Genomic DNA, 56461 nt, shown 5'->3' with positions numbered 1-56461 from the left:
TGCCGCTTTCTTGACTGCAGCAGGCTTCTTTTCGGCTGCTGCCTTCTTGGTTGCAGGAGCCTTTTTAGCGGCAGGCGCTTTCTTGGCCTTGGTCGTGCCAGACTTTCCAGCCTTCGCGGAAATCAGCTCCAAGGCCTCTTCGACGGTCACGGACGCGGGATCTTTACCCTTCGGGAGTGTGGCGTTGATCTTGCCCCAATTCACATAGGGTCCGTAACGGCCATCGCGAACCGTCATTGCACCGCCGTCAGGATGGTCACCCAGCTCCTTCAAGGCGGCCGCCGCTCCACGCTGGCTTGAGAAGCGGGACTTCTTTTCTGCCAACACCGTTACGGCGCGGTTGAGGCCAATGGTGAACACATCCTCGATGGTTTCGACATTCGCATAGGTGCCATCGTGCAGCACGAACGGACCATAACGACCGAGGCCTGCGGTAATCATCTTTCCGGATTCGGGGTGAGCACCGACATCGCGTGGCAGCGCCAGCAGCGATAGCGCCTTCTCAAGATCAATATCTGCCGGGGTCCATCCTTTCGGCAGACTTGAACGCTTGGCTTCCTTGCCTTCGCCGCGCTGAATATATGGACCGAACCGGCCGCTTTTCAGCAGGATGTCTTCGTCTGTAGACGGATCCTTGCCGAGCAGACGATCTCCGTTATCGCCGGCCCCTTCGCCATTACCATTGACGGCCTCGCCGAGCTGACGCGTAAAACCGCATTCAGGGTAGTTCGAGCAACCGACAAATGCACCGAACTTTCCTAGCTTCAAGGACAGATTGCCACTGCCGCATTTCGGGCAGATGCGCGGGTTCGAGCCATCCTCACGCTCCGGGAACACCAGAGGAGCGAGATCTTCGTTGAGGGTGTCGAGAACGTCGGTGACGCGCAGTTCCTTGGTCTCGTCAACGTGGCCAGAAAAGTCTTTCCAGAATTCGCGCAGAACGTCCTTCCAGGCCAGTTTCCCGTCAGAGATTTCGTCCAGCTTCTCTTCAAGCGCTGCGGTAAAGTCGTATTCGACGTAGCGGTTGAAGAAGTTTTCCAGAAACGCGGTTACGAGTCGTCCTTTGGCCTCCGGGACCAGACGGCGCTTGTCGATGCTGACATATTCGCGATCTTCGAGCGTCTTGAGCGTCGCGGCATAGGTCGATGGCCGGCCGATTCCGAGCTCTTCCATCTTCTTGATGAGCGATGCTTCGGAGTAGCGCGGAGGAGGCTCTGTCGTGTGCTGCGTTACCGTCACCGACTTGCGGGCAAGATTCTCACCAGTCTTGATTTCCGGCAGACGGCGGCTGTCCTCGTCTTCAGAATCTTCTTCTTTCTGCTCCATGTAGGCAGCAAGAAAGCCGTCAAAGCGTACAACAGAGCCAACTGCACGCAGGTTCGCCGTGCGCGTTTCGTTGCGTGCCTCGATCTCTACCGTTGTGCGTTCGATTTCGGCGGGCTGCATCTGGCTCGCCATCGCGCGTTTCCAGATGATTTCGTAAAGGCGCGCCTGATCGGCGTCGAGGAACTTGCGAGCCTCGGCTGGCGTGCGCGAGAAATCGGTCGGGCGGATTGCCTCGTGCGCTTCCTGGGCGTTCTTTGCCTTGCTCGAGTAGAACCGCGGCTTCTCCGGCAGGTATTTTTCGCCAAACTCCTTGGCGATCATGCTGCGCGCGGCAGAGATTGCTTCCGGTGCCATCTGAACGCCGTCGGTTCTCATGTAGGTGATCAGACCGGTCGTCTCACCTCCAAGCTCAACACCTTCGTAGAGACGTTGGGCAACCTGCATTGTGCGCGACGCCGAGAACCCCATCTGTGATGACGCAGCTTGTTGCAGCGTCGATGTGGTGAAGGGCGCGGCCGGGTTTCGTCTGGTCGGCTTGGCTTCTACCGATTGGGCGACAAAGCTCGCGCCTTGGAGCATCGCCTTGATGTCGGCAGCCTGTTCGGCTGTCTTGATGTCGAGTTTTTGCAGCTTCTTGCCTTCGAAGCCCGTCAGACGAGCCTCGAAATCTTCTGCGCGCGGTGTCGCCATCAATGCTGCGACCTGCCAGTAGTCCTCACGAATGAAGCGTTCGATTTCGGATTCGCGATCGCAGACAAGACGGAGCGCAACAGACTGCACACGACCGGCAGACCGAGCGCCGGGCAGCTTGCGCCACAACACCGGAGACAGGGTGAAGCCTACCAGATAGTCGAGCGCGCGGCGCGCCAGATAGGCGTCGACCAGCGGCACGTCGAGATCTCTCGGATTCGCCATTGCGTCGAGAACCGACTTTTTGGTGATTGCGTTGAAAACGACGCGCTGCACGGATTTGTCCTTCAGCGCCTTCTTTTGCTGCAGGACTTCGAGCACGTGCCAGGAGATTGCCTCGCCCTCACGATCCGGGTCAGTCGCCAGAATGAGGCTGTCCGCAGACTTGAGAGCTTTGACGATGTCAGCCAGACGTTTTGACGAGGGGCCGTCGACTTCCCACGACATCGAAAAGTCATCGTCGGGACGGACGGAGCCGTCTTTGGCCGGCAAATCGCGGACATGGCCGAACGATGCCAGAACGGTGTAATTCGGGCCAAGATACTTGTTGATAGTCTTTGCCTTGGCAGGCGACTCGACGACGACAACGTCCATTGGTTGGTGAGTTTCCCCTTGACGCACGCAAATCTGGCGTCGCTTTGCAAATTCAGAACAGCCCGTCACATGGCTGCGCTTTGCAGTGCGGTCAAGGGCCGTCGTGTCTTTTCAGAACGATCTGCCAGTGAATGCAACCAAAAAGTGCAGTTTCGGATATTGCAATCCAGGACCATTAGCGTATTCTAAATTTCTCGCACTGGTTGTCTGGATTGTAAATTACAACCTTGTGACCAGTGTGGAACAATCCTCGGAAATCGCACGTGGGGGCGGAAATGAGGTACACACAGTCGAGCCAGCGTCGTACCGCGACCTTGGATTACATGCAGTCGATGTTGGGACAGATGAGGACTATGGCTGCTGCCGAGCGTTGCGACATGCTCGTTTACCTGGTGGAGATGGCCTATCTGGAGGTCAGCGACATCATTCGCGGCGACCGTCCTTTACGCGTTAGGGACGAGAGACACTGAACCTCCAACATGGCGCTCGAGACGGCCGGCAAGATCAAGCTCCAACAGGATGCTGAACACCTGCGAAGGATGGAGGCCAGTGTGTCGGATCACATCGTCGAGCTGAATCGGTGTTGGCCCCAGCGCTTCGATGAGGCGCTCCGTGTCGCTCTGGGCTGAGGGCACGACAATGCCCTCGTCGCCGGGGCAGTCTTCCGCAAGCAGGATGTCGCGTTCTCCGCGTGTTTGAGCTGCCAGCGGTGTGAGAGCGTCCAGGATATCCGCGGCTTCCGTTACCATCAGTGCACCGTCTTTCAGTAGCTGATTGGCGCCTGCCGCACGTGGGTCTAGCGGTGAGCCGGGAACCGCGAACACCAACCGTCCCATCTCGTTTGCCAGCCTCGCGCTGATCAATGAGCCGGATCGCTTTGCTGCCTCCACCACGACCAGCCCAAGTGCGAGTCCGGCCACCAACCTGTTGCGACGTGGAAAGTCCTTGGCTCGCGGCTCCCAGCCGAAGGGCATTTCGGATATCAGTGCGCCGCGCTCTGCAATCTGTCCGCACAACGCGATATTCTCTGGAGGGTATGGACGGTCCAGCCCCCCTGCGAGGACGGCAATTGTTCCCGTATCAAGACTGGCCTGATGCGCAGTGGCGTCAATGCCGCGCGCCAGGCCAGAAACCACAGCAAACCCTTCGTGCCCCAATGTGTTCGCGATAATGCGCGTAAATTGCATTCCGGCGATCGACGCATTTCTCGCACCGACGATTGCCACGGATGGCAGTGTGAATGTTGCGGCGTTGCCCTTGACCGCGAGCAGCGGAGGGGGCGCATCCATCATGCGCAGCATGGGCGGATAGTCAGATTCGCCTATTGCAACGAAATTTGCGCCGTGGCGTTGGGCACTGAGTATCTCAGCCTCTGCGTCTGCCTGCGACGCGATCCGAATCCGCCTCGCAGCACCACCTCGCAATGCCAATTCAGGCAGAGCATCCAGTGCGGCTTCGGCCGAACCGTATCGGTTGATCAGGGTCCGGAATGAAACCGGACCGACATTTTCGCTACGGATAAGGCGCAGCCAGTTCAGCCGTTGCCGGTCGGTAAGCCTGAGGCTTGCCGACGGCGCGCCGCTCACCCCTTCGCACCGATCTTGGATTCTTTGCCTGATACGAGCCGCGTGATGTTTGCTGCATGCTTGATGTAGACGAGAGCTGTCAGGGCAAGAAGCGCCAGCGCAAAGTCGGGCAGGCCGACAATATAGAGCACGAGTGGGGACACGGCGGTCGCAACAAGCGCGGCAAGCGAGGAATAGCGCGAAAGAAATGCCACCGCGAGCCAGGCTGCTGCAAAAACGAGCGCCGCTTTCCACGAAAAGGCGGCGAGAATGCCCAGATAGGTGGCGACTCCCTTGCCGCCTTTGAAGCGCAGCCAGATCGGGAAGATATGGCCAAGGAACGCGCCGACGCCTGCAAACAGCGCCGCGTCGCTGCCCCAGTTTGCAGCGATCAATACCGCCGCAGTCCCTTTAAGGGCATCAAGAATCAGAGTGAGAGCTGCCAGACCCTTGTTGCCCGTACGCAGGACGTTGGTCGCGCCGATGTTGCCGGAACCGATCTGTCTTACATCACCGAGCCCGGCGGCGCGTGTCAGCAACAGCCCGAAAGGCACCGAGCCCAGCAGATACCCAAAGGCGAGTGCGATGTAGATCGGCGACATACAGGACCCCTGAAGGTGTTGGCTGGCTCAGGCCTGATGGACTGTGCGGCCAGCGACTAATGTTTGCAAGACCTTGCCCTGAAGGCGCGCGCCTTCAAAACAAGTGTTTTTTGAACGGGAGCGGATATCGCGCTCGTGGACAACCCACGGTTCTTCCAGATCGACCAGTATCAAATCGGCACGCGCGCCCGGCGCCAATGTTCCCGCAGATAGACCGAAGCGCTTTGCCGGCGCACTGGAAAGGGCATCGACAATTCGCAAGAGTGGCACATCGCCGTTGTGATAGAGGCGCAGCGCGGCAGACAGGAGTGTCTCCAGTCCGATTGCACCGGGTTCAGCATCGGCAAACGGCAAGCGCTTGGTGTCCACGTCTTGCGGATCGTGCGATGAGACGAGAATGTCGAGCGTCCCGTCCCGCAAGGCCTCGACCATGGCAAGCCGATCTTCCTCGGCGCGCAACGGCGGCGTCAGGCGGAAAAATGTGCGGTACTCCCCGACATCGTTTTCGTTGAGGGAAAGGCTTGCGATGGATGCGCCAGCGGTGACCTTGGCTCCGTCAGCCTTGGCGCGTGCGATGGCCTGCATCGACATTGCGGTAGACAAGGTGGCAGCGTGATAATTGCTGCGTGTCAGCCGCGCCAGCAACAGGTCGCGTTCCAGCGGGATGAGTTCGGCTTCGCGCGGGATCCCCGACAGGCCGAGCCAGCTGGCGAAAAGTCCCTCGTTCATCACACCTGTAGCCGACAGGTGAGGATCTTGCGTCACGTGATCGATGACGGCACCGAAGTCCCGCGCATAGGTTAGAGCGCGCCGCATGGTCTGCGAGTTGGCGATGGTCTTGCGGCCCTCGGTGAAGGCAACCGCGCCGGCTTCACGCAGCAGGCCAAATTCGGTCATCTCTTTGCCTTCAAGGCCGCACGTGATTGCGGCGGCAGGGAAGACATTGACGACAGCGGTGTCGCGCGCGGTGCGCAGTACAAACTCCACCAGAGCCACATCGTCGATTACCGGGTCGGTATCCGGCATCATGATGATAGAAGTCACGCCACCGGCTGCTGCTGCCTGACTGGCAGAAGCGATGGTCTCTCGATGCTCTGCGCCTGGTTCTCCGATATGTACCCTTGCATCGACAAGGCCGGGTAAAATTGCCTTGCCGGAGCAGTCGATCACGGTTGCACCCTCAGGGGCGCCTTGATTGAGCGCTGCGGAGCCCGCTGCAATGATGGCCGTTCCATCGGTGATGACCGTGCCGATCTCGTCGAGATTGCGCGACGGATCGACGATCCGTGCGTTGTGGAAGACTGTCACGCTCATGCCGCGTCTCCTGCTTCCGTACGGCGCGGATCGAGCAGCGCTTCCATTACCGCCATGCGGACGGCGACGCCCATTTCCACCTGATCCTGGATCACGCTTTGCGGTCCGTCGGCGATCTCGGAGGCGATTTCGACGCCTCGGTTCATCGGGCCGGGGTGCATGACCAGCGCGCCTTCCTTTGCATGTTTGAGTTTTTCGGCGTCGAGGCCCCAGTAGCGAAAATACTCGCGTACGGATGGGACGAATGCACCTGCCATGCGCTCTCGCTGAAGCCGCAGCATCATCACCACGTCCGCGCCTTCGAGGCCTTCTTTCATGGTGTTGTAAACCTCGACGCTCATGTCGCGGATGCCCGATGGAAGCAGTGTCGAAGGTGCGACGACACGAACGCGTGCCCCGAGTGCGTTGAGCAAGATGATGTTGGAGCGTGCTACGCGCGAGTGGAGAACGTCTCCGCAGATCGCGACAGTCAGGCCACCGATTCGTCCAAGAGCACGACGGATGGTCAGTGCGTCGAGAAGGGCCTGGGTCGGATGTTCATGCGCGCCATCGCCGGCATTGACGACCGCGCAGTCGACTTTCTGCGCCAGCAGGGCGGCTGCGCCTGCCGAAGCGTGGCGGATTATCAGGATGTCGGGCCGCATCGCGTTCAGAGTCATCGCGGTGTCGATGAGCGTTTCGCCCTTTTTCACCGAAGAAGATGCTACGGACATGTTCATGACGTCGGCGCCTAGCCGCTTGCCGGCCAACTCGAACGACGCCTGCGTGCGGGTCGACGCTTCGTAGAAAAGGTTGATTTGGGTGCGTCCGCGCAGGCTCGTGGTCTTCTTCTCCGACTGTCGCGAAATCGCGACCGCGTCGTCGGCGCGGTCGAGCAGCAGTTCGATGTCGATTGGAGAAAGACCCTTGATGCCCAGCAGATGGCGGTGGGGGAAAAGCGGGAGGGGCTGTGGCTTGGTCATATCAAAGCCGTGTAATAGGCAAGGGTGACGGTCGTCGCAAGCGGCGTTGCGCAAATGCGCGGGTTTTTCCTCGCATGCGCATGTCTTTTGCCTATAACACTGACCAGCCGAACGCGCGACATCTCAGGAGGGCAGACCTTGACGCACGAAGTTTTGAATCAGAGCCCGCCTTTGACCGGCAACAGCGCATGGCGCGCAGACCCGCTTCTGGTTCAGCTCGCCGAATCATGCCCGGAACCGATCCGGCGCGAGTTCGATCAGCTTGGGCGTTATGTGCGCTCGTCGGAGGCGCAGGAACTGGCACGGCTGGCAAATACCGAAACGCCGAAGCTGCGCACGCATGACCGGTTTGGCAATCGTGTCGACACGGTCGAGTATCACCCATCCTATCACGCGCTGATGCGGCGTTCGATTGCAGTGGGGCTGCATTCGTCAGCGTGGGAAAACAACCCTGCGGAGGCGGGCAGGCGACATCAGATTCGCGCGATGCGCTTTTACATGACCTCCCAGCTGGAGTGTGGCCATCTGTGCCCTATTACGATGACCAGCGCCTCCCTTGCGGCACTTATGTCTAGCCCGAAGCTGTTTCGGGAGTGGGCACCGCGTGTCACCACCCGCAAATACGACCAGTCACAGAAGCCGCCGGTGCAGAAGAATGGTCTGACGATCGGTATGGGCATGACCGAAAAGCAGGGTGGCACCGACGTTCAGATCAACACGTCCCGTGCCGAACGCGTCGGAAACGGCTTCTACCGCATCACCGGTCACAAATGGTTCATGTCTGCGCCCATGTCGGACGCATTCCTGATGCTTGCGCAGGCAAATGAGGGGTTGTCGTGTTTCCTCGTCCCGCGAATTCTCGGCGACGGCAGCCACAACGGCCTGAATTTCCAGCGACTCAAAGACAAGCTGGGCAATCGCTCAAACGCCTCATCGGAGGTGGAGTTTAGCGGCTCCATTGCCGAAATGGTCGGCGAACCGGGATCCGGTGTGAAAACCATCATGGATATGGTCACGCTGACGCGCCTCGACTGCGCGTTGGCTAATGCAGGCCTGATGCGTGCGGCTATGAGCGAAGCAGTCCATCATACGCGGCACCGCAGGGTTTTCGGGAAAGCGTTATACGGCCAGCCGCTGATGCAGCGTGTTCTTGCGGACATGGCCCTGGATGTCGCTGGAGCAACCGCGTTGTCGATCCGGCTTGCGCGCTCGTTTGATGAAGCTGCAAATTCCAAAGGGGAGGCGGCGTTTGCGCGCTCAATGACGCCGGTCGTGAAGTACTGGGTTTGCAAGATCGCGCCTGCGCTGATCTACGAGGCGATGGAGTGCATCGGCGGGAACGGTTATGTCGAAGAAGGCCCGCTGGCGCGCTACTACCGCGAGGCTCCGGTCAACGCGATCTGGGAAGGTTCCGGCAATGTCATGGCGCTGGACGTTCTGCGCGTGCTGCGACGCGCTCCGCAGTTATTCGATGACGTGTTGATCGACATAGCACGGGACCTTGGACCTGCCGGCAAGGGAACGCTGGGCGTGTTGCGGGCGGCGCTACAGGTTGCGGCGTCTGATGAAGGGTCTGCGCGACTCCTCACTGAGCAGCTTGCGATTGCAGCCGCTGCGGCAGAATTGCGCCGGCTGGGGGCAGGGCAGATTGCCGATGCCTTTGTCGAATCGCGTCTGGCAGGCCAGTGGCGCGCCACATATGGCATGCTTGATGCGCGGCACGATGCGCGGATGATTCTGGATACGCTCTATCCAGAGCTCAACTGAGCCACCATCGCGAGCACGATGGGAATGGTGAAAAATGCCAGAACGGTCTGCAGTGTCGCGACCGTGGCGTAGAGTTGTGCGTCGCCGCCAAGCTGCCGGGCCAGCATGTAGCCATTCATCGCGGTAGGTACGGCCGCGCACAGGGCGAGGTAGGCAAGCTGATTGCCGCTTACGCCCAACATCATCGCAATCGTGATCAGCAGGACCGGGAACACGATCAGCTTCATGATCACGGGCACCCAGACTGCCAACCGAAGGGTCGTGAGATCCGCAGGACGAAGGCTTGCACCGATGGCGATCAGGCCGAGGCCCAGTGCAGCATTTCCGACGAGCTTCAGCGTCTCGTTCAGCGGTTGATAAAGCCCGAAAGGCAGCAAACGAAAAAGCAGTGCAGCAGACACCGCGATCACAAGCGGGTTCAGTGCGACACGAAGAATGGTTCGACCAATGCTGACGTTGCGGTCAGCAAACCGCATCACGACATAGATCACCACGACGTTGATCGGCACGATGATGCCCGCCATCGCCAGTGCCACGACCGCAGCACCTTCAGGCGCAAAGATTTTCTGAGCTATCGGGAGCGCAATGAAGCCGTTCCAGCGGATGGACGTTTGAAACACCGATGAAAATTCGCTGACTTTGATCGCACCACCACCACGCAGCAATGGCCACAGTATGCCGGTGAGCGCCATCATCAGACAAATGCTGAGCAGTAGCGCCAGGAGCATTGCGTCAAGCTTGAGGCCGGAGAAGTCGGCGTTGTAGATCGTCACAAACAGCAGCGACGGGTAGAGGAACCAGTAGCTGATCTGCTCCATTCCCGGCCACGCGGTTTCGGCGATCACCGGCGTGCGGCGTAGCGCGAACCCCGCAACGATGAGAAGAAAGACGGGGAGGATGCTTTCGAAGATGATGGTCATTGCGGCTCGGCGATTCAGGGTGCCAACCGCATAGGGTGCCGCATCGGAAGTGTAAAGTTGATGCGAGCCTCAAAGCACGACTGCTCTGAATTCATGACGGTCGTTAACCTTAACAAATAGTTTGCATTGCCGATAAGGTTAACGAGGTTCAAAGTTCAGCGTGGTCGCATGAACTCTCTCCCTTTCGGGGTGCGGCGTTACCTGCCGATCGCGTGCCGTCCAGTCTCTGACACCGCCGGAGTATCAAACCATGCGCTACATCCTGATATTTTGGGGGCTGCCGATGGCGATATTTTGGGGCTGGTATTTTCTGTCCTACTACGACATCAACTTTGGACTGCTGTTCTTCAGTCGCGTCGTTCATGATTTTGCGTTTGAATTCTATGGCGACATGCTTGGGATTGAGGCTGCCGCGATCCCGTCGATGGTAGCGCGTGCCTGTCTCATCGATACCGCGTTGATCTTCTCGATCTACGCGTTCCGAAAGCGTCGGGAGATACGAAACTGGTGGCGGGGCAGTCAGCCGAATGTCATCCCCGACGCAAAGCTCGAATTCGGTCGAGTGCCCCCTGCAGAATGAATGCTGCGGCGACGGAATCGATCCGGTCGCTGCGCTTCTTGCGTGACACATCCATTGAAATAAGCGCGCGCTCCGCTGCGACGGTCGACAGACGTTCGTCCCAGTAGATGAAGGGGAGGTCCGTCAGTTTTTCCATATTTCTGACAAAGGCGCGGGTGGCCTGAACGCGTGGTCCTTCGGAACCATCCATGTTCACCGGCAGGCCGATAATCGCGGCTGCGACGTTGTCCTTTGCGAAGGCCGCCAACAAGAGCTCGGCGTCGAGCGTGAACTTCTTGCGGGCGATGACTGGTCGGGGATGAGCGAAGGACAACCCCGAGTCTGAAACGGCGAGACCGATTGTCTTGGTTCCGAGATCCAGGCCCGCGACGACTGCACCCATCTCAAGCCGTTTCGACAATTCGCTGATGTCGATGGTCGCCATTGTCTGAACCCTCTTGGACTTGTTACGCCGGGGTTCTATCGTCCCGCACGAACAAAAGCGAGAACAAGAGGATTCCATGAAACTGACATGGTTCGGCCATTCGGCATTTCGAGTTGAGGCAGCAGGTGCAGTGATCCTGATCGATCCGTTCCTGTCGGGTAACCCATCTTGGGGTAAGGGGTGGGAGGAGGCAGCCGAGGGCGTCACCCATGTTCTGCTCACCCATGGCCACAACGATCACATCGGTGATGCGCTTCCGATCCTGAAGAAGACCTGCGCCATGCTCGTGGCCAATCCGGAAATCTGCGATTTTCTTGGAAAACAGGGGGCCGAAAAACTCAATATGGGCAATCACGGTGGGACCGTCGATTGCGGTGGATTCACCACGACCTTTGTCAACGCTGCGCATTCTTCCAGTTTTACGATGCAGGACGGCAATATCTATCTCGGGAACCCGCATGGACTGGTGCTGCACTTCCCCGACGATAAGACGCTGTATCACATGGGCGACACGGACATTTTCTCCGATATGGCGCTCATCAACGAGTTGCATGCACCAGATATCGGCCTGGTGCCGGTCGGTGACCGCTTCACAATGGGTGGGGCGGTGGCTGCATTGGCTTGCCAGCGCTTTTTCAGGTTCGAAGCGGTGGTGCCATGTCATTTCGGAACATTCGGCCTGCTTGATGCAACTGCCTCCAGCTTCGTAGATGGCATGGAAGGCAGCGGAACAAAGATGATTTTACCCGCCATTGGCGAAGCCTTTGAAGTTTGATGGGTGATCGACTAGCTTAAAAGACGGTGATCGATGTTGCGCTGTACCGGCCGCGCCGGTATAGCGCCTGTATCGATTTCCCAGCATTTGCCGGAGCATCCAATGTCCGTCGATACCGACACCGTAAAGCGTGTGGCGCGCCTTGCCCGCATTGCAGTGACCGAAGAACAGGCCAGTCAGATGACTGGCGAACTGAATGTGATACTCGGCTTCGTCGAGCACCTGCGTGAAGTTGACGTCGCAGGTGTCGAGCCGATGACATCGGTGATCCCTTTCGAGATGCGCAAGCGTGCGGATGGGGTGACGGATGGTGGTATCGCCGCCGATGTGGTTGCCAATGCTCCCGCCACCGAAGACAATTTCTTCCTCGTCCCGAAGGTTGTGGAGTAATCCATAACGCTTGGTGACGTGGCTGCACACAGTGGTGGCCGTTCGCGATTTTACGAAAAGAAGCTCTTCTGATGACCGACCTGACCAGACTGACCATTGCACAGGCGCGCGAAAGATTGCGTGCGAAGGAAATCTCGGCATTGGAGCTCACCGATGCCTATCTCAATGCGATTGATTCCAGCAATGAAGCGCTGAATGCTTATGTTGCGATCACTCACGACAAGGCGCGCGACATGGCTCGCGCGTCCGATGAGCGCCTTTCTGCTGGTGAAGGCGGCGCATTGGAAGGCATTCCGCTGGGTATCAAGGATCTGTTCGCCACGGAAGGCGTACACACACAGGCTGCAAGTCACATCCTCGACGGCTTCAAGCCGCGCTATGAGTCGACTGTGACCGCCAATTTGTGGGCTGATGGTGCCGTGTTGCTTGGCAAGCTCAACATGGATGAGTTTGCGATGGGTTCGTCGAACGAGACATCCTATTACGGTCCTGTGACCAACCCATGGCGCGCGAAAGACGACGACAAGGCATTGGTGGCAGGCGGTTCGTCGGGCGGGTCCGCAGCTGCTGTGTCCGGCTTTTTGTGTGCAGCCGCAACTGCAACCGACACCGGCGGTTCAATTCGTCAACCGGCAGCCTTCACGGGAACCGTCGGCATGAAGCCGACCTATGGCCGTTGCTCGCGCTGGGGTACGGTGGCCTTCGCATCTTCGCTCGATCAGGCCGGTTCGATCACACGCGACGTGCGCGACGCCGCGATAATGCTGAAGTCGATGGCATCGGTCGATCTCAAGGACACCACTTCCGTCGATCTTCCTGTGCCGGACTACGAGGCTGCGCTCGGACAGTCGATCAAGGGCATGCGTATCGGTGTTCCAAAGGAATACCGCGTCGAAGGCATGTCGGACGAAATCGAAGCGCTCTGGCAGAAGGGGCTGGAATGGCTCAAGGCTGCTGGCGCAGAAATCGTCGACATCTCGCTGCCGCATACCAAGTATGCGCTGCCCGCCTACTACATTGTCGCGCCGGCAGAGGCTTCGTCCAACCTGGCTCGCTATGATGGCGTACGCTATGGACTTCGTGTCCCAGGCAAGGACATCACCGACATGTACGAGCAGACCCGCGCCAAGGGTTTCGGCATGGAGGTCAAGCGCCGTATCCTGATCGGCACCTACGTGCTGTCGGCTGGCTATTACGATGCCTATTATGTTCAGGCGCAGAAAGTTCGAACCTTGATCAAGAAGGACTTTGACGACGCGTTCCACGCGGGGGTCGATGCGATCTTGACACCGGCCACGCCATCAGCGGCGTTCGGCATCGCAGATGAGGAACTGGCTGCCGATCCGGTCAAGATGTACCTCAATGATGTGTTTACGGTCACCGTCAACATGGCAGGGCTTCCGGCTATTTCTATTCCCGCCGGCCTGGATTCGAAGGGATTGCCGCTCGGGCTTCAGCTGATCGGACGCCCGTTCGAGGAAGAAACACTATTCCGTGCTTCCTACGTCATCGAGCAAGCCGCTGGTCACTTCCAGCCGGAAAAGTGGTGGTAGGCAGCATGATTGGTGCGCTGGGGACAGCGCGCCGTTGCGTGACGATTTGGCTGCCGGGTTCTTGTCCGATCCGGTAGCCGCAATACTAGAAAAGCGCTGGATCAGCGCGCCTGAAACGTCGGAGAACGCATGTTCTATACGCTCTCCAAGATATTCTGGATGATTGCCCAGCCGATCAATCTGATCGGCCTGCTGATCCTTCTTGCTATCCTTGCGGCGGTTGCGGGTCTGCGCCGGATAGGCCTTTTTCTTTCTATTTCAGCTTTTTTGGTGTTGGCGACCGGGGCATGGACCAGCACCGGCGCGCTGTTGCTCCATCCGCTTGAAGATCATTTTTCTCGCCCGAACCCTGCGCCGGAACAGGTCGCAGGCATCATTGTGCTTGGCGGAGGGTTTGAAGGTGCGGTCAATCTGGCCCGCGGTGGATATGAATTGAACGCCAGCGGCGACCGCTATGTCGAGGCCGCAATTCTTGCGCGTCGCTATCCGCAGGCCCGAATCGTGGTGACGGGCGGCACTGGAACGTTGGTGCTCGAAGGCGAGGGTGACGGCGCGACGGCACCACGCCTTCTGATCGCACTGGGCGTCGAGCCGGAACGGCTGGTCCTGGAGAACGACTCGCGAAATACCTATGAGAATGCTCAGTTCACGAAAGCTCTGGTAAATCTGAAAGCGGATGAAACATGGCTTATCGTCACTTCTGCGTTTCACATGCCGCGTTCGATCGGGCTTTTTCGCAAGGCAGGTTTCGACGTGATGCCCTGGCCGGCCGATTATCGCACTTCCGGCACGGAGAATTTCGGCCCGGCACAGGATAATGTCGCAGATTCGCTTCAGAACCTCTCCATCGCAATTCGCGAATGGACCGGCCTTCTGGCGTATCGAATGACCGGGCGTATCGACAGTATCTTGCCGCACAACACAGCGCCGGATGCCCATTAGGCAGGTGTAAACCATGCCTTGTTTTCGTCTATTGTGTTTATGAAGCGTAACCGCATCTCTTTATTCAAGACGTTGAATTAATTGAATTCTTGTTGAGTCAGTGAGCGCGCCTGCAGTGCGTCGACACCGTTTTGCCATTTTGTGCATTGCGGTTGCGCTGCAGGAGGGCTATTTAGCGGCCTGACGGGTGGGACCGTCGCGGCTCAACTCCGCCGCAAAACGGGGCAATCTACGGAACAGGAAAGATATGGACGAAAGCGTTCAGAAGACCTGCTGGGGCGTAACCGCCAAGGCAGCGATAGGGTTCGCAGGTATCATTCTTCTGGCATGGCTCTTCAGCGGATCTGCAAACGCAGCAGCGCTGATTATCTGCTAGGCCTAACCATAGAGAAAAGGATTTCATGAAGGCGCGGCTGGGTCCGCGCCTTTTCCTTTTTGCCTTGAAAGCCTGTTGCTGGCCGATCATCTGATGATGATGTGCCCCTTGCGTTGAACTTGCCAAAGTTCGAAACTTGCGAGGCAATCACAGGAGCCTGTCCGCTTTCATGTTTCTCTCCGTATTTGACCTGTTCAAGATCGGTATTGGACCCTCGTCGTCTCATACAATGGGACCGATGACGGCGGCCGCCCGTTTTCTGGATGAATTGCTCAGCGATGAGTGGCCACGCACCACAGGCGCGACGGTCGACAGGCTGGCGGTCAGCCTTCATGGCTCGCTCGCCTATACGGGGATCGGACACGGTACGGACAGGGCAGTCGTCCTTGGCCTGACGGGGTTGACGCCGATGACGGTCGATCCCGATGCTGTGGAGGCGGTGCTCGCCGCGGTGTCTCGGGACAAACGAGTGCAGCCGCCAAAGCATCCGGCGGCCTATCGTTTCGACCCAGACGCGGATCTCGTGCTGGACCGGAAGACACCGCTGCCCGGTCATGCAAATGGTATGGCTTTTTCAGCCTTTGATGCCAGCGACAGACTGCTGCTGCGCCGGATCTACTATTCGATCGGTGGCGGGTTCGTTGTCTCTGATGATGAACTGCAGCGGATGAAGGCGGAGGGGCCACTGCGCACGCAAGGCAACAGTCGCGAGCCTTATCCGTTCAAGAACGCCAAGGAAATGCTGGCAATGGCCGCTCGCAGCGGCATGTCGATCGCTGCGATGAAACGCGCGAATGAAGAGCGGCACATGAGCCGCGCCGAACTGAACGCCGGGCTCGACAAGATCTGGCAGGCCATGCTGAGCTGTATCGAGCGTGGGCTTTCCCAGGAGGGCATCATGCCTGGTGGGTTGAAAGTGAAGCGGCGCGCGCGACAGTTACATGATCGACTGCAGGAGGACTGGTCTCGAAACCGACCAAACCCGCTGCTTGCTAATGATTGGCTCTCCATCTACGCGATGGCAGTCAACGAAGAAAATGCAGCGGGAGGCCGGGTGGTCACCGCTCCGACCAACGGCGCGGCTGGCGTCATCCCCGCGGTGCTCCGATACTGGCTTCACTTCCATGTTGAGGCCGATGACGAGTCGATCCGCGACTTCCTGCTGACAGCGGCGGCCATCGGCGGGATCATCAAGCATAATGCGTCGATTTCAGGTGCCGAGGTTGGTTGTCAGGGCGAGGTTGGATCGGCTTCGGCGATGGCAGCCGCAGGCCTTTGCGCCGTCATGGGCGGAACGCCCGAGCAGGTCGAGAACGCCGCCGAAATTGCATTGGAGCATCATTTGGGGATGACTTGCGACCCGGTGGGAGGACTGGTGCAGGTTCCTTGCATCGAGCGCAACGCACTCGGCTCTGTCAAAGCGGTCACTGCGGCTTCGCTGGCAATCAAGGGCGACGGCACCCACTTCGTCCCGCTTGATGCTGCAATCGAGACAATGCGCCAGACAGGCATGGACATGAATGAGCGCTACAAGGAAACCAGCCTCGGCGGGCTCGCCGTCAATGTGGTTGAGTGTTGAATTGTGGACAGCCGGGTGCGAGGATTCACTACGCTTCGCTCACCACTCAGAGCATTTCCGTTCTTTCTCGAATGGCGGAGTTTGCTCTAACTCTTTGTTTTAAAGCGGTTCCGAACGCGAAATCGCTTCGCGCTTTTGCTGGAATTGGCCTAGACTGGAAAAATGTCCCTTAACCTGATCAAACTTTGCGTCGGTTGCGAAAGCGTCGAAGAGCTCGAGGGCTGGATAGCGCTCAAGCTTGACGAGAAGCGTCGAGCCGGACAGCCGGTCGAGAGTTTTCACACCACCCGCATGGTGCCCAAGCGGGTTGATGAACTGCTGGCTGGCGGTGCGTTGTATTGGGTCATCAAGGGCGGCGTACAATGCCGTCAGCGCTTGTTGGATGTGAGGCCATTTGTGGATGCTGAAGGAGTCGGGCGATGCCGGCTGATTCTCGCTCCCGAAGTCATCCGCACAGAATGGCAGCCGCGTCGCCCATTTCAGGGGTGGCGTTATCTGTCCCCTGAAGATGCGCCGGCCGACCTCGCTGGCAGCGGTGCCGACGACGAGCTGCCGCTGCATCTGCGAAAAGAACTGACGGAACTCGGTCTGCTCTAGCGTTAAGGCTTGCAAGCATCTGACTTGAGGCACATCTTTTCCGGATGAGCACTAAAAAGCCTCCGTCGCCGACCGGCAACCAGATGCCGCCTTCCAGATTGCGTTCTGCGGGAGCAGAAATAGATGCGTTTGTACGCCAGGCACGCGCCATGGCGCCGTCCAAAAATTCATCCAGCTCCGGCCGCCTGATTCTAGCGCTGGACGCCACTTTGAGCGGTCAACCGACATGGGATTTGGCCTGTTCGCTACAGGCCGAAATGTTTGACGCGGTGGGCAAGAAAGGCGGGCTTTCAGTTCAACTCGTGTATTTTCGCGGGTTCGGCGAATGCCGTGCTTCACGCTTTGTGGACGACACGACCAAGCTGAAGGAACTGATGACGAGGATCGATTGTCGCGGTGGCCAAACACAGATCGACAAGGTTCTTTCGCATGCTCTGAAGGAAAACCAGCACGGCAAGGTAGACGCAGTTGTCTACATCGGCGACGCTGTCGAAGAAGACATTGATCTTCTTGCTGACAAAGCGGGGCGTCTGGGAATGCTGGGTGTCCCGGTGTTTGCGTTTCAGGAGGGGCACGATCGCGCTGCGGAGACCGCACTACGTGAGATTGCGCGTTTGTCCAAAGGCGGATGGTTTCGCTTCGACTCAACTTCGTCAGCCGCTTTGGCACAGTTGCTGTCCGCTGTTGCCGTCTTTGCGACCGGCGGGCTAGAGGCACTGGAAGCACGTGGGCGCGACGGTGACCGGCTGATGCTGGCTTACCTTCGCGGCGGCAGGCCATGACGGTGTTGATTTATGCTGTCGCCTTGCTCTTGGCGCTCGGGACCTTGGTTGCAGTATTTCTCAAGGCAGACCCGCGCCGGCTTGCTGATGGGTTTCGCGTAGCTGGACCAGTGGCTGTGGGCGCTGTCGGGAGCCTTCTTTTACTCATCGGAAGAGCCGGTCTTGGCGGGACACTCATTTCCCTGGCGCTCGGCTGGTACGTTGCAAACAAGTCCAAGCGCGCTGCATCGAGGGGGCAGAGACGTCGCTCGACGGTACGCTCTGCAGCCTTGGAGATGGATCTTGATCATGAGACGGGAGCCCTAGACGGGCTGGTGTTGGCCGGCCGTTTTGAAGGACGGAAACTTTCTCAACTGGAGATGGACGATCTTTTGCGGCTTTCGGACGATCTGGTTGGTGATCCAGAAAGTATCCAGTTACTGGAGACCTATCTTGACGGCAGGTTTTCCGACTGGCGTGAGGGCGCGCAGGCGGACAGTGGCCGGCGGAAGGGTCGCGCGCCAGCTTCTGGCGCCATGAGCAAGCAGGAGGCCTACCAGATCCTTGGTCTTGAAGCGGGGGCCGGTGCTGCGGAGATCCGCAAGGCGCACCGCCGCCTGATGCAGCGCGTGCACCCCGACCTCGGCGGCACTTCGTTCCTTGCGGCGCGTATCAACGAGGCCAAGGACATCTTGTTGTCTGGTCACGAGTAATCCCCTTCGACACGATACTGACCGGGAATAGACTTTACCCATCCAATTTGACGTGGCCGACATCTGGCCCGCCAGGCTGCGATATGTGGGTGCTGGCTCTTGCTAGAGCTGCACCGCAAAACAGTCGATCTTCTGCTTTTTCAACGCGCTGCAGGCATTCCAGGCCTGATCTTTCGAGGCGAAACCGCCGAAACGCGCCCGATAGTAGGTGGTGCCCTTGTTGTTAAACTGTTCAATGAACGCGTTGGCGGAAGCGAGGACGTTGTTGGCTTCCTTGCCGGTGCGCACCAAGGCGGCGAAGGCGTCGCTTTGCGATGGAGACGACGCGATCTGAACAACCCAGCCACTACGCTCGGTCGACGCTGTCATGATTGGGTCTACTGTCCCTGTGCCCATGCGCTCTTCCGCGCTTGTCGGCACCGGTACAGAAGCTACGGGGAGTGCCGGTACAGGATTTGAAGTGACGGCAGCAGCAACAGCAGTCGGCATTGGAGCTGATGTTGCAGCCGTTTCCTGTGCGTAGGCAATGATCGGAAGGTCAGCTTCTGGCGCGCGCGGACGGAACGATGGAGTTGGCGCATCGCGCTTCGGCAGCGTGAAAGGCGATGCCGCCGCAGCGACCACTGCCGAGCCTGTATTCAGCTGACGTGCAGCAACCAGATTGCCACCGTCGCGACGCGATGCCTTTGGCAAATGGTCACGAAGCAGGGCTGCCATATGGTCGTCGCGGCTACGCGCCGACTGGCCGCCCATTACAACGGCTACGACGCTGCGCCCGTTATCTTTCACCGATGTGACAAGGTTGAAGCCCGAAGCGCGGATATAGCCGGTTTTGATGCCATCGACGCCCTGAACCCGCCCGAACATCCGGTTGTGGGTGTTGATGCGCTGCTTGCCATAATTGAACGAACGCGTGGAGAAATAGCTGTAGTGGCGCGGAAAATGCTCCCGCAGCGCCACGCCCAGGATCGCCATGTCACGCGCCGTTGTGTATTGCTCCGGATTTGGAAGCCCGTGGGCATTGCGGAACAGTGTATTGGTCATGCCGAGCTGCTTTGCCTTGGCAGTCATCATGCGTGCGAAATTTGCTTCCGAACCGCCGACGAATTCGGCAAGCGCGGTTGAAACGTCATTGGCCGAGCGGGTAACCAAAGCCTTGATCGCCGTGTCAATCGTGATCGAGCCACCGGCGCGCACGCCAAGCTTGGTCGGGGGTTCGCTTGCGGCATTCTTGGAAAATGGCAGCTGGGAATTCGTGGTGAATCGCTTCGCTTCGATGGCTTCGAAAACCATATACAGCGTCATCATCTTGGTCAGGGACGCTGGGTAACGTCGTGCGTTCTCGTTACGGGCAAAAAGGACTTGGCCCGTATTGGCGTCCAGCACATAGGCTGCGTATCGCTCATTTGCCGAGGCCGGCACAGCGACTGACAGCGCAAGCAAAGTGCTGACGACAAGGAGGATGACGATATCGCGGAGGCTCGAGACCTGCGAGGAAATTCCAGCAAACGTCTGACGCACAACCTTACCCTTCGATGCTTTTACTGAGGCTACAAAAGGCACCTGCATCCGATGCCAGCAGACACGATAGCGGTGGACGGGTTACCAATCCGTTTATGGTAACCACCCTGTTCACCATTTCGCTCAAGCTTGTGGAAAGGTTTAAGGATTGCGCAGGCAGATTGCGGGGAGGGTCGATCTTGACATATTGTGCACTGCAACATAAATGTGCCGCAACGCATTTGAACGCAATATGCCCGATCCCAAGGAAGGCACCAGGAATGATGAAGTCATTTGAAGACGTCAGCAATGCTGGCAGTGAATTCATGGACAGCAGCCTCAAGAATCTCGCCTCGCTCTCAAAGGGCTATCAGGTGATCGCGGCTGAAGCGGCCGACTATTCAAGGAAGGCATTTGAGGCTGGCACGGCGACCGCTGAAAAGCTCATTTCTGCCAAGTCGATCGAGAATGCTGTCGAAATCCAGGCTGACTACGCCAAGCAGGCCTATGAGGGCTTTGTCGCTCAGGCCACCAAGATGAGCGAACTTTATGCCGAGATGGCTAAAGAAGCCTACAAGCCATTCGAATCGGCCGTTGCGAAGGCCGGGTAATCGGCTCCGATCTCCATTTTTGATGGCAAATTTGACAGTTGCAGCCCGGACGCATCGTTGCGTCCGGGTTTTTTGTTTATCTGACGTTGCGTCACTTACCTTATCTTCGCCAGTTTCGTGTTTCGTGATTGTCAGCCATATTGTCACGCAACGATAAGGTCTTAAAATTCTCTCTGGAATGCCTACATCTCGTGCCTGTACCGAGTGCGGGCGAATTGAAGTTTGTGGGGAAGCGGCAAGTGAATATGCAAGGCAATGCGGTAAGAATGCAGAGTGACGAAGGTGGCGGCGACGAGCCGGGCCGGGGCACGGCTGTCATCACCCGCACCAAGCCAAAAACGAAAAAACCGTCGCTGTACCGCGTGTTGATCCTAAATGATGACTACACGCCAATGGAATTCGTGGTTCATATTCTGGAGCGTTTTTTCCAGAAGGACCGGGAGGCGGCGACCCGTATCATGCTTCACGTCCATAATTATGGAGTGGGTGAGTGCGGGGTCTACACATACGAAGTTGCCGAAACCAAGGTAACGCAGGTCATGGATTTTGCCCGACAGCACCAACATCCGCTGCAATGCGTGATGGAAAAGAAATGAGGTTCTGAATGCCGGCTTTCTCGCAAGGCCTCGAAAGGGCGCTACACCAGGCACTCACTTTCGCCAATGAGCGTCATCATGAATACGCGACGCTGGAGCATCTTCTGCTCGCCCTGCTGGACGACTCCGATGCTGCTGCCGTTATGCGTGCTTGCAACGTCAACCTGGAAGAACTGAAACAAACGGTCCTCACATACATCGATACCGAACTGGATAATCTGGTGACGGGCTACGATGAGGATTCCAAGCCGACGGCCGGCTTCCAGCGCGTGATTCAACGCGCGGTCATCCACGTCCAGTCATCGGGCCGCGAAGAGGTCTCGGGTGCCAACGTGCTGGTGGCAATCTTTGCCGAGCGCGAGAGCCATGCTGCCTACTTCCTCCAAGAGCAGCAGATGACGCGCTACGACGCGGTCAACTACATCTCGCACGGGATTGCGAAACGTCCTGGCTCGTCCGAAACGCGGTCGCCGCGTGGCGCAGATGATGAGCAGCAGGGCGGTCCTGGTATCAGTGACGGTGAAGATACCGGGAAGAAGAAGCAGCAGGATGCTCTGACTGCCTACTGTGTCAATCTCAACAACAAGGCCAAGGCTGGAAAGATCGATCCGCTGATCGGCCGTGACAGCGAGATCAATCGCACGATCCAGGTCCTTTGCCGTCGTTCCAAGAACAACCCGCTTTATGTGGGCGATCCGGGCGTGGGCAAAACAGCGATTGCCGAGGGCCTCGCGAAGCGCATCGTTGAGGGCGACGTTCCTGAGGTGTTGCTCGACGCCACCATTTTCGCGCTCGACATGGGAACGCTTCTGGCCGGCACTCGCTATCGCGGAGATTTCGAAGAACGTCTGAAGCAGGTCGTCAAGGAACTCGAGGACTATCCTGGAGCCGTTCTGTTCATTGACGAGATTCACACCGTGATCGGTGCTGGCGCGACGTCGGGCGGAGCCATGGATGCTTCGAACCTGCTCAAGCCTGCCCTGTCATCCGGTGCAATCCGTTGCATTGGATCGACGACCTACAAGGAGTTCCGGCAGTTCTTCGAGAAGGACCGGGCGTTGGTTCGTCGCTTCCAGAAGATCGACGTCAACGAGCCGACCATCGATGACGCGATTGCGATCATGAAGGGGCTCAAGCCTTACTTCGAGGAATTCCATAAGGTGAAGTACACCAACGACGCCATCAAGGCGGCGGTAGAACTCTCGTCGCGCTACATCAATGACCGGAAGCTGCCGGACAAGGCTATCGACGTGATTGACGAGAGCGGCGCGTCCCAAATGCTTCTGCCCGAGGGAAAGCGCAAGAAGACGATCACGATCAAGGAGATCGAGGCGACGGTCGCCACGATGGCGCGCATCCCGCCAAAGACAGTTTCGTCGGATGACGAGAAGGTACTGGCCAACCTCGAAGCCGAGCTCAAGCGGGTCGTTTACGGGCAGGATACGGCGATCACGGCGCTTTCGTCGGCGATCAAATTGGCGCGTGCCGGGTTGCGCGAGCCGGACAAGCCAATCGGTTCCTATCTGTTCTCAGGCCCGACGGGCGTCGGAAAGACCGAGGTCGCCAAGCAGCTTGCGGCATCGCTGGGCGTGGAACTCCTGCGCTTCGACATGTCGGAGTACATGGAGCGGCACACGGTATCGCGTCTGATTGGCGCCCCTCCGGGTTATGTCGGGTTCGATCAGGGCGGGCTGCTCACTGACGGTGTCGACCAGCACCCGCATTGCGTGCTCCTGCTCGACGAAATCGAGAAGGCGCATCCGGACCTGTTCAACATCCTGTTGCAGGTGATGGACCATGGCAAGCTGACCGACCACAATGGCAAGCAGATCGATTTCCGTAACGTCATCCTGATCATGACGACCAATGCGGGTGCGGCTGATCTGGCCAAGGCAGCCATCGGGTTTGGCTCGTCCAAGCGTGATCCTGACGACATGGAAGCGATCAACCGGTTGTTCACGCCTGAGTTCCGCAACCGTCTTGATGCGATCATTCCGTTCGGATCGTTGCCGGTCCCGGTGATTCATCAGGTTGTGCAGAAGTTCGTCATGCAGCTGGAAGCGCAGCTCGCTGAACGTCGCGTGACATTCGAACTCAAGCCGGATGCGATCGCCTGGCTGGCCGACAAGGGCTATGACGAGCGCATGGGTGCCCGTCCGCTTTCACGTGTCATCCAAGAGCACATCAAGAAGCCGCTGGCTGATGAAGTGCTGTTCGGCAAGCTGAGGCATGGTGGTACCGTGCGTGTGACGGTTGAGACCAAGGAGACTGGCGATACAGGTCTGAAACTCGAGACGATCGCCGACGAGGCGCCGGTCAAGCCGCGCAAGGAAGAGCCGGAGGACGCGCCGGTAAAGCGCAAGCCGGCGGCGAAAAAGCCTGCTGCAAAAGCCAAAGAGAAGGCGGAGCCGAAGCCCAAAGATCCACCAAAGCGCAGCATCGTTCCGCAGTTGCCGCGCAAGTGATCCGCTGACAGACCCTTCGGCTGTATGAAGACAACGCCGCCTCGAACATTCGGGGCGGCGTTGTTGTTGGGAGGGAATGGATGCTAATCGAACTGTCGCATCCGTCAGCAGGCCATGCTATGCGCGAACTCCCATGATGCAAACCGATCCAGCACCCGTTCATGCACCCTCCGACTATTGGCGCTGGTATCTGCGGGGCGTTGTGGCATCTGCTTCAGTGCCGGGGTTGATCCTGACCAGCGCGTTTATCGGCTTCGGAGGTCTTGCACGCGAAGCTGGCCTGACCCTGCTACAAGCGGTGCTGATGACAGGCATGATCTGGGCGCTTCCGGCGAAAGTCGTGTTGCTCGGTGCGATCATGACTGGCGCGTCGCTTCCCGCCGCTGCCTTTGCCGTAGCCTTGTCGTCGGTTCGGCTCGCGCCGATGGTTGTCGCGTTGGTGCCCGAGATGCGGACAGAAAAGACACGTCCATGGGTGCTGTATCTCCTGTCCCATTTTGTTGCGGTGACGTCCTGGGTGCTGGCGATGGAAAAGCTCCGTCACGTCCCGCGTGACATGCGTACCGCCTATTATGGCGGGTTGGGCGGCACGCTTGTCCTTGTCAACATGATTGTGGTGGCGGTCGTCTACGGAATTGCGGGCAGTCTTCCGCCAGGGATATCGGCGGGCCTGCTTCTGCTGACGCCGATTTACTTCCTGACCTCCCTGTGGGGCTCGTCGCGCGAGAGCGCTAGCCATTTTGCCATGCTGTTCGGCCTGGTACTGGGACCAGTGATGCATGTGATCGCGCCGGGCCTCGATCTGTTGATTGCGGGCGCGCTCGGTGGAGGTGCTGCGTTCCTCATTCATCTGCACAGGCGGGGCAGGGCACGCGCATGACGTTTGATGCGATTGACACCTGGTGGTGGCCCTACCTGTTCATCCTGTTGGCGGGGTGGCTCGCGACAGATATGTGGCGATTTCTCGGCGTCTATCTGGGCGGACGCGTCAGTGAGAAGTCCGAGGCGCTGGTTCTTGTACGAGCGCTGGCAACCGCATTGGTGGCCGCGGTCATCGGCAATCTGATCGTGTTCCCCTCGGGGGCGTTGGCCGATGTGCCGCTGTGGGTGCGCATCTTCTCGGCAGTTGTCGGGTTTGCCGCGTTTCTCGCCATCCGCAAAAGCATTCTTGCAGGAATTGTGGCGGCGGAAGCCGTGCTTCTCACCGCCATCTACCTATTTGGCCAGATGGGCTAGAAATCAGCTGTTGAGCGCGGCGCGGATCTTCTCGGCGTTGGCGGCCAGCACGTCCTGTTCTTCCATCTTGCTGGAGTGAGGCTTCAATTCGACGCCTTCGAACCGCGGGATGACGTGGAAATGGAGGTGAAATACCACCTGCCCACCCGCCGATTCATTGAACTGGTGGACGGAGACGCCATCAGCGGAAAATGCATTTTTGACGGCGATCGCCAGTTTGCGCACGGTGGCGGTCACCGCTGCGAGAGCGGCGGTGTCAACGTCGAGAATGTTGCGCGATGGAGCCTTTGGGATCACCAGGCAGTGGCCTGTCCCGCGGGGCATGATGTCCATGAATGCGAAAGTCGCCTCATCTTCATAGAGCTTGTGAGCCGGAAGTTCGCCACGCAGGATCTTGGCGAAGATATTGTTCGGGTCATAGGCGGCTTGTGTCATGGCGGACCTTTCATGCTTGTGGACATCTGGGGAATACGTGATTGCCCAGTTTCGTCAATAACTACTGGCTCTCGCCTTTGCGAAACGGCGTGTGGTCTGCGAGATAGTCGCCAATCGCCTCGACTTCCTTGCGCTCTGATTGCAGATAGTCCGCGACCGCACGGCGGAGGCCGGGATGAGCGATATAGTGGGCAGAGTGTGTCGTGACCGGTCGATAGCCGCGGGTGAGCTTGTGTTCACCCTGGGCTCCGGCTTCGACGGTCTTCAATCCTTGCGAAATCGCGAAATCGATCGCTTGGTGATAGCAGACTTCGAAATGAAGGAATGGGTGGTCCTCTATACAGCCCCAGTTTCGGCCGTACAGACGCTCCGACCCAATGAAGTTGATTGCCCCGGCAACATAACGACCTGCACGTTTCGCCATCACCAGTAGGATGTCATCTGCCATTCGCTCGCCGATCAGCGAGAAAAACTGCCGGTTCAAGTAGGGGCGGCCCCACTTGCGCCCACCCGTGTCCATGTAGAAAGCGAAGAAGTCGTCCCACACGGCCTCGGTAATCGAAGCGCCGGTCAGCCACTCGATTTCAATGCCATTTGCCAGAGCTTCTCGCCGCTCGCGCTTCAACGCCTTGCGTTTGCGTGAGGCAAGCTCAGCCAGAAAATCATCGTAGCTGGCGTAGCCTTGATTCAGGAAATGAAACTGTTGGTCGGTTCGATGCAGAAATCCTGCAGCTTCCAACGCTCCCATCTCCGCAGACTCGGCAAAAGTGACATGAACCGACGAAGTACCAAGCGTATCGTTGAGCGCCCTGAGCCCCTGCGCAAGTGCGGCCTGAACGGAATCGGTGTTGGAGTCCTCCCGGACAAGCAGTCGCGGGCCTGTCGCTGGAGTGAACGGCACCGCCGCCTGCAGCTTCGGATAGTAAGAGCCACCGGCGCGCTGGAAAGCGTCGGCCCAGCCGTGGTCGAAGACATATTCGCCCTGGCTGTGACTTTTCAGATAGCAAGGTACTGCGCCGATGAGCAGGCCAGTAGAATCCTCGAGCCTCAGATGCTGTCCAAGCCAACCTGTGCGTCGGTCCGCACAGCTGCTTTCTTCAAGTGAAAGAAGAAAATCATAAGATATGAATGGGTTATACACGAAAGATGATGTCGCACGGGAAGTCCCGCCAAGTTGACTCCATTCGCCGCGCGTAAATGCGCCGATGCTTGGGACGACGCGAATGCGAAATTCGCTATCGTCCTGGCGCTTATTGGCCTCAGGGGTTTCGTTCATGTTCCTTAGATACGCCGCCCAAAGGACGTTGCAAGCTTGCTCAGGCCTCAAAACCCTCGAATGTCATCTGGTCGGCATGTTGCGCTGTGACATCGCGTGACCATTGGCTCTGGACCGTCCATGTGATCACCGGCATCGCGAGCTTTTCACGCACGAAGGAGACGAACGGGTTCGGAAGATCCATCACGCCGAAGGAGACGAACGAGATCGGATGCGCAAGCATCGAGAAATGTGCCTCGAGGTCCTTCACCGTGCGTCCGTGCGCGGTAAGGCCAGCGGGGATACCCGGTGCGGCTTTGGCGAAGTCGCGTATCAGCCAGTGGTCGAATGACATGATCGCCGCTTCTCCGCCGTAACCTGCGAGCGTATTTGCAACCTGTCCTACGAGTCCGGCATCCTTTCCTTCGATGCCTTTCAGTTCGATCACCAGCGGAACGCGCCCGCGGACGCGCGCAAGCATTTCGGCCAAAGTCGGCACGTGTTCGGAAGTTCCGCCGACCTTGAGCTGGGCAAGTTCCGCTGCGGTCTTGTCGAAGACGTGCCCAGTCTGCCCGGTCAGGCGCTCTAGCGTATCGTCGTGAAACACGACCGGTACGCCGTCGCGGCTGAGATGGACATCGCATTCGATCGCGTAGTTGCGTTCGATGGCGGCGTCGAAAGCGGCGAGAGTGTTCTCCCAGCGCTCCTTGTTAAGGTCGTGATAGCCACGATGCGCGATGGGCCTGCGCACGAGCCAGGAGATATCACTCATCGCAAATCCTACTTCAATTCGACGATTGCTTCGATTTCGACGGCCGCGTTCATCGGCAACATCGCGACGCCGACGGCTGAGCGTGCATGTTTGCCGCGCTCGCCAAGTACTTCCGCGAGGAAATCTGACGCGCCGTTGGCTACGATATGCTGCTCGGCAAAGCCGGGTGCGGAAGCGACGAAGACCGTGATCTTCACCAGTCGTGCGATTCGCTCCAGATCACCTGTCGCTGCCTGGATTTGCGCCAGGATGTTGATTGCACAGAGTTTCGCTGCCTTCTTGCCGGCTTCTACGTCGAGATGCGTGCCCAGGAGGCCGACGGCCTCAAGCTTTCCGTTGGCGAGAGGCAGCTGGCCAGCCGTCAGCAGAAGATTTCCGGACTGGGCGAATGGAACATAGTTCGCGGCAGGCGCTGCCGCTGCCGGGATTGTCACACCAAGGTCGTTCAGGCGTTTTTCGATTGTATCGCTCATTGTCTTGTCCCTATGCTTGCCGGCGAGTGAGTGCCGCAATTATACGTGCGCCTCGCTTCTGCCACGAATAACCTTTGTGGTGAACATCAAGATTGCGGCTTGGTCCGCGCCTGGGAGTTTTGTCCATGCGCTTAACGCGCCTTGCTTCGTCTTTTGTGTTTGTCATGTTCGGTGCTGCGGTTGCTCCGGTCGCTGCCGCTCCGCTTCTTCTGCCGCACCGCGCGGTCTATGATCTCAAGCTTGACGAATCGTCCGATCGCTCGGGAATTACTGGCATCACTGGCCGCATGGTCTATGAGTTCAACGGGTCTGCCTGCGATGGCTACACGGTCACATTTCGTTTTATGACGCGGATCGACACCGACGAGATTTCCAGGATCACCGATCAGCAAACGACCACCTTTGAAGAGGGGGACGGTTCCAGTTTTTCTTTCGTCACCCGCTCTTTCATCGATCAGGAGATAGATAAGGAGCTTAAAGGGAACGCGCGAATCGTAGACGGCAAGACCGATGTCATGTTGGAAAAGCCGGAAAAGAGAGAGTTGAGCCTCGCGAAGACGCAATTTCCGACGCAGCACATGATCGAATTGCTCGATAAAGCGGTTCAGGGCGACACTTTCTACGAAACGTCCTTATTTGACGGCTCCGAAGATGCTGATAAGGTCATGACGACGACAGTGGTGATCGGCAAGAAGGCAGCGGCCGACAAGGGCGATAGCGAGCTCAAGGCCATCGAAACGCTGAAAGAAGCAGTGTTTTGGCCAGTCGATGTTGCTTATTTCGATCTCGAAGACGGCGACGAGGAGCCGACCTACCGGATCAGCTTCAAACTGCATGAGAGCGGTGTGACACGCGATCTCGTGATGGATTACGGTGAGTTCTCGATGACCGGTACTTTGGTCGATCTATCGCTTTTCGATACTGCGACGACCTGTTCACGCTAATATCCGACGCTTTTAGGGTCGGCCATGTTGCTTTCCGCGAGCGCGCCAGCTATATGCGCGACCATTCCACACGCGGACTTGGGTGCCTGACCGGGAGAAATCCGGCAGAAACCTCCGGTGGCAGCAAGGGCGATGCTCGATCTGTCAATGGTCCGCGGAGGCTAACCGGAAAGAGGACCATACATCATGGCATTGCCTGATTTCAGCATGCGCCAGCTTCTCGAAGCTGGCATTCACTTCGGCCACCAGACCCACCGCTGGAACCCGAAGATGGCGCCTTACATCTTTGGCGCACGCAACAACATTCACATCATCGACCTGTCGCAGACCGTTCCGCTGCTGCACCAGGCTCTGAAGCTGGTTTCCGACACCGTGGCCCGTGGCGGTCGCGTTCTGTTCGTTGGCACCAAGCGCCAGGCTTCGGACATCGTTGCGGATGCTGCTGCACGTTCGGCGCAGTACTATGTCAATTCGCGTTGGCTCGGCGGCATGCTGACCAACTGGAAGACGATCTCGAATTCGATCCAGCGTCTGCGCAAGCTTGACGAACTGCTCGCTTCTGAAGCTCAGGGCTTCACCAAGAAGGAGCGTCTGAACCTCGAGCGCGAGCGCGAGAAGCTCAACAAGGCTCTCGGCGGCATCAAGGACATGGGCTCGACGCCTGACCTGATGTTCGTCATCGACACCAACAAGGAGTCGATCGCTATTCAGGAAGCCAAGCGTCTGGGCATCCCGGTTGTGGCCGTGATCGACTCGAACTGCGATCCAGATAGCGTTGACTACCCGATCCCGGGCAACGACGACGCGGCTCGCGCAATCCAGCTCTACTGCGACCTGATCTCGCGTGCGGCCATTGATGGTATCGCGCGTCAGCAGGGTGCTCTGGGCGTTGACATCGGCGAGTCGGTTGAAGCGCCAGTCGAGCCGATGCTCGAAGAAGGCAACAAGGACGCCTGATCCTGCCGGACCGCTTACAAGGCGGTCACACAAGTGAATGAGTGGCAGGCGCACCTGGATAAACCCACGGTGCGCCGTGCTATTTTAGATCGATCCGAAAATTGAAGAGGCGACAATGAGCATTTCCGCTGCACAGGTGAAACAGCTCCGCGAAATGACCGGCGCGGGCATGATGGACTGCAAGGCAGCCCTGGCCGAGACCAACGGTGACATGGAAGCTGCTGTTGACTGGCTGCGCACCAAGGGTATCGCCAAGGCCGACAAGAAGGCTGGCCGTACTGCTGCTGAGGGCCTGATCGGCGTTGCATCCGACGCAAACGGTGCCGTCGTTGTCGAGCTGAACTCGGAGACCGACTTCGTTGCGCGCAACGAAGCGTTCCAGGACATCGTTCGCACCACCGCAACGGTCGCGCTTTCGACCGACGGCACGGTTGACGCTGTCGGCGCTGCTGCGTACCCGGATGCAGGCAAGAACGTCGTTGACGTGATCAAGGACGCTGTCGGTACCATCGGCGAGAACATGAACCTGCGCCGTTCGGCAAAGCTGTCGGGCACTGTCGCAACCTACATCCACAACCAGGTAGCTGACGGCCTCGGCAAGCTCGGTGTTCTGGTTGGCATCGAGACCACCGGCAATGCCGACGCAGCACGCGCGTTTGCGCGCCAGGTTGCCATGCACGTTGCAGCGATCAACCCTCTGGCTCTGACGGCCGAAGAAGTCGATCCGGCTGCAGTCGAGCGCGAGAAGGACATCTTCGTTGCTCAGGCACGCGAATCGGGCAAGCCGGACAACATCATCGAGAAGATGGTGGAAGGCCGCCTGCGCAAGTTCTACGAAGAAGTCGTGCTGCTGAAGCAGGGCTTCGTTCTCAATCCTGATCTGACCGTTGAGCAGGCGTTGAAGGCTGCTGAGCAGGAAATCGGCGCGCCGGCGAAGCTCACCGGCTTTGTTCGCTTCGCTCTCGGTGAGGGCGTCGAGAAGGAAGAGACCGACTTCGCAGCAGAGGTTGCAGCAGCTGCCAAAGGCTGATTGCCTTTAAGCCTGTAGACTTTGGAGGGCGTCGCGTGACATCGCGGCGCCCTTCGTGTATCCGGCAACAGAATTATCTGCCAGCGAGGACCCCATGACGCAGCATCCCGCCTATCGCCGTGTTCTGTTGAAAGCCTCTGGCGAGGCGTTGATGGGTGATCAGGGTTTCGGGATCGATGTTTCCGTGGTCGATCGCATCGCGTCCGACGTCAAGGAAGCGCGCGAGATGGGCGTTGAAGTCGGCGTCGTGATTGGCGGCGGCAACATCTTTCGCGGCGTGGCGGTCGCGTCCAAGGGCGGAGATCGCGTCACCGGCGATCACATGGGAATGTTGGCAACTGTCATCAATTCACTCGCCTTGCGGACGTCTCTGATCAAGGCGGGCGTCGACGCAGTTGTCCTGTCCGCGATCGCAATGCCGGAACTGTGCGAAAGCTTCTCTCAGCGTCAGGCGACTGCCTATATGAACGAAGGCAAGGTTGTCATTTTCGCTGGAGGGACGGGAAATCCGTTCTTCACCACTGATTCCGCAGCGGCGTTGCGCGCGGCCGAGATTGGTGCAGACGCGCTTTTCAAGGGCACGCAGGTCGATGGCGTCTACTCAGCGGATCCGAAGAAGGATCCGACCGCAAAGCGATATGACCGCATTACGCACTCCGAAGTGCTCAAAGAAGGCCTGTCGATCATGGACACGGCAGCAATTGCACTTGCACGGGAGAACAACATTCCGATAATCGTTTACTCGATTCACGAAACTGGCGGCTTTGGCGCCATTCTCAGAGGTGAGGGCCGGTGCACTGTTGTCAGCGACAACGAATAATCAGCGCCCCCCCGAAATTAGCGAAGACTAGCAGCGGCGCCCTGGCCGCGGAGGATTGATATGACCGACGGAGTCGATTTCTCTGATATTCAGCGCCGCATGGATGGCGCGATCAACGCGTTCAAGCACGATCTCGCATCGCTGCGCACCGGCCGCGCTTCTGCCAACTTGCTCGACCCGATTCAGGTTCAGGCTTACGGTTCGGCGATGCCAATTACGCAGGTGGCCACGGTGTCTGTTCCCGAGCCGCGCATGATCTCGGTGTCCGTTTGGGACAAGCAGATGGTTGGTGCAGTCGATCGTGCCATTCGCGAATCCAATCTTGGTTTCAACCCGATCGTCGATGGCACCAATTTGCGCATTCCGCTGCCGGAACTCAACGAGCAGCGCCGTAAGGAACTGGTCAAGATTGCGCATCAGTATTGCGAGAACGCCAAGGTTGCAGTTCGTCACGTTCGTCGCGACGCGATGGAAGTTGCGAAGAAGGCAGAGAAGGATGGCACCATCAGCCAGGACGATGCCCGTGTTCAGTCCGACCGCGTGCAGAAGATGACAGACGAAACGATCTCTTCTGTCGACAGCTTGCTGGCTGACAAGGAAGCGGAGATCATGCAGGTCTGATCAGCGTGGCCAATGCCACCGTGGGCGTCCTGAAAGGAACCGGATCTTGAAGGCTTCGCATGTCGCGATCATCATGGACGGCAATGGCCGATGGGCGAAAGCCCGTGGCCTGCCGCGTACGGCTGGCCATCGGGCAGGCGTGGAGGCATTGCGCCGGACGGTGCGTGCGGCTGGCGACCTTGGTATCGAGTGGCTGACTGTCTACGCATTCTCGTCCGAAAACTGGTCTCGACCAAAGGCCGAGGTGAGCGACCTGATGGGGCTGCTCAAGCTGTTCATCCGACGCGATCTTGCCGATTTGCACCGTGCAGGCGTGCGGGTTCATATGATCGGCGAGCGCGATAGCCTGTCGCCGGACATTCGCGGTCTCATCGATGAGGCAGAATCGCTGACGGCGGCGAATACGCAGATGAACCTCGTCATTGCGTTCAACTATGGCGCGCGAGACGAGATCGCGCGTGCAGCACAGGCAATTGCAGAAGCTGCGGTCGCCGGCACGCTGGATCCGTCAGAAATTACGCCGGAGCGCTTTCGCGAATACCTCGATACCAGATCGATTCCTGATCCGGATCTGGTCATCAGGACGAGTGGTGAGCTCCGGTTGTCCAACTTCCTTCTGTGGCAGGTTGCCTATAGCGAGATGGTGTTCATGCCGTGCTACTGGCCCGATTTCGGGCATGCGGAACTGCAGCATTGTATCGATAATTACATGGCGCGAGAGCGGCGTTTCGGCGGCGTCGACGTTCGCGACGTGGCGCTATGAGCTCGTCGCAGAAGCCCAGCGCACGTAGCAATCTGCAGTTGCGGGTGATTTCGGGAATAGTCTTGATAGTCGGGGCGCTGACGCTGACCTGGGCCGGTGGCATCTGGTATCGGCTGCTATGCGTCGCCATCGGCGCGGCGGTTCTCTACGAGTGGATCAGCATGACACTGCCCAACGGCAGTCAGCCGGTGCACAGGGTGCTGCTCTCCGTCCTTCTGGGTGCTGTGCTTGTGCTGCTGCTTGTCGGCGCTCCTGCGACGGTCCTGCTGCCGGTGCTTGCCGGTTCGCTCGTGCTGGGAGTGATCCATGCGGTCGTTAGCAAGGCAGGGTTCTGGCCCGTTGCAGGGCTGGCTTACTCTGCGCTCGTCGCCGTGTCGCTGGCGTTGCTGCGCGGCGTCGACCATGCCGGCCTGGTCGTCACGCTATTTCTGTTCGCTGTCGTCTGGTGCACCGACATTTTCGCCTATTTCGTCGGGCGCGCCATTGGCGGACCGAAGCTTGCGCCCTCTATTTCACCTGGAAAAACCTGGAGTGGTGCGGTTGGCGGCACAATATCAGCAGTGATCGCCGGTATTCTGGTGGCGCATTTTGCAGGAATGACGTGGGAGCTTGGAGCGCTCGCGCTGCTGGTCGTTGGACTTTCTGTCATCTCGCAGATTGGCGACCTGTTTGAGTCGAAGTTGAAGCGGCTATGTTCGGTGAAGGATTCCAGCCAGATGATTCCCGGACATGGCGGCGTCATGGACCGTGTCGACGGGCTGGCGACTGCAGCGATGGCGCTTTACATCATAGGGATCTGTTTCGCGACGATCGAGAATCCGGCTGCGGCATTCTTCTGAATGTAGCCTTGAGATAGCACCCGGGTTCATGTGACGAATCTGGTTGATACGGCAAGTGATTGTTTCAAAATCGAAAAATCGCCGTGGTGCGATTGCGACTCGTCAACACGGGCAGTCAAGTCAGCTTCGGACATGGATTTGCCGGTATTGAGATTTTTATGGCCCTTGTGGCGGGGCAAGGCACGAGAGGCATGAGGCGAACTTGAGCGAGTTTCTGACGACCTTCTTCAGTTTCGACAATTTCCTGATCGCCACGATCCTTCCTTTCCTGTTTGTGCTGACAGTTGTCGTCTTCGTGCATGAGATGGGGCACTATCTCGTAGGGCGGTGGTGCGGCATTGGGGTGCGCGAGTTTTCCGTCGGCTTCGGCCCAGAGCTATTTGGTTTCAACGACCGCAGGGGGACGCGCTGGAAGCTGTCTGCGATCCCCCTTGGCGGTTACGTCAAGTTCGTTGGCGATATGGCGGTGACCAGCGATCCGACCTCGCAGGAATCAGCCTCGTTAACCGAGGCGGAACGCAAGACCGCGTTTCATGTCCAGCCGATCTGGAAGCGTGCGGCGACGGTGGTTGCCGGTCCGCTGTTCAATTTTCTTCTGACAATTGCCGTTTTTGCCGTGATGTTTTCGATCTACGGCAGGGCAGTAATTGAGCCTACGGTTGCGGAGACGCGCCCGGGAAGTCCAGCGGAGGCAGCCGGATTCCTGCCCGGAGACCGTTTCGTTTCGGTCGACGGCACGAAGGTGTCAACCTTCGCTGATGTTCAGCGTCTCGTTTCGGGCCGCGCTGGTGACAGTATCGTCTTCGTCATGGCGCGTGGCGACGACAAGGTCACGCTGACAGCTGTGCCGGAGTCAATCGAGCAGACCGACGCGCTTGGCAACACGATGCGTGTTGGCGCAATCGGTGTCGTCAACACGCCCGAATATGCTGAGCGGCGTCACGTCATCTACAATCCTGTGGAGGCAACGGGGCAGGCGATCATCGAAACCGGCCACATCATTGTTCGTACCGGCCAGTTCCTGAAGCGCTTTGCGATGGGGCGCGAAGATCGCTGTCAGTTGGGTGGTCCTGTACGGATCGCCGACATGGCCGGGAAGGCAGCGGCGATGGGGTTCGAGTGGCTCGTGCAGCTTGTCGCGATGCTGTCGGTCGGCATCGGTATCTTGAACCTCTTGCCGATTCCGCCGCTGGATGGCGGTCATCTGATGTTTTACGGCGCAGAGGCGGTGATGCGGCGGCCTGTCTCGGAACGTGTTATGGAGATGGTCTATCGAGTCGGTATGTTCGCGGTGTTGTCGTTCATGCTGTTTGTGTTCTGGAACGATCTGTTCGGATGTTGAGATATGAACACGAGGGGTTTGAGGAACTCGCTGTTGACAGCTCGTTTACCATGAGGGTCATTTGCCGTGACGCGAAAGCCACGTTCACGGATTTAGTAAACGCATATTAACCCGAACCCTTGCGTGTATGGAAAATACGGGTAATAGGGTAGCAGACTTCATCGCGATGTCCGATCTTCTCGCCGTGGGGACTACGAGAATAAAAGGTTTCAAGGCCCAATGAAGGCAAAATCCAGTTTGTTGAGCGCCGTTTCGGCGATGGCCCTTTCGGCCGGTGTCATTTTCTCAGGCGCAGGCGTGGTGCAGCTTGCTGCCGTCACCGTTGCTGAAGCAGCCGTCGTGAACCGCATCGAAGTTCGCGGGAACACGCGTGTCGATGCGGAAACGGTTCGCAATTACGTCGATATCCGTCCCGGTCGCAACTTCGGTCCAGCCGATGTGGATGCGGCGGTCAAGCGCCTGTTCGCTACCGGTATGTTCTCGGATGTTCGGATCAGTCAGTCCGGATCGACCTTGGTTGTGACCGTCGATGAGCAGGCGATCGTCAATCAGGTGCTCTTCCAGGGCAACAAGAAGATCAAGGACGCGGATCTGACCCGTCAGGTGCAGCTCCAGCCGCGCGGAGCCTATTCCAGCGCAGTGATGGAAGCTGACGTTCAGACGATCAAGCAGGCTTATGCCCGCATTGGACGCGATGACGCTTCAGTGAGCGCGCAGATCGTTGATCTGGGCCAGAACCGCGTCAACGTTGTCTATACGATCGCTGAAGGTGATCGCACCAAGATCGCGTCGATCGCTTTCGAAGGTAACACTGCATTCTCTGATTCGCGCTTGCGCGACGTCATCGTCACGAAGCAGTCGAATCTCCTGTCGTGGCTGACGCGCAATGACGTTTACGATCAGGATAAGCTGCAGGCTGACGAAGAAGCCCTGCGCCGTTTCTATTACAATCGCGGTTATGCCGATTTCCGGGTGATTTCGTCTGCCGGTCAGTTTGACGAGGCCAAGAACTCGTACACCGTCCAGTTTGTTGTTGAAGAAGGTCAGCGCTACAAGTTTGGCGACATCAGCATCGACAGCTCCATTGACGGTCTGACGGACGATCAGCTGCGTGCGCAGCTCGAAACCAAGTCCGGTTCATATTATAGCGCGCAGGATGTTGAGAAGACGCTTGTCGCCTTGTCGGAGCGCGTTGCTGATCTCGGCTATGCGTTTGCGCAGGTCACGCCGCGTGGCGATCGTAATTTCGAGAACCAGACGATCTCGGTTGCCTACACGATCGATCAGGGCGCTCGCGCCTATGTCGAGCGGATCGAGATTCGCGGCAACTCGCGTACCCGTGACTATGTGATCCGTCGTGAGTTTGATCTGAGCGAGGGCGATGCCTTCAATCAGGTGCTGATCAGCCGGGCCAAGCGCCGCCTTGAGCAGCTGGACTTCTTCTCGAGCGTCAATATTTCGACCGCTCCGGGTTCGGAGCCGGATCAGGTGATCCTGGTCGTCGACGTTGTCGAGAAGTCGACTGGTGAACTCTCCATCGGCGGTGGCTACTCCACCGGCAGCGGTCCAAGCGGCGGCTTTGTGGTTGAAGGTTCGGTTGCCGAGCGCAACTTCCTTGGTCGCGGCCAGTCGATCCGCCTTGCAGTCGGCGGTGGCCAAACCTCGCGTGACTATACGCTGTCGTTTACCGAGCCTTATTTCCTCGGGCGCCGTATCAGCGCTGGCTTCGATATCTTCCGCAACACGCGCGAGTACGACAAGTACACGTCGGAGTTGACGGGTGGAACGATCCGTTTTGGTCTCCCAATCACGCAGACTCTCTCGACGCAGATTGCCTATAATCTGCAGCAGGAGAACTACGGCTACAACAGCAAGTGTTTGACTGCTGATGTCTATGACCTGACCAAGTGCGATCCGATCTCGAGCTATCTCAGCAATGTGATCCCGAGCAGCTGGGTGAAGTCTTCGGTGAGTGGATCTCTGATCTACAACACGATTGACAGCATGCAGAGCCCGCGGAATGGCACTTATGCTAACCTGACCGCTGAAGTTGCAGGTCTTGGCGGTGATGCGCAGTGGGTGAAGTTTACCGGTCGCGGTACGCACTACCAGCCGCTGGCTGACGAGATCGACCTTGTCGGCTTGGTCTCGCTTGGCGGTGGTCACATTCAGAAGTTTGGCAATAGCAATCTTCGTGTGTTCGATCACTTCCAGAGCAACGAGCGCATGATCCGTGGTTTCCGTTACAATGGTATCGGTCCGCGTGACGGGGTAACTGGTGATCACCTCGGTGGCACGACCTACTTCAATGCGACAGCTGAAATGCAGTTCCCGCTGCCGCTGATTTCGGAGAGCATTGGTCTGCGTGGTGCAGTGTTCGCCGATGCAGCAACGCTCTACGGAACCGATCTGGTTGGTGGCGGTATCACGGGTGATGCGATGAAGTGGCGTGCGTCGGTTGGTGTCGGTCTCACCTGGGCATCGCCTTTCGGTCCGCTCCGCATCGACTACGCTGTTCCTGTGATGCAGGAAACCGGCGACCGGGTCCAAAACTTCAACTTCGGTATTTCGACCCGCTTCTGATTTAGCTGCGCCCTTCGGGGCGCAGTTGCTTTATGCTGTGATGTTCGGGCAACGAGCCGTCTGAAGCTGTTGATTTGGCTTGACGGTTCGTCGGTCCATCTGGGAAATGGCTTTCAGTTTCCCGGTGTCCGGAAGAGAAGGCTCGAATGACCGATCCGGTATTTTTTCATCCGTCGCGCCGTTTTACCGCCGACGAGGTGGCAACGCTGACAGGCGCAGAGTTGCGCACCGTGCAGTTGGGCTCCCTGGAAATCCATACGCTCGCATCCATCGAAACCGGGGGCGAGGGTGCTCTCGTGTTTGCCGAAGGCAAGCGCAACGCATCTCGACTGGCGGCAGTGCGGGCGTCGGTGGTGCTTTGCTCTGAAGAGTTGGCCGCATCCGTACCTGATGGGATCGCGGTTCTGGTTTCGCCTCGTCCGCATGCCGATTTCGCCACGATTGGCCGTATGCTGTTTCCGACTGCTACCCGTCCCGAGCCCCTGACTGGTGAGACCGGGGTTTCACCGCTCGCCCATGTACATGCAAGCGCGAATATCGAAGACGGCGCGGTCATCGAGCCGGGTGCGATCATTGGCGCAAATGCAGAGATTGGCAGCGGCACCATCATCGCGCCAAACGTCGTTGTTGGCCCATCCACGCGCATTGGGCGCGATTGCTATGTCGGCGCAGGCGCGACGGTCGTCAACGCGCTGATCGGCAACCGCGTGATTCTCCACACTGGCGTTCGCGTTGGTCAGGACGGGTTCGGCTATGTTCCGGGTCGCAAAGGGCCGGAAAAAGTTCCGCAGATCGGCCGCGTGATCATTCAGGACGATGTCGAAATCGGCGCGAACACGACCGTCGATCGCGGTGCGCTCGGGGATACCGTTATCGGAGAAGGCTGCAAGATCGATAATCTGGTGCAGATTGCTCACAACGTGAAGATGGGGCGCGCCTGTATCATCGCAGGTCATTGTGGCCTGTCCGGCTCGGTGACGCTTGGCGACGGGGTAATGCTCGGTGGCCGTGCCGGGCTTGCCGACCATCTGTCCGTCGGGGATGGCGCGCAGGTCGCTGCCGGCAGTGGCGTGATGAATGATATTCCTGCGGGTGCGCGTTGGGGTGGTTTTCCTGCGCAACCATTGAAGGACGCAATGCGGGAGTTTGCAATCCTGCGCGCGTTCGTTCGCAGCAAGACAGAGAAGAAGGAAAAATCGAATGGCTGAAAGCGCGCCGTCAACGCTCGAAACCCTCGACATCCAGAAGATCATGCATCTTCTGCCGCATCGCTATCCGTTTTTGCTGGTTGATCGCATTGTCGAGATCGACGGCGACAATTCTGCGGTGGGCATCAAGAACGTCACGGTCAACGAGCCGCATTTCCAGGGTCATTTTCCATCCCACCCAGTCATGCCGGGTGTGTTGATCGTTGAGGCAATGGCCCAGACAGCTGGGGCAATCTGCATCCGTTCGACGGGCGAGGACACCCCTTCGCTGGTCTACTTCATGACCGTCGATGGTGCAAAGTTCCGCCGTCCGGTGGTTCCAGGTGACCAACTCAAGATACATGTCCGCAAGCTCAAGCAGCGTGGCAACATCTGGCGTTTTGCCTGTGAGGCGTATGTCGATGGCGCCAAGGCTGCGGAAGCCGAAATTTCCGCGATGATGTCACCAAAGCCAGCTGAGTAGCTTATGGCTGAACCATTGATTCATCCGTCGTCCGTGGTCGAGGATGGCGCCCAGATTGGCGCCGGCGTTCAGATCGGGCCGTTTTGCCATGTCGGGTCCAAGGTTGTGCTGGGCGAGGGTGTGCAGCTTGTCGCCCATGTGTCGATTTCTGGCGAGACGACAATCGGCGCTGGAACCAAGGTTTATCCTTACGCCGCTCTCGGCGGTCCGCCACAGGATCTGAAGCACAAGGATGGCCCCTCGCGTCTCATCATCGGCTCGAATTGCACGATCCGTGAGGGCGTGTCGATGAATTCGGGTACAGACTATGGTCGTCAGGAAACCCGGGTCGGCGACAATTGCTTTTTCCTTGCCTATTCGCATGTCGGCCATGACTGCATCGTCGGCAACAATGTCACGATGACCAATGGTGCGCTGCTGGCTGGTCATTGCGAGATCGGCGACCACGTCATCATTGGCGGCGGTTCTGCGGTGCATCAGTCTACACGTATTGGTCACCGCGCCTTTGTCGGTGGAATGACCGGCGTTACAGGTGATTTGATTCCCTACGGTATGGTGACCGGTAATCGCGCAAGATTGCGTGGGTTCAACATTGTCGGGCTCAAGCGTGCCGGCATGACGCGTAGTGATCTGCAAACGTTGCGTGAGGCCTACCGGCGCATTTTCGAGTCAGGTGGTTCGATCGTCGCCAACGCGGAGGCTTCGCGGGCGGATTTTTCGGACAATATCCCAGCGACAGAAATCATCGACTTCCTGACGAGCGCGGGCAAGCGCCCTCTCATCGTCCCGGCAGGTGGCTCGGCAGGCGATGAAACCGAGTGAATCACTGCCGGTTTCATCGAATACGCCGAGCGGTCGCATCGGCGTCATAGCAGGCGGTGGTGCGCTCGCGCCAGCGGTGGTGCAGACCCTTCTCAAAACTGGTGTGGTTCCGTTCGTCGTCATTGTCGAAGGGGAGGCGCAGGACCACGCCGCGTTTGCAGGCGCCGACTGCGTGGTCATGAAGCTCGAAGAGTTCGGCCTGCTCGTTCCGCGCCTCAAGAGCGCAGGCGTCAAGCGTCTGGTGATGGCCGGCAGCATCATGCGCCGCCCGCGTCTGCGATCCATTCGCTGGGCGGTCTCCACTCTTAAACTCATCCCGCGTGTGGCAGCCGCGATCACGCGTGGCGATGATGGTTTGTTGCGTGGTGTCGTTGAGATCATGGAGTCGAACGGCATCACGGTGGTCGGGTCGCACGAAATAGTCCCTGATATGCTCGCGCCTGTCGGTGTGATGACGGTCGCCCGGCCGACTGCCCAGGACGAATGCGATCTGATGGCCGCCTCAGATGCAGCCATCGCAATCGGAGAGCTGGATATCGGCCAGGGCGCGATTTCCGTTGGCGGTCGCGTCATTGCCTTGGAGGGCATCGAGGGTACTGACGGATTGCTCGAACGCACAGTCGATCTTCGTAGCCACGGTCGAATTGTCGGAAAGATGCGGGGCGTGCTTGTGAAGCGCTGCAAGCCGCAGCAGGAACTGCGCACCGATCTTCCCGCCATCGGACCAGAGACGGTCACGCAAGCCCATGCTGCCGGGTTGGTTGGTATTGGCGTTGACCCGGGTCGGTCGTTCATCCTCGACTTTGAAGAGACCATCGCTCGTGCTGATCAGCTTGGCATCTTCATCATCGGTTTGCCGTCCGACGGTGGCGCAAAATGACACCGCTGCGCGTCGCCATCGTCGCTGGGGAAGAGTCGGGTGATCTTCTTGGTGCCGATCTCGTCGCTGCTCTTGCCAGATTGACCGGGCGCGAAATCGAGATTGTTGGTGTGGGCGGGCGGCACCTTGAAGCATTGGGTCTGACCTCTCTGTTCAACAGTTCGGACATTGCCTTGATGGGCGTGACAGCGATCCTCAAGGATCTGCCCCGATTGGTGAAGCGTATCGGCCAGACGGCTGACGCAGTGGTACGGGCCAACCCCGACTGCCTGATCACCATTGATAGCCCGGATTTCAGCTTGCGTGTCGCCAAGAAGGTGAGGGCCGCTGATCCCGCCATTCCGATTATCCATTATGTTTGCCCGAGCGTGTGGGCCTGGCGTCCAGGTCGCGCCCCGGCCATGCGTCCATATGTGGATCGGATTCTCTGCGTGCTGCCATTCGAGCCGGGTGCGCTTGAAAAGCTCGATGGGCCGACTGGTACCTATGTCGGCCATCGGCTTTCGGCAGATGAAAATGTCGCAGCTGCCGTAGCGCACCAGCTGGAGCGGGCGCATGTGCGTTCGCGCCGCCGAAGCCTTCTCGTGCTGCCCGGATCGCGACGTAGCGAGGTGAAGCGCTTGCTCGATCCGTTCCGGGATGCAGTGAATATCCTGGCCGAGCGAGGCAACGAATTCGATATCACGATCCCGACAGTGCCCCACGTCGCGCCGCTGGTAGATGCCGCCACCGTGGACTGGCCAATCAAGCCGACGATTGTGCATGAACCATCTGAAAAGTGGCGCGCATTCGCAGAGGCTGATGCTGCTCTCGCCGCGTCAGGCACAGTATTGCTGGAACTGGCACTGAGTCGGGTTCCGACAATCTCCTGCTACAAGACCGATCCGCTGATAGGGCCTTTGATGCGCCGAATGGTGACCGTGTGGTCCGCGGCGCTTCCTAACCTGATTGCCGATTGGCCCGTCGTCAGCGAGTATTTCGATGATCTGGTGCGGCCGGCGCACATTGCGCGCATGCTCGAACAGTTGATGGGAGACACGGACCTCCGCGCTTCGCAACTCACCGGCTTTTCCCAAGTCGCGTCGCACATGCAGACATCGCGCCCTCCGGGTGAACTCGCTGCCGAAGCGGTCCTTGCTGAAATCGCGTCGCGGACCTGATTGATCGCTGTGAAACAAAAAAGGACGCCCTGAGGCGTCCTTTTTCTTATTGTCTCCGTTCTTAGCGCTTGGCCATAGGAACGTAGTCGCGCTCGGCATAGCCCGTGTAGAGCTGACGCGGACGGCCGATCTTCTGGCTCGGATCCTCGATCATTTCCTTCCACTGTGCGACCCAGCCGACAGTGCGGGCGAGTGCGAACAGCACAGTGAACATGGTGGTTGGGAATCCGAGCGCCTTCAGCGTGATGCCCGAGTAGAAGTCGATGTTCGGGTACAGCTTCTTCTCGATGAAATATTCGTCGGTGAGGGCGATTTTCTCGAGCTCCATGGCGACGTCCAGCAGCGGGTCATCCTTGATGCCCAGTTCGCCCAGCACTTCATGCGTGGTCTTCTGCATGATCTTCGCGCGCGGATCGTAGTTCTTGTAGACGCGGTGGCCAAAGCCCATCAGGCGGAACGGATCATTCTTGTCCTTCGCCTTGGCGATGTATTCCGGGATGCGGTCAACCGAGCCGATTTCGGCGAGCATGTTGAGTGCAGCTTCGTTCGCGCCGCCATGAGCGGGGCCCCACAGGCAGGCGATGCCGGCTGCGATACATGCGAACGGGTTGGCGCCCGAGGAGCCGGCGAGGCGGACGGTCGAGGTCGACGCGTTCTGCTCATGGTCGGCGTGCAGGATGAAGATGCGCTCCATCGCGCGGGCCAGCACCGGGTTCACCTTGTAATCCTCGCAGGGAACCGCGAAGCACATGTGCAGGAAATTGGCCGCGAAGGACAGCTCGTTCTTCGGGTACATGAACGGCTGGCCGATATGGTATTTGTAAGCCATTGCGGCAATCGTCGGCATCTTCGCGATCAGGCGGATCGACGCAACCATGCGGTGGTGCGGATCGGAGATGTCCGTCGAGTCGTGGTAGAATGCCGAGAGGGCGCCAACGACACCGCACATGACGGCCATCGGATGCGCATCGCGACGGAAGCCGGTAAAGAACCGCGACAGCTGCTCATGCACCATCGTGTGACGCGTAACGCGTTCGTCGAAATCGTCCTTCTGCGCCTTCGTCGGCAGTTCGCCGTAAAGCAGCAGGTAGCAGGTCTCAAGAAAGTCGCCGTTCTCAGCGAGCTGGTCGATCGGGTATCCGCGGTGAAGCAGGACGCCGGCGTCGCCATCGATATAGGTGATCTGCGATTCGCAGCTGGCGGTCGAGGTGAAGCCGGGATCGTAGGTGAACGTACCCGTGTCTTTGTAGAGCGCGCTGATGTCGATGACGTCTGGCCCAACCGAACCTTGGCGAACCTTGAACTCGGTGGACTTGCCGTTCAGTTCAAGTTTGGCAGTCGATTCGCTCATCAGAAATACCTCTCAAATAAGTTGCCCCGCCTCGCAGCCGATCAGCAATTATGTATGACAACCAAGCCCGATTGCGCGCTCTTGCTAACGCATTTGGGAGTTGCTGCCAAGCGTTTACGCACTGGCTTTGCTGCAATGCAAACTGCGTGTGAGGCTAATCGATTAGACAGTCGATATATAGACTTCAAAGTTATGCCGGCCTTTTGGTGAGTCTGCCGACACTCTGGAATGAAGCACGATTATCTCTCACGGACCGCTTCTTTCCTTTGGGTTCCGGGCTTTCCGGCCCGGAACCCAAATTGGCTGCTTGGTGTTAGCTCGACGCCTGATCGCGCAGACGGCCTAGGCTTTCTTCACGTCCGAGGACGGCAAGTACATCAAAGACGCCCGGTGAGGTGGCGCGGCCGGTGCTTGCGGCACGCAGCGGTTGAGCGATCTTGCCAAGCTTGAGCCCGGTCTTCTCCGCATAGGCGCGGACCACAGCCTCGGTCGACTGCGCGGTCCACTCGGTCAGCGCCTCAAATTCAGGCAGAAGGCCGGCGATCGTGGCGCGGGCGTCGGCGTCCAGGATCTGTGCGGCCTTTTCGTCAAGGGCCACCGGTCGGGTCGCGAACAGATATTGCGCGCTGTCTGCCAGTTCGACCAGCGTCTTTGCGCGTTCCTTCAGGCCAGGCAATGCAGCCAACAGCATTGCTTTCTGCGCGTCATTCGGCTCCAGCGGAATCGCGCCGCGAGCCTCAATATAGGGCAGGGTGGCGAGAAACTGCTCGAGCAACGCCTCGTCGTCCATCTTGCGCATGTGAACGCCGTTGAGAGCTTCCAGCTTGGCATAGTCGAAGCGGGCCGCGCCCTTGTTGACGTCTTCGATCTCGAACCAGCCGATCATGTCCTCGGTGCTCATCACCTCGTCATCGCCGTGGCTCCAGCCGAGACGTGCGAGGTAGTTGCGCAGCGCTTCAGGCAGATAACCCATCGCGCGGTAGGCTTCGACGCCGAGCGCGCCGTGGCGCTTCGAGAGCTTTGCGCCATCTGCACCGTGGATCAGCGGGATGTGAGCCATCACCGGGACGTCCCAGCCCATCGCTTCGTAGATGATCGTCTGACGTGCGGCGTTGGTCAGGTGATCGTCACCACGGATGATGTGGGTGACGCCCATGTCGTGGTCATCGACAACCACCGCATGCATGTAGGTCGGGTTGCCGTCCGAGCGCAGAATGATGAAATCGTCGAGATCCTTGTTCGGAAAACGCACGTCGCCCTGCACGCGGTCGCGCACCAGCGTTTCGCCAACCTGTGGTGCCTTAATACGAATCGCCGGCTTCACGCCCTCAGGGGCCTCTGACGGGTCACGATCGCGCCAGCGTCCGTCATAGCGCGGCGGCCGGCCTTCTGCCCGTGCCAGTTCGCGCATTTCATCAAGTTCCTGCGGGGTTGCATAGCAGCGATAAGCCTTGCCGGCAGCCACCAATTGCTCTGCAACTTCGCGATGTCGTGGTGCGCGTTCAAACTGGGAGACGGGTTCGCCGTCCCATTGCAGGCCCATCCATTTGAGGCCTTCGAGAATCGCAACTGTTGCCGCCTCGGTTGAGCGCTCGCGGTCGGTATCCTCAATGCGAAGCAGCATCTTGCCGCCGGTATGTTGCGAATAGAGCCAGTTGAACAGAGCCGTGCGTGCGCCACCGATATGCAGGTAGCCAGTGGGCGACGGTGCGAAACGGGTTACGACCTTTTCGGACATCTCATTTCCTTGAAATCGGGGGCAGAGGGCCGGAGCGACCCGATAGCCTTTTCATGAGGTTCATGTAGCATAGAGACTTGGACGTGCAAGCGGTTACCGGGGCAGGGGACGCGGCATGAGCGTGGCGAATGAACACGCCGAAAATGAGCGCCAGCAGTTTGCTGTTACCCAATCTGTGCCCTGCGCCCAGCCTTGCGTCTACGATGTTCGCGCCGACAGCGGCGACATGTCCTGGTTGTCTATACATCGCCTGACATTGTTTCTTCGAGCAATATTCGAGGCATTGCAGCGCGCGGTTCAGCGTGATCGCGCATATGGGAACGGGTTTCTGTTCATCCCTGTCTTTCTCGCGGTCGGCTCCATCAGCTACTTCGCCGCTCCCTGGGAACCGGGGCTGCTCTGGTTGCTGGCGGCGTGCCTGATCTCTGCGGCGATGGTGCTCCTTCTGTCGGCGCACCAGTCCTGGCGCGCCATTCTGGTCTATATTCTGGTCATTTTTGTTGGCGCGCTTGCAGCCAAGGTGCAAACTTGGCGCATTGATACCGCGATGCTTGGTTCGGAAATCACCACAACCTTGACCGGGAGAGTGATCACGCTTGAGCATCAGTCGTCGGGACGGGTACGGCTGACGCTTGATGTTCTGGCAACCAGAAGACCTGAATTGCGGCACGTGCCGAAACGAATTCGCGCCAGTGTCCGCAATCTCGCTGAGGATGTGCGGCCTGGCGATCTCGTTCAGGGCGTGGTTCGCTTGATGCCTCCTTCAGGTCCACTGCGCCCGCAAAGCTATGACTTTGCGTTCAAAAGCTTTTTTGACGGAATTGGCGCAAATGGCTTCTTCATGTCAAAAGTGAGCTTGGTGAAAGACGGTACTCTTCCCACCGTTCGCCAAAGGCTCGGCGCGCAGATCGAAGATTGGCGTTTGCGCATGGCGCAGCACATTTCAGAGACGATAGGCGGCCCCGAAGGCGCAATTGCTGCTGCTCTGATCACCGGCATCAGAGCGGGCATACCCGAAGAGATAAACGAAGCGCTGCGGATCAGCGGTATCTATCACGTCATCTCGATTTCCGGACTTCACATGGCCCTCGTCGGCGGAACGATCATGCTTACCGTCCGTGCCGCCTGTGCGCTTTCGCCGTCGTTTTCCATGCGTCGTCCGGCCAAGAAATTTGCTGCTTTTGCCGCGTTGCTGGCGACAGGTTTCTATCTGTTCATTTCTGGTGCCGACATCGCGGCGCAGCGCAGTTTCATCATGTTGGCAGTGATGCTGGTCGCGGTTCTGTTTGATCGTTCGGCTCTGACGATGCGCAATCTGGCAATTTCTGCGATCATCCTGCTGTTGATCGCGCCACATGAGGTGGTCGGCCCGAGCTTCCAGATGTCGTTTGCCGCAACTGCGGCACTGGTTGCTGCCTATGGCGCATTCAGGGAGCGGCGCGCCGGACAGGTTCGCCGCGCAAAAGTGCGGCGCGGCCCGCTAGTCGAATTTTGCAAGACATTGGTCCGATATGCCGCTGGCCTTTCGATAACCTCCATCATCGCCGGATCGGCGACCGCGTTGTTCACCGCATGGCATTTCCAGCAGGTGTCGCCGCTGGGTCTTGTTGCAAATCTCGCTGCGATGCCATTTGTCTCGGTCATCGTCATGCCGATGGCGGTACTCGCATCCATGCTGATGCCTTTTGGGCTTGATGGACTTCCGCTTCAGCTCATGGGACTGGGCATATCGGCCATGAACAGCGTCGCATTCTGGACTGCCGAACGCTCCGTCTATGATTCTACCGGTGCAATTTCTCTCGCTTCTGTGCTGGTTCTCACTGCTGCGTTGGCGTTGCTAACCATGTCCAGCAGTGCCGTGCGGTGGTTCTGTGTGCCGGCGCTTGTTCTGGGCTCAGTTTTGCTGCTTTCTCAAGACTTGCCCGACGTTCTGATTTCAGAAGATGGCCGTCTCGTTGCGGTACGCCAGCTGGATGGCAGGCTGGCGGTCAATCGCGCGAGGCCACAATCTTTCGTAATTGATAATTGGCAAAGAGCGGTCAGCTCAACGACGGTTTTGAGGCCGCGTGCCGACGCGACATTGCCGGCATCCAATGACGGGTTCACGTGCAATGAGGGACTTTGCATTGCCCGCGCGGCCGATCAGATCGTGGCTCATGCGCAAGATGATAGGATCGCAGCTTCCGCTTGTGCTTTCGCGCATGTTTTGATCGTCGACGATGCAACTGCAGTCAACCCATGCGCCGATTCTGTTGTTGTCATCACAAAGCGTGATCTGGCACGGCGAGGGAGTGCGGAAATCCGTTTCAGGCAGACCGCATCTTGGCCTCATCTTCCCGAACGTTCTGGAAAAACAGGAATCGAGCTGCGATATTCGATCAGCGAACCATATCGTGTATGGCATGCGCATAGGGAGTTCTCGCGGGAAGCTCGCGGACTGGCGCCTTGGCGGCGATCGTCGCGGGCCTCATTACCCTCCGATCCGATCATTCCGTCGGACATGGCCAGCCTGAACTAAAGCGTGTCGCGATCTTCTGATTCGCTCTACACGCTTTAAGTTGTTGTATTCGCGTATGTCTTGTCGTGAAACCGGTTCCCGGAGCCATGCGTTAATAGCTACGGATCAATCCGACCAGCTTGCCCTGAACCTTGACGCGATCCGGTCCGAAGATTCGTGTTTCATAGGCGGGGTTTGCAGCCTCAAGCGCAATCGAATCCCCCTTGCGTCTGAAGCGTTTCAGCGTTGCTTCTTCATCATCCACTAGAGCCACGACGATATCGCCGGCAGTCGCGGTCGATGCGTTGCGGATAATCACCGTATCGCCATCGAGGATGCCTGCCTCGATCATCGAATCGCCTTTCACTTCCAGCGCATAATGCTCGCCGCCACGCAGCATTTCAGGCGGCACGCTGATCGAATGAGTCTGCTGCTGAATGGCACTGATTGGCACACCAGCTGCAATTCGGCCCATCACCGGCACTGAAATGCCCGATGATGCATCATCGTCGTTGGAGGCTGACGGAGAATGAGGCTTGTCGGCAGAGCGTCCAAGGCTCCCTTGAATCACGCTCGGCGAGAATTTCTTTGAAGTATTGAGGCCCGGCGCAATCGAGTCTGGAAGGCGTATGACCTCAAGTGCACGCGCGCGGTTGGGAAGGCGGCGGATAAAGCCGCGTTCCTCGAGTGCCGTGATCAGTCGGTGGATTCCTGACTTTGAAGCAAGATCCAGTGCTTCCTTCATTTCATCGAATGAAGGCGGAATGCCCGATTCTTTCATTCGCTGGTGAATGAACAGCAGCAATTCGTGTTGCTTGCGCGTCAGCATCATCGCCTCGTGGGAATCATCCAAAACAAAACATGAACAGACACTATCCGTTCCATTTGTGTTCCGCAACGATATAAAGATTTATGAGGTTTTGCGTAGAAAGGCCCGGAATCATCCCGTTCTGCGTGCGCAGCAAAGCGCACAGCGAACAATTTTGATAGTTGAAGACAGTTAAATGTCCAATCCAATAGGTGAGCCGGTTGCTCGAACTTATTGATGATATGGATAAGTGGCTCCCCGGGCCGGATTCGAACCAGCGACCAACCGGTTAACAGCCGGTTGCTCTACCACTGAGCTACCGGGGAACAGCTGCTCGTGTTGAACGAGGCTGCCTATAGCAAACTGTTTTCATGTTTGCCAAGAGGCTTTTGAATTTTTTCAATCTTTTCACAGCTGACCTTATGGCAGCTGGTCTTTTGCGACCTCATATGATGCGGTCCACGGACGTTGCATATCCATCGCGCATAATCAGGAGATCGGCAGATCATGGAAGTTGAGCCACAGGTCCGGCAGGAAGCAGCTCGCAGGATCAGGGTGATGGGGCGGGAATTTCGGCTGCCGCGCTCTCGTGCGGCGCGGATCACGATTGGCAGCCTTCTTGTTCTCGGCGGCTGTCTTGGTTTTCTGCCGATTCTTGGCTTCTGGATGATTCCGCTCGGTCTGTTCATCCTGTCTTATGACTTTGCCACCGTGCGACGTTGGCGGCGACGCATGGAGATTTGGTGGGCCGAGCGGCGAGGGCGTCGGCGGTGTCGGGATCGGAACGGTCCTTCCTGATCCTGATCGCGCATCTCATTTGGGCTGCAGACCGTAATTCACCGATCTTGAAAGGTTTTTAGCTCCAAAAGACAGTTCACAGCTTGACGGGGAAATCTGTCCAACCTATTGAGGCGCCAGAACGCCCAAGTGCGGTGAGGCCTCGTGGCGGAGTGGTTACGCAGAGGACTGCAAATCCTTGCATCCCGGTTCGATTCCGGGCGAGGCCTCCAATCTGCCATCACGGCGGGAATGCATTTGATCTAGCGGGCTGTTCTTGTTGAATTACGGCCACGCCGGGCAGGTGTATAAATGTCGATCGATTTCCAGGAATTGCGCGTTAAGATGGTCGATGGTCAGATCAGGACCACCGACGTGACAAACATTGCCATCTTGTCGGCAATGCTTGCGATGCCGCGCGAGAAGTTTGTGCCTGCGGGGCGCGAGCCGCTGGCTTACATCGATGAAGATATTCAGATCGCGCCTGCTCGTGACGGTCACGCCGCCCGATATCTCATGGAGCCGTCGCCGTTTGCGCGGCTGGTGCAGTTGATCGAAATTCGTCCGGACGACGTGATTCTCGATGTTGGCTGCGGCACCGGATATTCAAGCGCGATTCTCTCCAGGCTCGGTGCATCTGTCGTGGCGCTTGAGAGCGACGCGGAACTGGCGACGCGGGCGCGGGAGATTCTTCCACAGGTGGAGTGCGGCAACGTGACCGTTGTGGAGGGTGCTTTAGCGGCTGGCCATCCGGCCGGTGGTCCATATGACGTGATCTTCATCAATGGCGCTGTTGATGCCGTTCCAGCCGCGCTGCTTGATCAATTGCGCGATGGTGGTCGTCTTGTGGCGGTCATCGGGGTCGGCAACGCCGCCCGTGCGATGCTCTATGTCAAGGAAGAGGGCGTCGTTTCAGCGCGGCATGCGTTCAACGCGGCGCTTCGTCCACTGGACGAATTCCGTGTAGCGCCCGTTTTCCAGTTCTGACGTTCGATTGCGCGTTAGCGTAACTGCAAGATCAGCGGTGACTAAGATATGCCCGGCAGCGCAAGCTCCGGGCATTTTGTTGTTGTCAGCGGGTGTTCCCCAATTGTGAAAAAAACCTGAATTGTTACCAATCTGTAACGGCCTTCACGCATCTTTTGGTGTAGGGTCGCCCAAATTTTGCAAGACCGTTGCGATCCGGTCCTGTGACTGTGGCTATTCGTCGTCGGTCTAAGACGGTGGGTTTGGGTTCGGATGGTGGGCGTCGGCATCATCAGTCGAAGATAAGAGGTGTTTTGTGTCTGGAGTTCGCAAAGGCTTTTTTGCAACCTTCATCCTCTCTGGTGTGCTTGCGCTCGCATCCCCAGCGGTGGCTGAATCTATCAATGGCGCTCTGGCAAAGGCCTATCAAAACAATTCGAGCCTGAACTATTCACGTGCTGGCGTGCGCGTCACCGATGAGGGTGTCGCAATTGCCAAGTCCGGTTGGCGGCCGCGTGTCGGGGCAACCGGCAGTGTTGGTGCGAGTCGTCAGTTTGGCAATGTCGACATCACGACAGGCTCGATGGGAATTCAGATCGAGCAGTCGCTTTTCGATGGATTTCAGACCGGCAACAACGTTGCAGCCGCAGAGGCGCGCGTTCGTGCTTCCAACGAATCGCTGACGAATACGGAGCAGGATATCCTGCTCAATGCCGCGACGGCCTTTGTTGATGTGATCCGGGATCGTCGTATCGCCGTTTACCGCGAGCGCAATCTCGAATTTCTGGGCGAGCAGGTGCGCGCGGCCAGCTCGCGCTTCGAAGTGGGTGAGGGCACCCGTACGGACGTAGCTCAGGCGCAGGCGACACAGGCTGCCGCTCAGGCGCAGCTCAGCGCAGCACGTGCTCAGGCGCTTGCCAGTGAAGCAGCCTATCTGTCATTCATCGGTGACCGTCCTGGTCGTCTGGATGCACCGTCGCCGGTTAATCGGCTTCTGCCGGCAAACCTCGAACAGGCAATGGCAATCGCGTTGCAGGAGCATCCTGCGATAAAGGCGACGCAACACCTTGTCGACGCTGCCGACTTCTCGGTGAAGGTGGCCGAGGGTGCGATGCTTCCGCAGGTGAGTGCGCAGGCAGGGATCAGCACTGGTTTTCGTGATTCCAACCTTCCGGGCGTAACAGGTGGCTACAGCCGGACTGACAGTGCTGCGGTTGGCCTCAATCTGACTGTCCCGATCTACCAGGGTGGTCGCGCTTCGGCGCAGGTCCGTCAGGCGAAGGAGTCGCTGGGACAGACTCGAATCCAAGTTGATGTGACGCGCGACCAGGTTCGTCAGGCGGTGACGTCCTACTGGACCAGCTACATTTCCACGCAGCAGGTTATTTCTGCCCAGCGTGAGCTGGTTTCGGCGGCGCAGCTTGCGCTTAACGGCGTGATCGAAGAGCGCAATGTCGGTCAGCGGACTACGCTGGATGTGTTGAATGCCCAGGCAGACGTGATTTCAGCGCAGATCAACTTGGCAGTCGCCGAGCGTGATCTCGTCGCGGCTAGCTATGCGATTCTGTCTGCCATCGGTCGCTTGTCGCCTGAACGTCTGGGCCTCAGCGTTGCCAGCTACAACCCGCGCGAGCATTACGATGCGGTGAAGGACAAGTGGTACGGCACCAAGACCCCGGATGGTCGCTGATCTCTGTTAAACTCGGCCTTCGCGTCGATGTTAAACAACTGACAAACCCCGTCATTCTGGCGGGGTTTTGTTTTTTCTGAATGACTTTGTCACTGCCTTGAGAATTGAGCGTTGGGCGAGGTCCCGGCAATCGTCAGGTGCTCGTCAGCAGGCCAAACGAGTCTGCGGACGCCTTTTTGGGTTTCCACAATAGCTGCTGAGTCTCAACACTCGCTGCAGACGCTCGCCTAGGTCAGGAAAGGTAGCCGAGAAACCACAAAATGATGATCACGGGAATCGGAATGCCGATCAGCCAAAGCAAGCCACCACGTAGCATGAAACTCTCCCTGATAATGTTGACAGGAAAGCAACGATAGGGGCCGCAATTTGGTTCCACGGATTGCGCCTTGATGCAACTTCAGACGCGATCGGGCCTAGGATAGACGGTTGCGGAACAGCCATGCGGCGAGCGGCAAGGTGACGGCTGCGACAAGGATGAGGGGAACGAAGTTGAAGGCGACATCCGAAAACGTCGCACCTTCGACATAGACCCTGCGGACGAGATCGACGCCGAAACGCAGCGGATTTATGTAAGTCACGACCTGCAGGATCGCCGGCATGTTGCGTACGGGCGTCAGCAGGCCGGACAGCAGCATCAAGGGCATGATGATCATAAAGGTGTAGAGCATGGCCTGTTGCATGGTCAGCGACACTGCGGAGATCGACAGGCCGATGCCTACGGAGGCCAGCGTGAACATGGCAAGTCCGAGATAGAGCAACCAGACCGATCCGTTCATCGGGATCTGGAACCAGAACAGGATAATCAGGAAGATGAGGGTCGACTGGAAGATGCCGATCAGCATGGACGGCAGTGCCTTCCCGACGAGAATCTGAAGCGGCGTGAGTGGCGTCACCAGCAACTGGTCGAACGTACCTTGCTCGCGTTCGCGCGCGACGGAGAGTGCCGACAGCAGGAGCGTCTGCATCATGCTGAGGGCCGCGATCAGCGCCGGCAACATGTTCCAGCGGGATTCGAGATTGGGGTTGAACCATGAGCGGCGCTCGATCGTGACCGGGGCCGAGATTCCGAGTGACCGGTTGTAGTCGGAGACGATCGCGCCGACGTATGCCGACGCCAGGCCGGCGGTGGAGGAGTTGCGCCCGTCGAGGATGAGTTGCAACGGGGCCTCCCGGCCCGCGGCAAGGCGCGTTTCAAAGTCGGAGGGGATGCTGATTACGAGCAGGGCGCTACCGCTGTCGATTTGTTCCGCGATCTGGCTTGACGAGGTCAGCGTAGCGACACGCTCGAAGACTCCTGGTCCGTCGAGTCGCGCCAGCAGTTCGGTTGATGCCGCGTTGCGGCTCTGGTCGAGGACGGCGTAGGGCGCGTAGGTCAGATCGTAGGTCGCGCCATAACCGAACAGCAGCGCCTGCATGATTGCCGGCGCGAAGAGCAGGGTGCGGTTCGCGGGATCCTTGACCAGTGCCAGCATCTCCTTGAGGATCAGCGACAGCATGCGGGCGAAATAATCGATCAGTCTGGCCATTGCGTCAGTCCAAGTTCTTGATGAGCAGCCGGCGCGTCAGAACTATCAGCACGGTGGTGTAGAGCGTGAGAATGGCGCAACTTTTCAGGATGTCTGGCCAGTAGTCGCCGGCCATGAAAAGCGTCTTGATCAGTCCCATGAAGTGAGTCGCCGGTAGGGCCTGGCTGATTATCTGGATGATCACGGGCATGTTGCGCAGATCGAAGACGAAGCCTGATAGCATCATCGCGGGCATGAAACTTGCCAGCAGCGCCATCTGGCTGGCGGCGAACTGATTGCGCGTGGCGGCCGAGATGAAGAGGCCAAGCGCCAGCGATACCATGAGGTAGAGAAGCGACGAGACGATGATGATCCAGAGCGAGCCGCGCATCGGCACCTGGAACAGGTATTTCGCCGCGAGCAGGCACATGATGAGATCGATGCCGCCGATGATGATGTAGGGCGCAAGCTTCGATAGCACGAGTTCCAGCGGGCGGACTGGGGTAACGAACAGCGATTCCAGCGTGCCGCGCTCCCATTCGCGGGCGACGAGTAGCGACGTCAGAAACGCCCCGATCAGTGTCATCACTAGCACGATCAGCCCCGGCACCAGATACCAGGTGCTCTGTCCGGCTTCGTTGAACCACATGCGCTGAGCGATCACGATGGAACCGACGCCGGCCGGCTTGTTGCCAGCTCGATCGCCCTGCCGTTGCAGTGGTACGGCCAAAGCACCGGAGACATAGCCTTCGATTGCCGCAGCGGTGTTGGAATCGACGCCGTTAAGGAGAAGCTGCAATTTTCCCGCCCCAGCGGCGAGACGCCGTGAGAAGTCGCCCGGCACGCGCAGGATGGCGTCGGTCTCGCCGGCGCGGACCATCCGCTCGGCCTGTGCCATGGAGGTTGCCCACGTGGGAGCCAGATAAGAAGAGCCTTGCAGCCCGGAAACCAAATTGCGCGCCGTCGGCGAGCTATCCTCCAGCACCACCGTCACGCGTGCATCTTTCACGTCGAAGGAGAGGCCGTAGCCGAACAGCAGGATCAGCACGACCGGCAGCAGCAAGCCGACGACCAGATTGCTGCGGCACGCAGCATCTGGCGGGTTTCTTTGCGGGTGAGGGCGACGATGCGCGTGGTGAAGCCTGAAGCGCTCATGCGGCGTGCTTTCGGTCACGTGCGGCGCGGCCTTGTTCGACGATGGCGATGAAGGCGTTGTTCATGTCCGTGCCGGCATCGCCTGCCTGCGTCCTGACTTCCCTGGGTGTGCCAAGGGCCAGCATTTCCCCTGCGTCCTGGATGGCGATCCGGTCGCAGTATTCGGCCTCTTCCATGAAGTGGGTGGTGATGATGATCGTCACCCCACCCTTGGCGAGCGAGGTGATGGTGCGCCAGAAAGCACGACGGGCGAGAGGATCGATGCCGCTAGTCGGTTCGTCCAGAAAGAGTATATCCGGTTCATGCAAGAGGCCGGTGGCCATTGCGAGCCGTTGCTTGTAGCCGGCGGGAAGGATTCCGCTCTGGGCGGCGGGATCGAGATCGAACTGTTTCAGAGAGGCAGCGATGCGGGAGCGCAGCGCCTTGCCGCGTAGTCCGTAGGCGCCGCCGAAGAACTCCAGATTTTGGAGAACGGAGAGATTGCCGTAGAGCGCAAACTTCTGGGATACGTAGCCGATGCGGCCGCGCGCTTCGGCGCGCGCGTTGCGCAGGTTGAGCCCCGCGACCTCCAGATGGCCGCTGGTTGCCGGAAGCAAGCCGCAGAGCATGCGAAAGGTGGTCGTCTTTCCCGCGCCGTTCGGACCGAGCAGCCCGAAAATTTCGCCCTGGGCAACGTCGAAGGATGTGCTGGCTACGGCATTGAAGTCGCCGAATTTGCGAACCAGATCACGCACGACGATGACAGGCTTGTCCCCATTGCGCTGCCGAGGCTCTTCCGTGTCGACGGCGGTCGCGGGCTTCGGCGCTGTCGCGCCGCTTTCCTGTTCGTGCTGGCGCAGCATCATCATGAAAGCATCTTCCAGCTCTTCGCCGCGTGGCTCGAAGGGGGCGTCGTGCAAAAGCTCCGCAATCTGCGCCTCGTTGGCGTTCTTTTGGCGGATGAAGCTGACATTGCCGCCCCTTGGAACGGCATCGACGATAAGATCAGGCGCATCGATCAACCGGGCCTGCAGTTCGCGCGCAGGCATTCGGTCAGGTGGTGCGGCCGTAAAGGTCAAACCCTTTGCCTGGCTTTGAAGATCGGCAGGTGGCCCCTCCGCCAGCAGCTTGCCGTTGTTCATGACGAAAACTTGCGCACAGCGCTCGGCCTCGTCCATGTAGGCCGTGCTGATGATCACGCTGAGCTTTTCGTCCTCGACGAGCTGCTGCACGATCTTCCACAGGTCACGCCGCGACAGCGGGTCGACGCCGACGCTCGGTTCGTCCAGTAGCAGGAGATCGGGAGAGCGGACCAAGGTGCAGGCGAGGCCCAGCTTCTGCTTCATGCCCCCCGACAGCTTTCCGGCAGGACGTTCGGTGAACCGCGCCATGTCGGTCATTTCGAGCATGCGTGAAAAGCGCTCTTTGCGCTCCTCCTGCGGAACACCATGCAGGTCGGCGTAGAGGTCGAGATTGTGATTTTTCATGGAATGAGGACCCTGTTTAAGGGGTGATTTTCGTCCAAACGGGACCCCTTAACGTGGGGTCATCAAAATGCCTCCGGTTTCATCGGAGGCATTTGTGTTTTGGATGTTGATTGTGGAGACGATTGCAAAGATACGCCGGCTTTCGCGGGTTCAGGGCAAGTCGATCAAGGCGATTTGCCGCGAGTTGAAGGTTTCACGGAAAGTGGTGCGCAAGGTGCTGCGCTCGGACGAGACCGAGTTCCGCTACGAGCGCAAGCATCAGCCCTATCCGCGGATGGGGGCATGGCGCGAAGAGCTTGACCG

52 protein-coding genes, 2 tRNA genes and 1 pseudogene (1 of these 55 cut by a window edge) are annotated in these 56461 nt (G+C 58.5%); 36 read left to right on the top strand and 19 right to left on the bottom strand.

All coding sequences use genetic code 11. The features are described from left to right. Positions 1-2610 carry the 5' portion of a type I DNA topoisomerase gene (topA, locus tag BMZ42_RS05420; protein WP_091519602.1) on the bottom strand. 51 nt of this gene lie to the left of the window's left edge, so the window shows 2610 of its 2661 coding nt (coding positions 1-2610); it begins with the start codon at positions 2608-2610; the stop codon falls past the left edge of the window. 275 nt (positions 2611-2885) lie between these two features. Here topA and BMZ42_RS05415 point away from each other — a divergent pair, with 275 nt between their 5' ends. Then, positions 2886-3080: a hypothetical protein gene (locus tag BMZ42_RS05415; RefSeq protein ID WP_091519864.1), complete on the top strand. Its 195-nt coding sequence runs from the start codon at positions 2886-2888 to the stop codon at positions 3078-3080. Here the strand turns inward: BMZ42_RS05415 and dprA are convergent. The 4 genes from dprA to BMZ42_RS05395 are packed head-to-tail and all read right to left on the bottom strand — an operon-like array spanning position 3054 to position 7053. After that, a complete protein-coding gene (gene dprA / locus BMZ42_RS05410; protein WP_091519600.1) occupies positions 3054-4196 on the bottom strand; it encodes a DNA-processing protein DprA in 1143 nt (380 codons plus the stop codon). The two genes, BMZ42_RS05415 and dprA, sit on opposite strands and share 27 nt — an antisense overlap. Then, a complete protein-coding gene (plsY, locus tag BMZ42_RS05405; protein WP_091519598.1) occupies positions 4193-4777 on the bottom strand; it encodes a glycerol-3-phosphate 1-O-acyltransferase PlsY in 585 nt (194 codons plus the stop codon). Before plsY ends, dprA begins: the two co-directional genes overlap by 4 nt. Positions 4778-4804: 27 nt before the next feature. Continuing rightward, positions 4805-6091 (bottom strand): dihydroorotase, encoded by a 1287-nt coding sequence (locus tag BMZ42_RS05400; protein ID WP_091519595.1) that lies wholly within the window; start codon positions 6089-6091, stop codon positions 4805-4807. Further along, the gene (locus BMZ42_RS05395) at positions 6088-7053 is read right to left on the bottom strand and encodes an aspartate carbamoyltransferase catalytic subunit (protein WP_091519594.1); all 966 of its coding nucleotides are present in this window, start codon (positions 7051-7053) and stop codon (positions 6088-6090) included. The genes BMZ42_RS05400 and BMZ42_RS05395 overlap by 4 nt, the downstream gene beginning before the upstream one ends. A 138-nt stretch (positions 7054-7191) precedes the next feature. Here BMZ42_RS05395 and BMZ42_RS05390 point away from each other — a divergent pair, with 138 nt between their 5' ends. Beyond that, positions 7192-8820, top strand: a complete 1629-nt coding sequence (locus BMZ42_RS05390) for an acyl-CoA dehydrogenase family protein (protein ID WP_091519591.1) — start codon at positions 7192-7194, stop codon at positions 8818-8820. On the opposite strand, the gene BMZ42_RS05385 is transcribed toward BMZ42_RS05390, so the two are convergent. Continuing rightward, positions 8802-9740 carry an AEC family transporter gene (locus tag BMZ42_RS05385; protein ID WP_091519589.1) on the bottom strand — a complete coding sequence of 313 codons (939 nt, stop codon included), beginning with the start codon at positions 9738-9740 and terminating at the stop codon, positions 8802-8804. The two genes, BMZ42_RS05390 and BMZ42_RS05385, sit on opposite strands and share 19 nt — an antisense overlap. Positions 9741-9990: 250 nt before the next feature. Between BMZ42_RS05385 and BMZ42_RS05380 the strand changes: the two genes are divergently transcribed. After that, positions 9991-10320 carry a DUF6105 family protein gene (locus BMZ42_RS05380; RefSeq protein WP_091519586.1) on the top strand — a complete coding sequence of 110 codons (330 nt, stop codon included), beginning with the start codon at positions 9991-9993 and terminating at the stop codon, positions 10318-10320. Here the strand turns inward: BMZ42_RS05380 and ruvX are convergent. Further along, the gene (ruvX, locus tag BMZ42_RS05375) at positions 10271-10744 is read right to left on the bottom strand and encodes a Holliday junction resolvase RuvX (protein ID WP_091519584.1); all 474 of its coding nucleotides are present in this window, start codon (positions 10742-10744) and stop codon (positions 10271-10273) included. The genes BMZ42_RS05380 and ruvX overlap by 50 nt on opposite strands. Positions 10745-10820: 76 nt before the next feature. On the opposite strand from ruvX, the gene BMZ42_RS05370 reads away from it, so the two are divergent. The 8 genes from BMZ42_RS05370 to BMZ42_RS05335 all read left to right on the top strand — a co-directional run bounded on the left by BMZ42_RS05370 (position 10821) and on the right by BMZ42_RS05335 (position 18430). Beyond that, a complete protein-coding gene (locus BMZ42_RS05370) occupies positions 10821-11519 on the top strand; it encodes a metal-dependent hydrolase (RefSeq protein ID WP_091519581.1) in 699 nt (232 codons plus the stop codon). Positions 11520-11621: 102 nt separating this feature from the next. Further along, the gene (gene gatC / locus BMZ42_RS05365; protein ID WP_091519579.1) at positions 11622-11909 is read left to right on the top strand and encodes an Asp-tRNA(Asn)/Glu-tRNA(Gln) amidotransferase subunit GatC; all 288 of its coding nucleotides are present in this window, start codon (positions 11622-11624) and stop codon (positions 11907-11909) included. A 71-nt stretch (positions 11910-11980) separates the two neighbouring features. After that, the gene (gene gatA / locus BMZ42_RS05360; RefSeq protein WP_091519577.1) at positions 11981-13462 is read left to right on the top strand and encodes an Asp-tRNA(Asn)/Glu-tRNA(Gln) amidotransferase subunit GatA; all 1482 of its coding nucleotides are present in this window, start codon (positions 11981-11983) and stop codon (positions 13460-13462) included. A 129-nt stretch (positions 13463-13591) separates the two neighbouring features. Further along, the gene (locus BMZ42_RS05355; RefSeq protein ID WP_091519575.1) at positions 13592-14404 is read left to right on the top strand and encodes a YdcF family protein; all 813 of its coding nucleotides are present in this window, start codon (positions 13592-13594) and stop codon (positions 14402-14404) included. A gap of 545 nt (positions 14405-14949) precedes the next feature. After that, positions 14950-16359 (top strand): L-serine ammonia-lyase, encoded by a 1410-nt coding sequence (locus tag BMZ42_RS05350; protein ID WP_091519574.1) that lies wholly within the window; start codon positions 14950-14952, stop codon positions 16357-16359. Between the two features lie 162 nt (positions 16360-16521). Next, a complete protein-coding gene (locus tag BMZ42_RS05345) occupies positions 16522-16956 on the top strand; it encodes a DUF1489 family protein (protein ID WP_091519571.1) in 435 nt (144 codons plus the stop codon). Between the two features lie 149 nt (positions 16957-17105). Then, positions 17106-17738, top strand: a complete 633-nt coding sequence (locus BMZ42_RS05340; RefSeq protein WP_420492445.1) for a VWA domain-containing protein — start codon at positions 17106-17108, stop codon at positions 17736-17738. Further along, positions 17735-18430, top strand: coding sequence for a DnaJ domain-containing protein (locus BMZ42_RS05335; RefSeq protein WP_091519567.1), 696 nt, complete (start codon positions 17735-17737; stop codon positions 18428-18430). Before BMZ42_RS05340 ends, BMZ42_RS05335 begins: the two co-directional genes overlap by 4 nt. Before the next feature lie 102 nt (positions 18431-18532). Here the strand turns inward: BMZ42_RS05335 and BMZ42_RS05330 are convergent, their stop codons facing one another. After that, positions 18533-19951, bottom strand: coding sequence for a D-alanyl-D-alanine carboxypeptidase (locus BMZ42_RS05330; RefSeq protein WP_244523165.1), 1419 nt, complete (start codon positions 19949-19951; stop codon positions 18533-18535). Positions 19952-20211: 260 nt separating this feature from the next. Between BMZ42_RS05330 and BMZ42_RS05325 the strand changes: the two genes are divergently transcribed. The 5 genes from BMZ42_RS05325 to BMZ42_RS05305 all read left to right on the top strand — a co-directional run bounded on the left by BMZ42_RS05325 (position 20212) and on the right by BMZ42_RS05305 (position 24838). Then, positions 20212-20541 (top strand): phasin family protein, encoded by a 330-nt coding sequence (locus BMZ42_RS05325; RefSeq protein ID WP_091519553.1) that lies wholly within the window; start codon positions 20212-20214, stop codon positions 20539-20541. 266 nt (positions 20542-20807) lie between these two features. Further along, positions 20808-21137 carry an ATP-dependent Clp protease adapter ClpS gene (gene clpS / locus BMZ42_RS05320; RefSeq protein WP_139207864.1) on the top strand — a complete coding sequence of 110 codons (330 nt, stop codon included), beginning with the start codon at positions 20808-20810 and terminating at the stop codon, positions 21135-21137. 8 nt (positions 21138-21145) lie between these two features. Next, on the top strand, positions 21146-23602 hold the full coding sequence (gene clpA, locus BMZ42_RS05315; protein WP_091519549.1) for an ATP-dependent Clp protease ATP-binding subunit ClpA: 2457 nt from the start codon (positions 21146-21148) through the stop codon (positions 23600-23602). Positions 23603-23735: 133 nt separating this feature from the next. Further along, positions 23736-24482, top strand: a complete 747-nt coding sequence (locus BMZ42_RS05310; RefSeq protein ID WP_091519546.1) for an AzlC family ABC transporter permease — start codon at positions 23736-23738, stop codon at positions 24480-24482. Beyond that, a complete protein-coding gene (locus BMZ42_RS05305) occupies positions 24479-24838 on the top strand; it encodes an AzlD domain-containing protein (protein ID WP_091519545.1) in 360 nt (119 codons plus the stop codon). Before BMZ42_RS05310 ends, BMZ42_RS05305 begins: the two co-directional genes overlap by 4 nt. 3 nt (positions 24839-24841) lie before the next feature. Here BMZ42_RS05305 and BMZ42_RS05300 read toward each other — a convergent pair whose 3' ends face one another. The 4 genes from BMZ42_RS05300 to BMZ42_RS05285 form a co-directional block, all read right to left on the bottom strand. Further along, positions 24842-25273: an HIT family protein gene (locus BMZ42_RS05300; RefSeq protein WP_091519542.1), complete on the bottom strand. Its 432-nt coding sequence runs from the start codon at positions 25271-25273 to the stop codon at positions 24842-24844. Positions 25274-25334: 61 nt separating this feature from the next. Further along, on the bottom strand, positions 25335-26549 hold the full coding sequence (locus BMZ42_RS05295; RefSeq protein ID WP_091519540.1) for a GNAT family N-acetyltransferase: 1215 nt from the start codon (positions 26547-26549) through the stop codon (positions 25335-25337). Positions 26550-26589: 40 nt separating this feature from the next. Then, the gene (locus BMZ42_RS05290; protein WP_091519538.1) at positions 26590-27300 is read right to left on the bottom strand and encodes a glycerophosphodiester phosphodiesterase; all 711 of its coding nucleotides are present in this window, start codon (positions 27298-27300) and stop codon (positions 26590-26592) included. An 8-nt stretch (positions 27301-27308) separates the two neighbouring features. Further along, a complete protein-coding gene (locus BMZ42_RS05285) occupies positions 27309-27773 on the bottom strand; it encodes a RidA family protein (protein WP_091519535.1) in 465 nt (154 codons plus the stop codon). Positions 27774-27898: 125 nt separating this feature from the next. Here BMZ42_RS05285 and BMZ42_RS05280 point away from each other — a divergent pair, with 125 nt between their 5' ends. The 14 genes from BMZ42_RS05280 to lpxB all read left to right on the top strand — a co-directional run bounded on the left by BMZ42_RS05280 (position 27899) and on the right by lpxB (position 42205). Next, positions 27899-28717 carry a cell envelope integrity EipB family protein gene (locus BMZ42_RS05280; RefSeq protein ID WP_091519533.1) on the top strand — a complete coding sequence of 273 codons (819 nt, stop codon included), beginning with the start codon at positions 27899-27901 and terminating at the stop codon, positions 28715-28717. Between the two features lie 186 nt (positions 28718-28903). Continuing rightward, complete coding sequence (gene rpsB / locus BMZ42_RS05275; RefSeq protein WP_091519530.1) at positions 28904-29674, top strand: 30S ribosomal protein S2; 771 nt, start codon at positions 28904-28906, stop codon at positions 29672-29674. Between the two features lie 115 nt (positions 29675-29789). Beyond that, a complete protein-coding gene (tsf, locus tag BMZ42_RS05270) occupies positions 29790-30704 on the top strand; it encodes a translation elongation factor Ts (protein ID WP_091519528.1) in 915 nt (304 codons plus the stop codon). Between the two features lie 94 nt (positions 30705-30798). Next, positions 30799-31524, top strand: a complete 726-nt coding sequence (pyrH, locus tag BMZ42_RS05265; protein ID WP_091519525.1) for a UMP kinase — start codon at positions 30799-30801, stop codon at positions 31522-31524. A gap of 60 nt (positions 31525-31584) precedes the next feature. Then, positions 31585-32145, top strand: coding sequence for a ribosome recycling factor (frr, locus tag BMZ42_RS05260; RefSeq protein ID WP_091519523.1), 561 nt, complete (start codon positions 31585-31587; stop codon positions 32143-32145). 43 nt (positions 32146-32188) lie between these two features. After that, on the top strand, positions 32189-32908 hold the full coding sequence (locus BMZ42_RS05255) for an isoprenyl transferase (protein ID WP_091519521.1): 720 nt from the start codon (positions 32189-32191) through the stop codon (positions 32906-32908). Next, entirely contained in the window at positions 32905-33747 is an 843-nt protein-coding gene (locus BMZ42_RS05250) for a phosphatidate cytidylyltransferase (RefSeq protein WP_091519518.1), read from the top strand. The genes BMZ42_RS05255 and BMZ42_RS05250 overlap by 4 nt, the downstream gene beginning before the upstream one ends. 202 nt (positions 33748-33949) lie before the next feature. Beyond that, complete coding sequence (locus tag BMZ42_RS05245; RefSeq protein ID WP_091519516.1) at positions 33950-35089, top strand: M50 family metallopeptidase; 1140 nt, start codon at positions 33950-33952, stop codon at positions 35087-35089. Positions 35090-35308: 219 nt separating this feature from the next. After that, positions 35309-37672 carry an outer membrane protein assembly factor BamA gene (gene bamA, locus BMZ42_RS05240; RefSeq protein ID WP_091519513.1) on the top strand — a complete coding sequence of 788 codons (2364 nt, stop codon included), beginning with the start codon at positions 35309-35311 and terminating at the stop codon, positions 37670-37672. A 146-nt stretch (positions 37673-37818) separates the two neighbouring features. Then, positions 37819-38880: a UDP-3-O-(3-hydroxymyristoyl)glucosamine N-acyltransferase gene (gene lpxD, locus BMZ42_RS05235; RefSeq protein ID WP_091519511.1), complete on the top strand. Its 1062-nt coding sequence runs from the start codon at positions 37819-37821 to the stop codon at positions 38878-38880. Continuing rightward, positions 38873-39343 (top strand): 3-hydroxyacyl-ACP dehydratase FabZ, encoded by a 471-nt coding sequence (fabZ, locus tag BMZ42_RS05230; protein ID WP_091519509.1) that lies wholly within the window; start codon positions 38873-38875, stop codon positions 39341-39343. The genes lpxD and fabZ overlap by 8 nt, the downstream gene beginning before the upstream one ends. Before the next feature lie 3 nt (positions 39344-39346). Continuing rightward, a complete protein-coding gene (gene lpxA / locus BMZ42_RS05225) occupies positions 39347-40165 on the top strand; it encodes an acyl-ACP--UDP-N-acetylglucosamine O-acyltransferase (RefSeq protein ID WP_091519506.1) in 819 nt (272 codons plus the stop codon). Next, on the top strand, positions 40152-41045 hold the full coding sequence (locus BMZ42_RS05220) for an LpxI family protein (protein WP_091519503.1): 894 nt from the start codon (positions 40152-40154) through the stop codon (positions 41043-41045). Before lpxA ends, BMZ42_RS05220 begins: the two co-directional genes overlap by 14 nt. Next, on the top strand, positions 41042-42205 hold the full coding sequence (gene lpxB, locus BMZ42_RS05215; RefSeq protein ID WP_091519501.1) for a lipid-A-disaccharide synthase: 1164 nt from the start codon (positions 41042-41044) through the stop codon (positions 42203-42205). The genes BMZ42_RS05220 and lpxB overlap by 4 nt, the downstream gene beginning before the upstream one ends. 61 nt (positions 42206-42266) lie before the next feature. On the opposite strand, the gene gltA is transcribed toward lpxB, so the two are convergent. Continuing rightward, a complete protein-coding gene (gene gltA, locus BMZ42_RS05210) occupies positions 42267-43556 on the bottom strand; it encodes a citrate synthase (RefSeq protein ID WP_091519498.1) in 1290 nt (429 codons plus the stop codon). Positions 43557-43869: 313 nt separating this feature from the next. Continuing rightward, the gene (gene gltX / locus BMZ42_RS05205; RefSeq protein ID WP_091519495.1) at positions 43870-45294 is read right to left on the bottom strand and encodes a glutamate--tRNA ligase; all 1425 of its coding nucleotides are present in this window, start codon (positions 45292-45294) and stop codon (positions 43870-43872) included. A gap of 115 nt (positions 45295-45409) precedes the next feature. Between gltX and BMZ42_RS05200 the strand changes: the two genes are divergently transcribed. Next, positions 45410-47812, top strand: coding sequence for a ComEC/Rec2 family competence protein (locus tag BMZ42_RS05200; RefSeq protein ID WP_244523164.1), 2403 nt, complete (start codon positions 45410-45412; stop codon positions 47810-47812). A gap of 91 nt (positions 47813-47903) precedes the next feature. Here BMZ42_RS05200 and lexA read toward each other — a convergent pair whose 3' ends face one another. Next, entirely contained in the window at positions 47904-48620 is a 717-nt protein-coding gene (lexA, locus tag BMZ42_RS05195; protein WP_091519858.1) for a transcriptional repressor LexA, read from the bottom strand. Between the two features lie 230 nt (positions 48621-48850). Then, positions 48851-48925: transfer RNA gene (locus BMZ42_RS05190), tRNA-Asn, on the bottom strand. A gap of 232 nt (positions 48926-49157) precedes the next feature. Here BMZ42_RS05190 and BMZ42_RS05185 point away from each other — a divergent pair. From BMZ42_RS05185 to BMZ42_RS05170, 4 genes are all read left to right on the top strand, one after another. After that, complete coding sequence (locus BMZ42_RS05185) at positions 49158-49397, top strand: hypothetical protein (RefSeq protein ID WP_091519856.1); 240 nt, start codon at positions 49158-49160, stop codon at positions 49395-49397. 138 nt (positions 49398-49535) lie between these two features. Further along, positions 49536-49609 (top strand) — tRNA-Cys (locus tag BMZ42_RS05180). Positions 49610-49688: 79 nt separating this feature from the next. Continuing rightward, positions 49689-50363: a protein-L-isoaspartate O-methyltransferase family protein gene (locus tag BMZ42_RS05175; RefSeq protein WP_091519492.1), complete on the top strand. Its 675-nt coding sequence runs from the start codon at positions 49689-49691 to the stop codon at positions 50361-50363. A 295-nt stretch (positions 50364-50658) separates the two neighbouring features. Next, on the top strand, positions 50659-52032 hold the full coding sequence (locus BMZ42_RS05170; protein ID WP_091519489.1) for a TolC family outer membrane protein: 1374 nt from the start codon (positions 50659-50661) through the stop codon (positions 52030-52032). A 413-nt stretch (positions 52033-52445) separates the two neighbouring features. Here BMZ42_RS05170 and BMZ42_RS05165 read toward each other — a convergent pair whose 3' ends face one another. The 3 genes from BMZ42_RS05165 to BMZ42_RS05155 form a co-directional block, all read right to left on the bottom strand. Next, positions 52446-53558, bottom strand: coding sequence for an ABC transporter permease (locus BMZ42_RS05165; RefSeq protein ID WP_091519487.1), 1113 nt, complete (start codon positions 53556-53558; stop codon positions 52446-52448). 4 nt (positions 53559-53562) lie between these two features. After that, the gene (locus BMZ42_RS05160) at positions 53563-54600 is read right to left on the bottom strand and encodes an ABC transporter permease (protein WP_244523163.1); all 1038 of its coding nucleotides are present in this window, start codon (positions 54598-54600) and stop codon (positions 53563-53565) included. A gap of 88 nt (positions 54601-54688) precedes the next feature. Next, positions 54689-56158, bottom strand: a complete 1470-nt coding sequence (locus BMZ42_RS05155) for an ATP-binding cassette domain-containing protein (protein WP_244523162.1) — start codon at positions 56156-56158, stop codon at positions 54689-54691. 103 nt (positions 56159-56261) lie between these two features. Here BMZ42_RS05155 and BMZ42_RS05150 point away from each other — a divergent pair. Beyond that, positions 56262-56461 (top strand): annotated as a pseudogene (locus tag BMZ42_RS05150) (IS21 family transposase); the annotation flags it as partial.

This window comes from Aquamicrobium aerolatum DSM 21857 (assembly GCF_900113935.1).
In the GTDB taxonomy this organism is placed as follows: domain Bacteria; phylum Pseudomonadota; class Alphaproteobacteria; order Rhizobiales; family Rhizobiaceae; genus Aerobium; species Aerobium aerolatum.
This window is presented reverse-complemented; position numbering and strand designations above follow the sequence as displayed.

Bases quoted from the DNA above. Each gene is read 5' to 3' on its own strand.
- BMZ42_RS05415 (WP_091519864.1), top strand. From the start codon at position 2,886: ATGAGGTACACACAGTCGAGCCAGCGTCGTACCGCGACCTTGGATTAC.
- plsY (WP_091519598.1), bottom strand. From the start codon at position 4,777: ATGTCGCCGATCTACATCGCACTCGCCTTTGGGTATCTGCTGGGCTCG.
- BMZ42_RS05400 (WP_091519595.1), bottom strand. From the start codon at position 6,091: ATGAGCGTGACAGTCTTCCACAACGCACGGATCGTCGATCCGTCGCGC.
- BMZ42_RS05395 (WP_091519594.1), bottom strand. From the start codon at position 7,053: ATGACCAAGCCACAGCCCCTCCCGCTTTTCCCCCACCGCCATCTGCTG.
- BMZ42_RS05385 (WP_091519589.1), bottom strand. From the start codon at position 9,740: ATGACCATCATCTTCGAAAGCATCCTCCCCGTCTTTCTTCTCATCGTT.
- BMZ42_RS05380 (WP_091519586.1), top strand. From the start codon at position 9,991: ATGCGCTACATCCTGATATTTTGGGGGCTGCCGATGGCGATATTTTGG.
- ruvX (WP_091519584.1), bottom strand. From the start codon at position 10,744: ATGGCGACCATCGACATCAGCGAATTGTCGAAACGGCTTGAGATGGGT.
- BMZ42_RS05370 (WP_091519581.1), top strand. From the start codon at position 10,821: ATGAAACTGACATGGTTCGGCCATTCGGCATTTCGAGTTGAGGCAGCA.
- gatC (WP_091519579.1), top strand. From the start codon at position 11,622: ATGTCCGTCGATACCGACACCGTAAAGCGTGTGGCGCGCCTTGCCCGC.
- gatA (WP_091519577.1), top strand. From the start codon at position 11,981: ATGACCGACCTGACCAGACTGACCATTGCACAGGCGCGCGAAAGATTG.
- BMZ42_RS05355 (WP_091519575.1), top strand. From the start codon at position 13,592: ATGTTCTATACGCTCTCCAAGATATTCTGGATGATTGCCCAGCCGATC.
- BMZ42_RS05350 (WP_091519574.1), top strand. From the start codon at position 14,950: ATGTTTCTCTCCGTATTTGACCTGTTCAAGATCGGTATTGGACCCTCG.
- BMZ42_RS05345 (WP_091519571.1), top strand. From the start codon at position 16,522: ATGTCCCTTAACCTGATCAAACTTTGCGTCGGTTGCGAAAGCGTCGAA.
- BMZ42_RS05340 (WP_420492445.1), top strand. From the start codon at position 17,106: ATGGCGCCGTCCAAAAATTCATCCAGCTCCGGCCGCCTGATTCTAGCG.
- BMZ42_RS05335 (WP_091519567.1), top strand. From the start codon at position 17,735: ATGACGGTGTTGATTTATGCTGTCGCCTTGCTCTTGGCGCTCGGGACC.
- BMZ42_RS05325 (WP_091519553.1), top strand. From the start codon at position 20,212: ATGATGAAGTCATTTGAAGACGTCAGCAATGCTGGCAGTGAATTCATG.
- clpS (WP_139207864.1), top strand. From the start codon at position 20,808: ATGCAGAGTGACGAAGGTGGCGGCGACGAGCCGGGCCGGGGCACGGCT.
- clpA (WP_091519549.1), top strand. From the start codon at position 21,146: ATGCCGGCTTTCTCGCAAGGCCTCGAAAGGGCGCTACACCAGGCACTC.
- BMZ42_RS05310 (WP_091519546.1), top strand. From the start codon at position 23,736: ATGATGCAAACCGATCCAGCACCCGTTCATGCACCCTCCGACTATTGG.
- BMZ42_RS05305 (WP_091519545.1), top strand. From the start codon at position 24,479: ATGACGTTTGATGCGATTGACACCTGGTGGTGGCCCTACCTGTTCATC.
- BMZ42_RS05300 (WP_091519542.1), bottom strand. From the start codon at position 25,273: ATGACACAAGCCGCCTATGACCCGAACAATATCTTCGCCAAGATCCTG.
- BMZ42_RS05295 (WP_091519540.1), bottom strand. From the start codon at position 26,549: ATGAACGAAACCCCTGAGGCCAATAAGCGCCAGGACGATAGCGAATTT.
- BMZ42_RS05290 (WP_091519538.1), bottom strand. From the start codon at position 27,300: ATGAGTGATATCTCCTGGCTCGTGCGCAGGCCCATCGCGCATCGTGGC.
- BMZ42_RS05285 (WP_091519535.1), bottom strand. From the start codon at position 27,773: ATGAGCGATACAATCGAAAAACGCCTGAACGACCTTGGTGTGACAATC.
- BMZ42_RS05280 (WP_091519533.1), top strand. From the start codon at position 27,899: ATGCGCTTAACGCGCCTTGCTTCGTCTTTTGTGTTTGTCATGTTCGGT.
- rpsB (WP_091519530.1), top strand. From the start codon at position 28,904: ATGGCATTGCCTGATTTCAGCATGCGCCAGCTTCTCGAAGCTGGCATT.
- tsf (WP_091519528.1), top strand. From the start codon at position 29,790: ATGAGCATTTCCGCTGCACAGGTGAAACAGCTCCGCGAAATGACCGGC.
- pyrH (WP_091519525.1), top strand. From the start codon at position 30,799: ATGACGCAGCATCCCGCCTATCGCCGTGTTCTGTTGAAAGCCTCTGGC.
- frr (WP_091519523.1), top strand. From the start codon at position 31,585: ATGACCGACGGAGTCGATTTCTCTGATATTCAGCGCCGCATGGATGGC.
- BMZ42_RS05250 (WP_091519518.1), top strand. From the start codon at position 32,905: ATGAGCTCGTCGCAGAAGCCCAGCGCACGTAGCAATCTGCAGTTGCGG.
- bamA (WP_091519513.1), top strand. From the start codon at position 35,309: ATGAAGGCAAAATCCAGTTTGTTGAGCGCCGTTTCGGCGATGGCCCTT.
- lpxD (WP_091519511.1), top strand. From the start codon at position 37,819: ATGACCGATCCGGTATTTTTTCATCCGTCGCGCCGTTTTACCGCCGAC.
- fabZ (WP_091519509.1), top strand. From the start codon at position 38,873: ATGGCTGAAAGCGCGCCGTCAACGCTCGAAACCCTCGACATCCAGAAG.
- lpxA (WP_091519506.1), top strand. From the start codon at position 39,347: ATGGCTGAACCATTGATTCATCCGTCGTCCGTGGTCGAGGATGGCGCC.
- BMZ42_RS05220 (WP_091519503.1), top strand. From the start codon at position 40,152: ATGAAACCGAGTGAATCACTGCCGGTTTCATCGAATACGCCGAGCGGT.
- lpxB (WP_091519501.1), top strand. From the start codon at position 41,042: ATGACACCGCTGCGCGTCGCCATCGTCGCTGGGGAAGAGTCGGGTGAT.
- gltA (WP_091519498.1), bottom strand. From the start codon at position 43,556: ATGAGCGAATCGACTGCCAAACTTGAACTGAACGGCAAGTCCACCGAG.
- gltX (WP_091519495.1), bottom strand. From the start codon at position 45,294: ATGTCCGAAAAGGTCGTAACCCGTTTCGCACCGTCGCCCACTGGCTAC.
- BMZ42_RS05200 (WP_244523164.1), top strand. From the start codon at position 45,410: ATGAGCGTGGCGAATGAACACGCCGAAAATGAGCGCCAGCAGTTTGCT.
- lexA (WP_091519858.1), bottom strand. From the start codon at position 48,620: ATGCTGACGCGCAAGCAACACGAATTGCTGCTGTTCATTCACCAGCGA.
- BMZ42_RS05185 (WP_091519856.1), top strand. From the start codon at position 49,158: ATGGGGCGGGAATTTCGGCTGCCGCGCTCTCGTGCGGCGCGGATCACG.
- BMZ42_RS05175 (WP_091519492.1), top strand. From the start codon at position 49,689: ATGTCGATCGATTTCCAGGAATTGCGCGTTAAGATGGTCGATGGTCAG.
- BMZ42_RS05165 (WP_091519487.1), bottom strand. From the start codon at position 53,558: ATGGCCAGACTGATCGATTATTTCGCCCGCATGCTGTCGCTGATCCTC.
- BMZ42_RS05155 (WP_244523162.1), bottom strand. From the start codon at position 56,158: ATGAAAAATCACAATCTCGACCTCTACGCCGACCTGCATGGTGTTCCG.